A 55,715-nucleotide genomic window follows, 5' to 3' on the forward strand; every position below is an offset into this window, starting at 1 on the left:
CTCTAAGCGTGGTCATACATGATGGAGAGCCCTTTGAACTGGGCTGGAAACCGCAAGGAGCTTTGGAATCTCAGCGCCATGTCGTTAACGCCGGTCAATTCCATCTATTTCCGCCTGATCATTTCATTCATGTCGACTGGGCGGGCAATCAGCGAATATTCGGGCTCGCCTTCATGCAAAGCTTTATCGAGCGCACGTTGGCCGAGGCCTTCGGCGGAAGGATACCCGACCTTAAGCCGATGGTCGCCGTCGATAACCCCGCGATCGGCAAGCTGATCGACTGCTTGCGCCAGGGGATGGAGGAGACAGGCCCAACAAGCCTCCTCTATCTCGATCACATCGGCGCGATGCTGCTTCTCAAGCTGTATGAGACCTTCGGAGATGCAGGCCAGCCCACGCCGGTCATCGGTGGCCTCGGCAGTTCACGGCAGCGGCGCGTTGTTGAATATATCGAGGCACGCCTGGGGGAGGAGTTGAACCTCAGCCATTTGGCCACCGAAGTCGGGCTCACCCGATACCATTTTATCCGGGCCTTCCGGGTCAGCCTGGGCACGACTCCCTTCCGCTATCTCAATAAGCGGCGCATCGCGCGAGCCCAGCAATTGCTGCTCGATCCCCACCTGTCGATCACCGAGATCGGCCTCACCCTGGGCTTTTCGAGCCACAGCCATTTCACCGAGACGTTCCGGAAGATCACGGGGACGACACCATCACAGTTCCGTAAGGACCGGCTTTGAAGCGGTTGCCCGGCGGAGTGTTTGTCACCGAGTTTGCCCTTGGGGGATTTGCCGATTTGCAGTACGGAGTCCAATAGGTGCTTCCGGATGGAGGCGGAAATTCCGGCGGGAGGCGAGAACATGAGTGAATTGAACCCGGATGTTCAGGATGAGGTGCCCTGGTCGGAGACCATCACCTCCTATGATGAAGCGCATTTTATCACCTATGTCCGGTTGCTCGATGCCGAGGCCTCTGGAGCCGACTGGCAGGACGTTGCCAAAATCGTCCTGCATCGTGACACGCTGCTGGACAAGGAACGAACCCATCGCTGCTGGGCTTCCCACCTGCGGCGGGCTCAATGGATGGCTGCCAGTGGTCATCGTCACCTCCTGGTGTAGAAACAGCACTTCTCGATGATGGTCTTGTATTTCCTCTCACCTTGATGAATGGGGCTGACGAAATGATCTCGCGGTATTGTCGCCAACTTTAGGGTTAATCTATTCAGTAGAAGTGTCGATTTTGTAAGTTTATTCAATGCAAATTATTGATGTTCAGGAATTTCTCACATTGATTGGATTCCGTTCTCCGCAATGTCTTGACAGGAAACGCAACCTGACGAAAGACGTCTATGGGTGTTGTGAAGAAGCTGTATTTGTCGTCTGCTATTCGAGCATTCGGCGCGATGGTTCAGTTGTCGTTGGGTCTGCAAGGCCCATGCGGCCAACGGGAGGCTACCGTGCAACGACAATCTCGATGCCCCGAATTTCCGTCACGGCCAGACTGGCGCGATCCAGAACAATACCGGCCGCTGCTGGCTCTGGACAAGGCGGGCTGGGCGGCAGAATGGCTTCGCCGGTCTCCTGATTTTGCGGATATTCTCAGGAGCATCGCCGAAAAGGTTCAGGCAACCCACCGGCCTATAGGCGGACCAAGGATCATCATTCTATCCGACCTGCCTGCCGATGCTGGTTGGGGGGTGATTTTTTGCCGATGCCATCGAACCGGACGTCACCTTCTGGTATCCGTCGCTGGCCCCTGCGGTCCTCACCGTCGACGCGTCCTGCGCCGAACCCGGCGCAGAGGACGTTTTCGACGTACAGCGGCTCCAGCAGCTTGCCGTTGTTCTGAAGGTCTCCGACGGGGCTGAACATGTTCTGTTCAGTGACGGCTGCCATCATCTCCAACTGATGGTGACCACGGGAACATTGCTATCAGGCCCCGTGCGGCTGCGCTGCACCATCACGGGCGTTCGGTTCACGCAAGAAAGTCTGTTGGCCCTGCACCGTTTGCTGCAACTCCACCGCTTCGGTCGGTTGCCGCACGAGCTTTATCCCACGGACACCCGAGCCCCGCGTTGGATCGAAAAGCTCCGCGCTTTCGATGGGGTCCGCGCCGGAGCCAGCCATCGTGAGATCGCCACCATCCTGCTGGGCGAACGGGAGGTCCGGGAGAACTGGAATGGCCACTCCGACTATCTGCGTCTCCGGATCCAGCGCCTGGTTCGTGACGCCTGGCGAATGGTGCGTGGCGGCTATCGTGATCTGCTTCGCCCGAGGGGCGAGATGAAACGGGGGCCAGAACTGTCGGCGGTCAGCAGAGAGCCATAGGGCGGCTGGAACCTTCGTGACGGGCTTTGGCAGGTAGGGAAAGGGAGCTTGCCGGGTGCCTTGTCAGCAACCCAACCGGAAGGAGACTGCGTGATGAAGACCCTGAAATTTGCTCTGCCGGTGCTCATCCTCATCGGGATTGGCGCTGGCGTCCTCACGCTATGGCCCAGGGGCCGCGTCGAGCAGGAGGGAGCGGCGGCCGTCATCGACGCCGGCCTGTTGGAGATCGCCGGCACCCGGCACCGTCTGGCTGGCATCGTGCCGCCGCTGCCCGATCAGCACTGTGTCGACCGCAAGGGTACGACCTGGCCCTGCGGCCAGGAGGCTGTCGAGGGTTTGTGGAAGTTGGTGACCGGCACGCCGGTATATTGCCGGCCCCATCCCGCCAGCACCGACCTGTCCGATTGTTTCGTCGGTGGCACGTCGCTGTCGGAGCGGATGGTCCGTGGCGGTTGGGCCCTGGCCTGCCGCTTTGGCCGGGGTGACCTCAGCAACTGGGAGAACAATGCCCGGTTCCTGGCCTCGGGCCTGTGGCGCGGCGGCTTTGTGCCTCCAACGCCGCTTGACCAGTGCGCGGGGTAGTGTGGAAAGAGTCAGAGGCAGGCCGGGGTTCCATGACGGGCTGATGCTGGAGGAGAGGCCTCCGGCGCCCGTCATGGAGACGTGCCATGACCCAGGTGGAAATCCTCGACGCCGCCCCTGACCGGACCGGCGGCTACAAGGTGGATGTGACCCGTGGCCAGCGGATTGGCCGGGTGTCGTCCGAATGGTTTTCGCGGCCGGACGATGAGCGCTTCCTGTCGCTGTCCGATCTTTATGCCTCCGTGCGGTCACGGACGGAGCGCAGCCGGACCCGGACCCTGCCCAGCGCCGATATCCGCGTGGAGGCCAGGAGCGACAATCCCGAGAAACTGTCCCTGCTGCTGCCGGGCAATGACCGGCCCGTGGCGCCGACACATTGGAGCTTTGGTCAGCTCTCCAGCTTGATCGGCGCGCCAGCTGCCTATCTGCGGCAATTGCCGGCAGCACTGGCCGGCATCAACCTGCAATATGGGCTGACCTCACACCGGGCCGAACAGGTTAAGACCATGGAGATCGAGAACGGCCGCACCGAACTGCGCGCCGTCACCGGCCCCGACTATGGCCGCATCTTCGACCATGAACTGGTCGAGGCCGTGCAGCGCATCGCCGGCAACGGCACCGGAGATACACGCTGGAAGGTGCCGGGCGTGTTGGACTGGTCGACGGGCGTCTATAACCCACGCGTCGACATCACGCGGGACACCACGACGCTCTATGCCTCCGACAGGGATGTGTTCGTGTTTTTGGTCGACGATCTGAACCCGATCGAGGCGGGGCGTTTGCCGGATGGCTCGCCCGACCTCTATTTCCGCGGCTTCTATTGTTGGAATTCTGAGGTGGGCGCCAAGACCCTGGGCATGGCGAGCTTCTATCTGCGGGCGGTATGCCAGAACCGGAATATCTGGGGCGCCGAGGATTTCGAGGAGATCACCATCCGGCATTCCAAATATGCCGCCTCGCGCTTTGCCCATGAGGCGGCCCCGGCCCTGACCCGTTTCGCCAATTCCTCGCCCATGCCCTTCGTCAATGGCATCCGGGCGGCGCGGGAACAGATCGTCGCCCGCGACGATGACGACCGCATGGAGTTTCTGCGCAAACGCGGTTTCTCCAAGGCCGAGACGGGCAAGATCATCGAAACCGTACTGGCCGAGGAGGGCCGCAAGCCAACGAGCATCTTCGATTTCGTGCAAGGCATCACGGCCGTGGCCCGCGACAAGCCCCACCAGGACGCACGCCTGGAGATGGAGGGGCGGGCCAAGAAGCTGCTGGACCGGGTGGCCTGACCGACAGGTTGGGGTGCGGCTCGGGGCGTTTCGAGGCAGAGGAGGGCAGGGGGGCTTGGCGACGGGCTGGGAGGCGGAGAAAGAGGTTCCCGCCGGCCTGTCGTGGAGAAAACCCATGGCTACTTCCCCTGCCAAGATCGTCCTGAGCCGGTCCCAGGACATTCCCTTCAACAAGCTGGTCCTGTCCCAGGCCAATGTCCGCAAGGTCAAGGCCGGCGTGTCCATCGCCGACTTGGCGGAGGACATCGTCAATCGTACCCTGCTGCACGGCCTCCCCGTTCGCCCCCGACTGGACGCCGAGGGCAAGGAGACGGGGATCTACGAGGTGACGCCGGGCGGGCGGCGCTATCGGGCGCTGGAACTGCTGGTCAAGCAGAAGCGCCTCTCCCGTACCGCACCCATTCCCTGCGTCATCCGCACCGGAGGACTGGGCGAGGAGGACAGCTTGGCCGAGAACCTGCAACGGGTGGCGCTGCACCCGCTCGACCAGTTCCGCACCTTCCAGACCCTGCGTGACAAGGGCCTCAGCGAGGAGGACATTGCCGCCCGGTTCTTCATCACACCCGCCGTCGTCAAGCAGCGGCTGCGCCTGGCATCGGTGTCGCCCAGGCTGCTGGACCTTTATGCCGAGGACGGTATGACACTGGAGTTGGTGATGGCCTTCAGCGTCAGCAGCGATCATGAACACCAGGAGCAGGTCTGGGCCTCCCTGACCCAGCCCTGGCAGCGGGAAGCCCATCATATCCGCCGGGCGCTGACGGCCGACAGCATTCCGGCCCATGACAAGCGGGCACAGCTCGTGGGGCTGGACGCCTATGTCGCCGCCGGCGGGCCGGTGATGCGCGACCTGTTCACGCCCGACGATGGCGGCTGGCTGGGCGACGTGCCGCTGTTGGAACGCCTGGCGGCCGAGAAGCTGGCCAAAGCCGCCGAGACGGTCATGGAGGAGGGGTGGAAATGGATCGAGGTCGAGACCGACTTCCTCTACGGCCATACCGCCGGCCAGCGCCGCCTGCGCGGCGAGGTGATCGCTCGCACGGAGCAGGAGGAGGCCCGCTATGCCGAGCTACAGGACGAATATGACCGGCTGGCCCGGGAGCATGACGATGATGGAGAGATCTCCGAGGAGGTCGATCAGCGGTTGACCGCGATTACCGGCGAGATCGCTGTGCTGGAGCAGCGGCCCGTCCGCTACGACCCGGAAGAGATCGCTCGGGCCGGCTGCTATGTCAGCATCGGTTCGGACGGGCAGTTGCGGGTCGAGCGCGGCTACGTCCGGCCAGAGGATGAGCCGCTCGTCGAGGAACCGGTGGCACCGGACGCAGACCTCGCCGAGGAAGACGTTGATGCGGAGGGTGCCCGCATCCCGGCCGCCGCGCATGTCGTCCATACCGGCGGCTCTGTCAGCCAGGAGCCCGAGCCGGAGGACGAGGGGCTGAAGCCGCTGCCGGAACGGCTGGTGATGGAGTTGACGGCCTTTCGAACCCTGGCCCTGCGTGACGCCCTGGCCCAGGACCCGGACACGGCCTTCATCGCCGCGCTGCACCTCCTGTGCCTCCAGCTCTTCTACTATCGCAGCTCCAATTCCTGCCTGCAAATCACGGCCCGGAGTCCCGGCTTCATGGCAGAACCTCCGGGGCTGGCAGACAGCATCCCGGCCCAGTCCATCACCGCCCGGCATGAAAACTGGGAGGGGCAACTGCCCGATGACCCGCGGGATTTGTGGGATGCGCTGGTGGGCTTCGATGCCGACAGCCGGGCGGCGCTGTTCGCCCATTGCGTGGGCCTGACGGTGCATGCCGTGCAGTCGTCCGGCGTGTATGGGCCGGAGAGCCGGCATCATGCCGACCGGCTGGCGAGCGCCGTTAATCTCGACATGGCGGTGGTGGGCTGGGTGCCGACGGCGCTGAACTATCTGGGCCGGGTCACCAAGGCCCGCATCCTGGAGGCGGTGGTCGAGGCCAAGGGCGAGGCTGCCGCCCGCCAGATCGACCATCTCCGCAAGCCCGACATGGCGGTGCAGGCCGAACTGATGCTGGCCGGGACCAACTGGTTGCCAGCATTGCTGCGCACGCCGGAGCAGGAGATGGCCGCGCTGGAGGAGGGGGCCGGAACCGTGACGAAACCGGTTACCGAGGCCCGGCCGGATGACGTGGTTCCGTCGGTGGAGGAGCCGCAGGCGGCGGAACAGTCGATCGCCGCCGAATAATCCGACCTTCACCTTCCACCCATGGCCCGGCCTCAGCGCCGGGCCATTTTCATTTCAGGAGACGGACAATGGCAATACCCGACCATGCCCGCACCAATTTCAGCACCCTGCTGCGCGCCGCCCGGGACGGCAATCTCGCGCTGATGGAGTGCGACGATGCCGTCACCGGCGAGCCACGCTACGTCATCTGTGCTGTAAGCCGTGATCAACGCGGCATCGTCATGACCCCGTTCGGTTATCTCGCCGAGGACAATCCCTACGATCTTTACCTCCCGCCCGATGCCCCCGGAGGTCCGGGCGGTCCCGGTGCCTGACCATGGAGAATGCCGGCCAACTGGCCCGCCGCCTCGCGCTGGAGGCCGAGGCGGTGTGCCGCCAATTCCTGCCATATGGTTGTCGGTGGGGCAATTACTGGCAGGTGGGCGACGTGCAGGGCCATGCCGGCCGCAGCCTCTATGTCCGTCTGACCGGGCCGCGCGCAGGCCAATGGACCGATGCCGCCGCGGACCAGCATGGCGATCTGCTGGACCTGATCGCCCTGAACCGCAACCTGTCCCTGCGTGAGGCCATGGCCGAGGCGCGGGCCTTCCTGCGGATGCCGTTGCAGGTGTCGTCCAGTTGTTCCTTCGTGCCATCCATTACTGGCTCGCCGGAGGCCTGCCGCCGCCTGTTCGCGGCCAGCCGGCCATTACCGGGCACCCTGGCCGAGCGCTACCTGGCCGGCCGCAGTATCACCCTGGCCCAGCCCGAGCCAGCCCTGCGTTTCCATCCGCACTGTCACCGGCGGGAGCCCCGGGGCCGTGTCAGCCTGCCGGCCCTGATCGCCGCCGTCACCGACGATGGCGGCCAGTTGACCGGCCTGCACCGCACTTGGCTGGGGCCGGATGGGGACAAGGCTGCGCTGGACGATCCCCGCCGCGCCATGGGCCGGCTGCTGGGCCATGGCGTGCGCTTCGGGGCGTCGGGGCCGGTCATGGCGGCGGGCGAGGGGCTGGAGACCATGCTGTCGCTGCGCCAGGCCCTGCCGCTGCTGTCGGCCGTCGCCGCCCTCTCGGCGGGACACCTCGCCGCCTGGGTCTTTCCAGCCGTCCTGCGCCGGCTCTATGTCGCCCGCGATGCCGATGCTGCGGGACAGGCGGCCTACAGCCGGCTCGCCCAGCGTGGCCATGCCGGTGGCCTGGAGATCCTGCCGTTGCGTCCCAGGCTGGACGATTTCAACAGCGACCTGATGGTTTATGGGCTGGCGGGCCTGCGGGACTGGATCATCCCGCAACTGGCCGAGGGCGACGCGGCGACCTTCCTGACGGCGGACGGGTGGCGCGATCCGGTCCGTGCCGGATAGGCGGGGAGGGGATCAGGCGGGCGTTCTCCTGTGACCGTAGACCTCTGGCGGGCCGCGCGAGGGGCGGCCTTCCAGGGTTAGAGGTCTGCCAGGGCCGCCCGGTCCCGCAACGGCCGGAGGCCGTCCTCCGCTGGCGCTGCGGCCCGCGAGGGGTGCGGGACCGGGCTGAAAGCCCTGGCGCGACACTCCCGGAAGGCCGCGACCGGCGCGGCCCAAAGCCTCCGGTGACCGCCATGTTGAACCATCCCACCCGCCCTCTGGCCTCCGCCGATACCGACCCTCTGGCCGACGGCACCCCCTCTGCCCACCTGCTGGAGGAGTTGCAGCTCTACGGCTACCGCCCTTTCCAGGACGAGCCCGACCCGCGCCCGCTGCCCGAGGCCGAACAGGCCCGTGCCGAGATCGGGGCCTGCCTGGAGACTCTGGCCGGCCTGCTGACCGGCACCCGTCTGGAGGATGACCTGGACGACCTGCTCTGGGCCTGCGTCAATGTCTTCCATCGCCGCATCGCCAGCCTCGAACGCAACCTGGATGCCAACGAACAGGCCCAGCAGCATAGCCAGCGTGATCAGGACGGCTCGGAAATCCGCTCCGTCGAGCTGGAGCGGCTGATTGCCGAGGGCCTTGGCCTGATCGAGCGCCGCAATGCCTTCGAGTTCTTCCGCGACGCCGCCGCCGAGATGTACGAGGCCCTGACCGGCTCCACCTGGCGCCCGCGCCAGGGCTCGCAACTGAACCACCGTGCCCTGACGGCGGCAATGATCGACAGCCGCGACCACATCGCCGCCCGCCGCTACGCCGATACCCATGTGCTGGTGCCGCCCGGTCCCAAGGTGGCCTTCACGGGCGGGGTGGAGTGCAACGATGTCGACCGCATCTCGTCCGTGCTGGACAAGGTCCATGCCAAGCATCCCGACATGGTGCTGCTGCATGGTGGCAGCCCGAAGGGGGCCGAACGCATTGCGGCGTGCTGGGCCGAGCATCGTCGCGTGCCGCAGATCGTCTACAAGCCCGACTGGACCCGCCACAGGAAGGCGGCACCCTTCCGGCGCAATGACCAGTTGCTGGAGTCTCTGCCCATCGGGCTGGTGGTCTTCCCAGGGTCCGGTATCTCTCAGAACCTCGCCGACAAGGCTCGCAAGATGGGCATCCCCGTCTGGCGGTTCGGGGCGGAGGGCGGCGCGTAAGCGCCGTTACCTCCTCATCACGTCGCTTTCCGGCTATCTGGGTGCCGAATTCAGCCCATGTGGTTTCGAGTAGGATGGAAAAACTCCGGACAAATTGAATAGCCAATATTCGACTTGCTGGTGCTATGCCTGCGCGAGAGCCACTTATGGCGTGCTGCAAGGTTACGAAAGGCTTGGTACCCCAGCGTTTAGACTCAAGGGGGCCGAGCAGCCTCCGAAACAGGGGGGTGACCTATGGCCATCGAAGAGGGTTCAGCTCGCTTCGAATTATCTGCATGCCCTCCCCTCCCACGGAAACACAACAAGAACATAATCGTTCTGAATGTGCGAAAATGCTGTATGCTGGAGGTATGTCGAAGAGAATCACGGATAGCCAGGTTCTGGGTGAGTTGGGCGAGACAGCGATCAAAAAGATCGTTCTCGAAACCGGCTTTCTTTATGAACAGCGTGGGCGTCTCGAAGCAGGAACGGATGGTATCGTTGAACTGCGCGATCCAAAAAGCGGCGCACCGCTTGGCAAGTTGCTCGGTGTCCAGGTCAAATCCACCGACAGTGGCCAATATATCCGCGAGAACGAAAGCAGCTTCGAATACCTTCTTAAGCCGGACGACTTGAAATACTGGCGTACATCCAACATTCCCATCATCATTGTTCTTTGGCGGAAGTCCGATGAAACAGCCTATTGGAAGGACGTTAGCGATTGCGTCAGGGGCGAAGAACGCCGCCTGAAGTTCGATAAAGGCACCGATAGATTTGATCCACGCTGCGCTGACCGTATTGGTGCGCTCACCATTGATCGTCGGACGCCGGGCGTTTTCCTTCCGCCACTCAATCAAGGCGAGGACGCCATTATCAACCTGCTGCGCGTCAAGCTGCCGGATGAAATCTTTATCTCAACGTCGCCATTCGGCAGTGGGCGCGACGCCGTGCCTGAACTGGTAAAGCACGGCGACATCCGATTCGACTGGATAATCCGCAAACGACGCTTTATTTCTTTCTTCGACCCCAGGGAATACGGTACCCGCGCGATTGTCGATCTTGATCAGGTCGAAGCCGTTGATACTGAACTCATCGCACTCAGCGACGATCATGACGACATCAACGACACGATGGATTTGTTGCGGCGGACGGTTGAGCGACAGACGGCAGCGCAGCTTTCGTTTCTCCGCAAAGACAGGCTGTTCCACTTCAAGGCGGTCAGTATCGGAAAATCGCGCAGCTACCGGTACATGTCCAATGTCATTGAAACCTCTGCCAAGGTCGTGAGCGCTTACGCGAGCAAAAAGAAGGAAGGCCGTGGCTACGTTCGACATCATGCGGCACGCCTGCGGTTTGAACGTCTTGCGGATGAATGGTTTGTAGTTGTTGATCCAGATTTTTATTTCACCACCGACGGCTTTCAGCCACACCGTTATCCAGAGGCGCTTTTGGCAGGCAAGAAGCGCCTGGAGCGCAATGCCGCCGTGCGCGGTCAGGTGATGATGTGGCAGCATTTGCTGGTCGCGAGCGGCAAACACGAGGTGAGCCTGTTCGATGCTGACAAACCTGCGCCACTACTGCAATTCGAACGCCTCCCGGTGATCCAGTTGTCTCAAGCGGTACCAGAGTCTTCATGGAGCCGGACTGATCCGCGAGCCAAGGAGATGGAAGCGCAGGACCTCTTCGAGGACGGGAGTGTCGGATGATTTTCAAAGCGCATGTCTTTGACGAGCCGATGCTTGAATTTGGTGACGGCGGACAGCATTGCGACCCCCGTCAAGGTTTGCGTGAGCATGGACCGTTGCAGCCGCGTTCGGGCGACACTATCCGCGTCGGCATCATTGGCACGGACGACACGGTTGCGGGGTTCACTGAGTTCCTCGGAGAAACCGGACGCGGCATCGAAAGCGGAAACAAGCAACTTATCAATCTCAACCCGGACTTTCCGGGTCTGGGCAATCAGAACCCGTTCCGTTGCAGGTTTGAGGTACCTGATGGGGCTACAGGTACGATTTCACGGCGGCAGGTCAATGAAATCACCCGCATAGTTCGTCACGATGAAGCGGTCCGCCACGCCGTCGAAATGGTCACGTCTCAGCTTTCGGCTTTGGTCGAAAGCAGCGCGAAGCCCGACGTAATCGTTCTGGCTTTGCCAATCCCACTCATCGAAAAACTCGTCAATGCCAAGAGTGAAACAGAGGACAGTGACGACGAGGATGATAGCGGTGGCATGCTCAACTTCCGTGACCTGCTCAAGGCGAAGACGCTTCACCTGCCAGTTCCAACACAGATCGTCTGGCCGGACACGTGGGACGACGCCGCGAAAATCCCCCGTAAGGTCAAACGCGATAGCAACCGCCAAACGCAGGTAAAGGCAACGCGCGCGTGGAACCTTCTCAACGCCCTCTTCTACAAGGCGGGCAAAGTGCCATGGCGTTTGCTACCCGATCAGGCGGAATACCGTACCAGCTTCCTGGGTATCGGGTTTTATCGTGATCTCGACGGTCAGCAACTCTGGACCAGCACTGCGCAAATGTTCGATGAGCGTGGTCGCGGCCTCATTCTGCGCGGCGCGCGTGCGCAGACGGAGGCACGGGGGCGTCATCCATACCTGACCGCCAAAGACGCGGAAGAACTCGTGGTGCAATCCATCACAGCGTACAAAGCCCATCACCGCCATGTGCCTGCGCGACTGGTGGTCCTGAAGACTTCGCGCTTCCGTCCTGAAGAGGCAGAGGGGATCGACGCCGCTCTTGGGAAGTCCGGCATCGAGATGTCAGACCTTGTATGGGTGCAGGAGAGTTCGCCAATTGCCATCTTCCGAGACGGTAATTATCCCGTTCTGCGGGGCACATTCGTCGATCTGGGCAGCAAGGGCCTGTTGTATACGCGCGGCAGCGTGCCGTTCTATGGGACATTCCCCGGCCTGCGCGTACCGCGCCCACTGCTGCTTGTACCCCATGAGAATTCGGACAGCAAACTTCTGACGCTGGCGAAGGACGTGCTCGCGCTAACGAAGGTGAACTGGAATACAACGCAGTTCGATCAGAAGCTTCCAGCCCCGATCAAGGCTGCGCGGGAGGTCGGACGCATTCTTAAGTATGTCGAGTTCGGAACAGCGGTCTCATCCGACTTTCGTCGTTACACCTAGTGGGAGGTATGTGGTTTGCGGCTGCTTTTGGATCAGCCAGCGACCCACAGTCGAAGGATGAGCAGTGCATCCTGTTCTGTTCGGACCATGATGCACTGTCCAAAGCCGCCATGGGGACTTTGATCGGCCGGCTGGGCCTCTTTGGAATTGACCCGGAGGGCGCGTGCTGTCGGTGCCCGATTGACGCAGTTTCCCGGCGGTCCGCTGCCGGTCCTTAACCATGGGCGCGGCGGCTGAGGGAGGTCGGTGTCTCGTCATTGGTGGGGTCATGGTCCATTCGGTCGCTATCATTCCAGGCCAGTGGCGACCGGCAAATGGAAAGTCGGATCGTTCCGTTCCTGGATATGAACCGGTTGGACGGCTGTGGGTTGCAGGCTTTTGTGAGCGCGATGGCACGCGTGCTGGCATCGTGCCGGTGCCCCGGTGATGGGTGCCAACCATCTCCTTCGTCCATGGCTGTCGCAGCCCCATCCCCGCAGTCCCTGATGGCGTAGAGCCCGCGTCGCCCCGTGCCAACCCTCGGGGTTGCGAGAAAATTGCCAGCCGAACCCACCCCGCCTGGGGGCGGGGCCCCGGCTCCGTCAGGAAATTTTCTCCCCCTTGGGTCCTCCACTTCGTTCCGGCCCTTCGCTGGCGCTCGGGTGGCACAAGGCGCCTATGCGGACTCTGACGCCGGGGACATCGCGGGGATGGTTCCGCGACCGCAGCGAAGGAGACAGATCATGGCCATCACCCTCGGCACCTTCACCAAGGCCGATGACGGCAGCTTCACCGGCATCCTCAAGACCCTCAACATCACCGTTAGCCTGACCATCGTCCCGGTGCAGAAGCTGTCGGAGAACGCGCCCGACCATCGCATCTATGCCGGCAACGGCCAGCGCTATGAGGTCGGTGCCGGCTGGTCCCAGACTGCCAAGTCCAGCGGCGAGACCTACCTGAACCTTAAGGTGGCAGCGCCGGAATTCGGCCCGCACTGGGTCCGCGCCCGGCTCGTCAAGCTGGAGCATCCGGGTGAGGACGGCACCACGCACATGGCCCTCTGGGAGCCCCGCGACCGCTGATCCCGGCCTTTTCGCAGCCCCGTTCCGGCACCGTCCGGGACGGGGCTTTTCGTCTGCCCGCTGGGTTGGAGTGGGTCAGGGAGATCGACATCGCGGGAGCTTTTCGAACGTCGCAGGCATGGGCGCTGTCGTCTGGAACGGCCTGATATCCATCGGCTGCGCCCATGAGCCGGCAACGACCTTCGCCCCCGAATGATCCCGAGGTCCCGGTGGCCATCGTCTCCTGGTGCCCTTGCAGCTTTCTATCCGTCTGGACGCGGCAGCCTGACAGTCAACGGGCAAGCCGTTGCCGCGCAAGCGCGTGACTGTCGGGGCCTTGCCGCATCCGGGTGCCGGATCACTGCAAGGGCATCAGGAGGCGACAGCGATGTGCCGGGTTCTGAACAAGCATCATGCGGGTGTTCCGATGGGTGCCGTCTATATCGGGCGCGGCGGCAAGTGGGGCAATCCGTTCCGGATCGGCCCTGATGGTGACCGCGCCGCCGTCATCGCCAGGCATGAGCGCTGGCTTGCCGACCAGCATCATCTGCTGCGGGAAATCGACGAGTTGCGTGGCCGTGATCTTGTGTGCTTCTGCGCGCCGCTTGCGTGCCATGGCGATCTGCTGCTGCGGCTCGCCAATGCAGGCCGCGACGCGCGGGTCGCGTGGTGGCGCGCCATCAGGGCCACCCGGTGATGGCTGGGACAGGCCTATCCTCTGTCCGTTAGGGGGGATCGAAAACAAGGGGGGTCGATTTTCGAGCGTCCGCAACCACGCTCCCGATCGCCATGCTCGGCCCATCTGCGGCGATACCCGCTGCTGCTGCCGAGGGAGATCGGACATGGAGGACGAGGTCATTCGGGCCGCCCAGGCCAGAAAGGGCAGTCCCTTTCTCAACACCGCGCAGGCCGCTTTCTATGTCGGCCTGTCGCACCGGACGCTGGAGAAGATGCGCCTGACGGGCGGCGGTCCGCGCTTTCGCAAGCATGGACGCTACGTTCGCTACCATATCGATGACCTGGATGCCTGGTCGGTTGGTGAACGCCGGGACAGCACATCGGACAGGAGGGATGCGTCATGAGACATCCCTTTTCCGCCCCGAAGGTGCCCCGGCAACCTGTCCGTCGGCGCCGTCTGCCGCGCGCCTTGCGCCGCAAGGTATTGATCCTGGCGGGCCTCGGTTTGGTGGCGCTGGGCTTCGCCAGCCTGGGCCGGCCGGCGCCGATCCTGGTGTGGAACAGCAGCGCGTCTGCACCCATGGGGCTCTATCTCGTGCTGCCGGAAACGCGGCCGCGCACCGGTGATCTGGTGCTGGTCCGGCCGCCGGCTGCCATTACGGATCTGGCTGCCCGGCGGGGTTATCTGCCGCGTGGCGTGCCGCTGATCAAGCAGGTGGCGGCCATGGGCGGTGATGATGTCTGCGCCAAGGACGACAATCTCTCCATCAATGGGGACATCGTCGCCCAGCGGCGGCGGGTTGACGGCAACGGCCGGTCCTTGCCGCGCTGGGAGGGGTGCCGCCGGTTGCTGGCGGACGAAATCCTGCTGCTGATGCCGGCACCGGATAGCCTGGACAGCCGCTATTTCGGGCCGTTGCCGTCACTGCATGTCATTGGCCGGCTGGTGTCGCTATGGGCCGGTTGACGATAGGCATGCTGATGCTGACGGTACTGTTGGCGGCACCCGCGATTGCAGCAGATCGGCCTGCCTATGAGCCGGAAATCCAGGTGGCGGCGCAACGCTTCGATCTGCCAGCACGCTGGATCAAGGCCGTCATCGAAGCGGAGAGCGGGGGCGATGTGCGGGCAGTGTCGTCCAAGGGAGCCCGGGGCCTGATGCAACTGATGCCGGACACCTGGACGGAGATGCGGGAACGATATGCCATCTAGGGCGATGTGTTCGATCCTGCCGCGAACATCCTGGCGGGGGCGGCCTATCTCGCTGAGATGCGTGGGCGCTTCGGGGCGCCGGAATTGTTCGGTGCCTATAATGCCGGCCCCAGCCACTATGAGGCCCATCTGCGTGACGGGCGGCCGTTGCCGACGGAGACAGGGCCTATCTGACCCAACTGTCCACCCTGGTCGGGACAGGGGAGGGGCAGTCACAACAGCTCTTCATGCCCCTGAATGCTTCGGATGGGCGTCTGTTCATCCCCTTGTCCAAAGCCGGCACCGGGTGGCAATAGCGCTTTGGGAGAGATGGTCTTCATCTCGATCAGCCCATTCTACCAGCCAGATCGAGGCGCCCGTCAAGGAGGCGCGGTTCCCCCAAAATGCTGCGCATTTCGGTTCCCCCGCACCCAGCTCCGCGGCGCCTGCGGCGTCCCTGACCGTCGCCTCTCCGGCCGATGTGCAGGCGCTGTCCTCGATGAGGAGGACGATAGCGATGGAGGATACCATGTCGATCACCAACACAAGGGCGATCCCAGGGACGGACGACTATTGGCGTCGGCGCCAGGAGGCGTTCGCCCTTATCCGTACCTTGGAGAGAGCCATCAAGGCCCGCAACCAGGCGCCGATGTATATTGGCTCCAGTGACGATCCGACGGAAAATATCGGGCCGTGGGATCGGGTCTGCAAGCTTCAGGGGCAGGCCCGCCAGAGCCCGATGGCCGTGGAGACCCTGACCGCTCAGAAGCGTCTCGCTATGCTGACAGCATAGCATTGAGGGAGCGGCGTCCTGCGGGATGCCGCTCCCTTTGCTCCATCTTTCTGCGCCGCTCGACGGCGTCGATGTCTCCCGATGCCCGGCGTGGGTGGGTTCTCTCATCTCGGTCCGCCCATCTTCCCAGCCAAGCCGAGGCGCCCGTCAAGGATGCGCGGTCCCCCCAAAATGCTGCGCATTTCGGTTCCCCCACGCCCCGCTCCGCGGCGCCTGACGGCGTCCTTGACTGCCACCTCTCTGGCTGAGGGGGAATCCCGTCCTCGATCAGGAGGACGCCAGCCACGGAGGTTCCCATGTCGTTCATTGCAGCGCATCCCCAGGCCGCGATCGACCGTTTCGACGCCCTTGTCGATGACGTCCGGACCGAGTTCGGCAGCGACGGATTGATGGCCAATGTCGAGCGTTTCATCAGTGCCGAACGTCCCGAATTCATCTGGGATGGCCGCTTCCAGGAGCATTATCTGGGCGAATGGATGGGCGATGATGACGGTGCAGAAGGCCTTCACTGCATCCTCATCCTGAGCCATTTCCGCAGCGAATACATCGTCGCGAGCTGCGTTGTTGATGGCGATGAGCGTCTGCATTCCATGATCCGTCAGCGGGCCTATGCCACGCGCGACGCCGCCAAGAAGGCCTTCCAGAGCGCCATCGGTCGATAGGCGGCGTTGATACGGGAGCGGCGGTTCAGGCCGTCGCTCCCATTTTTTCCAGCATGAGAGCGTAGAAAAGCGTGGATAAGCGCTGGTGCTGACCAGGGGCGCTGTAGGGCAAGATGAAGCGGTGGCGCCAGCGCCCCCCGTAACCCCCTGTCTGCACATCCTTTTTGGGGTTCTGCGGTGGCGCCACGGCGGTTGGGCCGGTGCCATTCTGGCGCCATGGCCCCGGGATGCCTCGTTTCAGCTTTGGATCGGAAGGTGCCGCGATGTTCGGTGACGACCATGATTTCCAGCCCCGTCTGGGCCGGATGCGCAGTGCCTCCGGGCGACGCGGCAAACGCTTTTTGAACCGGGTGCTGGCGGCGACCGTTCTGGCCAATGGCGGGCCGATCAGCTTCCGGGCACGGAAGACCCGTTTTGATGGCAGCCGGATCGGGCGGGGCGCCGGTGTCGGCCGGGTGCTGGCATCGCGCGACCAGTTCGCCGCTTGGCGACAACGGCGCGTGATCATTAAATCCCGCATCGTCAAGCTGGCGGGCAAGGGCATGGCCGGCGCCCGCGCCCATCTGCGCTATATCCAACGCGACGGCGTCACGCGCGACGGAGAGCCCGGCCAGCTCTATGGTGCTGATCAGGACCGGGTGGAGGGCAAGCCCTTTCTCGACCGTGCCGAGGGCGACCGTCACCAATTCCGCTTCATCGTGTCGGCCGAGGATGGTGACCAGTACGATGATCTGAAGCCCATGGTGCGCCGCCTGATGGCGCAGGTGGAACAGGATCTGGACACGCAGCTCGATTGGGTCGCGGTTGATCACCACAATACCGGCCATCCCCACAGCCACATCATCGTCCGGGGCAAGAGCCTGTCCTCGGGGCCGGCCAAAGGCCGGAACCCGGGGAATGATCGGGGCAAGGATCTGATCATCGCCCGGGAATACCTGACCAGGGGCATGCGCGAGCGTGCCGCCGAGATCGTCAGCTTGCACCTCGGCCCGAAGACCGACGCCGAGGTGCAGGGCCAGTTGCGCCGGGAAGTGGAGCAGGAGCGTTTCACCAGCCTGGATCGCCGCCTGCTGCGCGACCAGTCGCCGGAGCATCTGGTGACAGGCGCTGACCGTGACCCTTTCCAGCAGGCTTTGCGCATGGGCCGGCTGCGCAAGCTGGAGCGGCTGGGGCTGGCAGCGGAAATCCGCTCCGGCCAGTGGCAGTTGGCGGATGACCTGGAATCCACCCTGCGCCGGATGGGCGAGCGCGGCGATATCATCAAGACCATGCACCGGGAAATGGTGGCCCAGGATCTGGTCCGCACGCCGGTCGACCTGATCATCCATGACCCTGGTGCCAACGGTGCCCGCCCCATCATCGGCCGGGTCGTTGCGCGCGGCCTGTCGGACGAGGTGAATGATCGCCACTATCTGATCATCGATGCCACGGACGGTCGGACCCACTATGTCGATATCGGCAAGGGGGAGGCGACGGAGCCCACGCCGGTTGGCAGCATTCTGCGTGTCGAGCCACGTCCCCTGGACGCTCGCCCCATCGATCGTCGTATCCTGGAGATCGCGGCGGCCAATGGCGGCAGGTACAGCATCGACATCCATCTGCGCCATGATCCCGCCGCCAGCGAAGCCTTCGCGGAAAGTCATGTCCGGCGGCTGGAGGCGATACGCCGGCTGACGAAGGCGGTGACCCGTGAGCCGGATGGTACCTGGATCATCGCCCCGAACCATCTGGATCAGGTTGTCGACTATGAACGCGCCCAGGCCCGGTTCAACCCTGTCAACGTGCGGGTGCTGTCCACGCTCTCGCTGGAAGCACAGATCACCGTCGACGGGGCGACCTGGCTGGACCGCGAATTCGTGGCCGCCAATCCCGAGATGGTGCGGGATGCAGGTTTCGGACGGGATATCCGCGACGCGCAGGCCCGCCGCCGGCAATGGTTGATCGCGGAGGGCTTGGCTTGGGAAGAGCGGGGCACAACCTTCTATCGCGCAGACATGCTGGCAACCCTGCGGCGACGGGAATTGCTGCGCGTTGCCGGCCAGCTATCCGACGAGCTGAGGCTGGGCTATGTCGAGATGCGTCCTGGCCAGCCGGTGGAGGGTGTGCTGCGCCGTATCGTTCCCCTGGCCGGCGACAAGGTGGCCGTGATTGAACGCAGCCGTGACTTCACCCTGGTGCCTTGGCGTCCTGTTCTGGACCGGCATATCGGGCAGCCTGTCTCTGGGATCATGCGGGCAGAGGGAATTTCCTGGACGATCGGGCGGCAACGCAGCGGCCCGTCGGTCTCCTGATCTATTCGACCAGTTCGGCGGGGCGGACGCCCAGGCCATCGGCGATGCGTCCAAGGACCGTGACGGTACAGCTATGCTGGCCGCGTTCGATATCGCCCAGATAGCGGTTGCTGATATCCGCGCGACTGGCCAGTTCCTCCTGGCTCAGCCCTCGCTCCTGGCGCAACCGCCGCACATTCCGGGAAACAGCTTCCATCAAGTCCATGGTGGAAACCATGCCGAATGTGAAGCATACTTCCAGGAGGTATAGTTCCTAATCGGAGTGAGGATGCGATGGAAGCCGGTTCTGACGATTTCTATGCCGCCCTTGCCACGGTGCAGTTTGCCGATGGGTTCGCAAGCTGGGAGGAGTTCATGGAGCCGGAATGGACCCTGCTGGCAGCATGGGCGCGAGCAGGTGCTGGGACCTTGATGGTCCCTTCCCGCGACACGTTGCCTCTCTGGGTGCTCAGTCCCTGGCTATCCAACCTCATGGTTTTCGATCGGATGGATAGCGGATGGCAGAAAATGCTGTCAGGGTCTGCAGCCGCCAAGCTGCTGCCGGATACGGGAGGGGAGGCCTGGGACTGTTTGTCGGAGACGGTTCGGCATGTGGTCGGGCGGGTGGAGAGCGAGGCGCGTCCTATACACCAGATGCTGCCGGACGAGGCGTCTCATATCGGCGAGGCCAGTGTCCTGGTCCTGCCGGTCGGGATTGCGATCGTGGATCGGATTTTGATCGCGGCCCATCCCGTGCCGGAGTTCGGATCGGCTGGCTCATGACGACAGCATCACCTGGACAGAAGGGGGCAGGCGGCAATGCAGCCGCCTTACCACCACCTCAGACAGTCAATCCTCTGGGGGAGCACGCAGCAACTCGCCCTGCCGAACCAGACGGCCAGTTTGTTCCGCAGCCTTGATTGCGCTTACGATCACCTGCTTGAGCTGGGCGCTGGTTGCCTTGAAGCCAAACAAGCGAGATGTGCCAGTGATGGCTTCTTCCTCCGTGGCGCCCAGATGAGCAGCCACAAAAGTGATGACAGCTTTCTGGATTTCCATCGGGGGAAGCATTTCGGGCTTTCGCAGGCCGGGAGACTGGGTCTCGCTTCTGTCTCTCACGCTGATGTCAGTGTCGGGGACTGTATAGAAATCTCCTTCTGCGGAAATCCGGCCGGATTTGACCGCGATATCGACACCTCGCGCGACGGCTTGCCGGATGCGTCCACCGGCGCGCTGCAATCCCCAATGTTCACGTAGCCGAGTGACAATTTCATCCAGATGGACCGGGCCTTCGGCGGTGACGACCTGCGAAACCAGATTTTCCATCGTTCCCGATGCCACGTCATGCAACTCGACGTCGACTGGTGCGGTGAGGGTCGCCTGGATATAGGGAACAGCCAGGGAAGTCCCGGTACTGGCCACCTCGGTGGCATCGCTGGCGTGCCGCAATCCAATCTCGGTGACGTGCTCCCGTTCCACGGTCACGATTTCAATCGGCACAGCCCGAGCGTTCTGACCAGCGGCCCCTTCACGGGCGGTCACCTCCTCCTTGGCGGCGTCGATGGCGGCGATGACCTTCGCCAGTTGCTGCTGCGGCCTATTGAACCAGTCCGTGCTCCAGATGCGGTGGATGATCCAGCCGTGATCTTCCAGGACGGATTGGCGCAGCCGGTCGCGGTCGCGGGCGGAGCGTGAACTGTGGTAGGCGGCACCATCGCATTCAATGCCCAGGATATAGCGGCCGGGCCGGTCGAAATCGGCCACGGCCAGATCAATAAAGAAGCCGGCTAGGCCTACCTGCGCATGCACATTGTAGCCGTGAGACTTCAGTGCATTGGCGACCTGTTCCTCGAACACGCTGTCATGCTCGCGGTCGGTCTTGTGACCCAGGTTGAGATTGCCGGTGCGGGCGAAGTGCAGAAACAGTTTGAAGGCGAGGACACCTTTGCCCTTGGCGCGCTCCAGGTCGATATCCTCATCGGTGATGGAGGAGAAGACCTCGCACCGCCTCTTGGCGCGACTGATCAGCACGTTCAGGCGACGTTCGCCACCGTCCCGGTTCAGGGGGCCGAAGCTCATGCTCATATAGCCCTGGGCATTCTTCCCGTAGCCGACGGAAATGAAGATCACGTCGCGCTCGTCACCCTGCACGTTCTCCAGATTCTTGATGAAGAACGGCTCGGCCGGGTGGGCGGAGAAGAAATGCTCTGTATCCGGGTTCAGCCGACGCAGCCGCTCCACCTCGTCCAGCACGGCACGCCGCTGCTTCGTGGAGAAGGTGGCGACGCCCAGGGACAGGTCGGGATGGCTGCGTGCATGCTGGATGATCGCCTTGGCAACCTCCTTGGCTTCCTCGACATTGGTGGAGGTTCCCCCGGTGTCATAGGTCGCATGGGGGAAGTAATGGAACCGTAGCCCCATACCCGCTTCAGCGGTGTAAGGGCTGGGCACGATGTAGAGCTTGTTCTCGTAGAACTCGCGGTTCGAGATGGCGATCAGCGACTGATGCCGGCTGCGGTAGTGCCAGCGCAACATCCGCTGCGGCAGCCCCTTGGATACGCAAAGTCCCAGGATGCTCTCGACGTCGGCAACCTTGGTCGTCGTTTCATCATCGTCGTTATCATTGCCGGCCAGCATTTTGTCGAAGAAGCGGGTCGGGGGCAGCTGCTTGTCGTCGCCAACGACGACGATCTGCCGGCAGCGGGCAATGGCGCCGATGGCATCGACGGGCTGGATCTGCGATGCCTCGTCGACAACCAGCATGTCGAAGGTCAGGCTGCCCGGTTCCAGGAATTGGGCCACGGAAAGCGGGCTCATCATGAAGACCGGCTTCAGTGCCTGGATGGCTGGTCCGGCCTTCTTCATCAACTGCCGGATCGGCAGGTGGTTGCGGCGTTTGACGATCTCGCCCTTCAGTACACCGATGGGGCCAGCGCCGCCCTCCTGTCTTGGAATGCGCTGGTGGTGGATCGCGGCGACCTCCCGGCGGGCGAGGTGGATGCGCTTGTGATCCAGGCGACCGAATTCCTCGACCATGCGGGAATGGCCGTCACCGTCGAACCGCGCCAGTTCGGGATCGTCCTGGACCATCCAGTTGAACAGTGCTTCGTAATAGGACTTGTCGAACTCCGGCAGGACGGAGCGCGCATCCAGGCGGCCATCCTCAAGCCGCTCGACGAGATCAGCCAGACCGGCGTCCCGGGCCAACCGTGCCTTGGCGGTATAGGCGGTCCATTTGCTCAGGTCTTCTGCGCGGTCGATCCAGAGATCGATCTGGCGGACCAGGAAGCCGAGATTGATGCCGGACACCTCCTCGGTTCCAAATGCCGCCGCCCGATCCAGTGACAGATAGCGGAATTCCTGTTCCGTGTTGCTGACCAGCGTGGGTGCTGTATCGGCCAGTTCATCAGCGGCACTGCCGGCAAAATGTTGATCGACACCGCGCCCAACGGCACTGTGGATGACCAATGCTGCTGGTCCTCCGCCATTGCCTCTGGCCCATTCGACGATCTTTCGCAGGTGTGTCCAGTCGGAGCCTTCCCCGTGCCAGCGGGTACCGAACGCCTTCTGCCCCAGGGATTGCTCTCCGGATTGTGCCATCGTTTCAAGCAGTGCCACGGTGGTCTTCAACGTTTCCAACTGCTTCAGCACATGTCGCTGTTCCTCCAGGGCTTGCGGCGGCTGGGCGAAGATGAGGGCCAAGGTGCCGGCGGCCAAGTCCAGGTCACCAAGGGCGGTGGCCAACGCCTCCACATCGATCTCATCAACGGGTTCTGCCGGAAATACCTGAGGCGCCGCCGTTTGCAGGCGGGGAGCCAGCTCACCGAGGGCCGATCTCAGCTCTGCGGCGGCCCGTTCCACCGGGCGCGCAAGGCTCTGGATCATCGGCAGCTTGGTCGTCGCGGCGATGCGCCGGATCTCACCGGCGGTATCACCCACGCCATTGCCCTGTGCCCAGGCGACAATCTTCTCCAGCGCCGACCAGTCCGAGCGTTCCCGACGCCACAGCGAGCCGAAGGCCGCTCGTCCCAGGTCGTTGTCTGACGAGAGGCGGACCAGGGCTTTCTGATTGGCGATCAGTTTGTCCAACTGCTTCAGTTGTTCGCCAACAGGCGTCGGGGCGGCCGTTGCCAGGATGGAGGAAATGAGCATCTTCGCCCGCTTGAAATCCCCGTTCAGGAACCGGAAGAAGCTGGTCGCGTGCATCGCCAGGTGTTGCCGCGCCACCTTTACGTCGGTATCCCACGCGGCGGAGGTGAAGACGCTGTCAAGCTCCTGTCTGCGGGTCGCATAGTCCCGGCCGGCCTCCACCAGATCGGCGATGTCCGCTCCCCGGCTTTTCCAGACGTCATTCAGCATAGCGCCTGGGTCGAACGGTACCGCCGCCGCTACACGCTCAACAACCCCCAGCAGCAATTTTGCGGATGCCAACGTCGCCGGGTAGCGCAATCCCAGAGCTGTCTTCAAACCTGTCAGATGCTCAATGAACGTCGCTATGAGGGTTCGTGCCGCTGTAAAGCCGGATTCCCGCGCAATGAGCCAACCCGCGCGGTATTTGTTCAGCAGCGCGCCTGCCGCCGCCACGTCTTGATGGCGTGCGCCCTCTGTGACGATGGTCGCCAACTGGGCCAGCAATGCCGTTACTTTTTCCCCGTTCTCGACCAGTGCGGCGAGCTGTGCCTGTTGTGAGATCCATACGTCGTCGGTGATCGTGGTCTGGTCGAGCGCTGGCGCTGCTGCGACCCGCCGGGCCTGGCTGACGATGCCTTCCACGTCTTGCAGGCTGTCGGGTGCGCTGATCTCCAGCAATGCGCAGAGCTGGCTGCTGCTCGCGATGAACTGCTGGTACCCGCCCAGAAGCTCGCGCAGCCGAACCACCATCCGTTCCACGTCCATGGGCGTGATGGCCGGAATATGGGCGCAGCGCCAGGGATGCTGTGAAGGCGGGCCGATATCGTCGATGCGGCCCGCAAGATCCTTCAGTTGCAGCTCCCGTTCCTGACGCTCTGGGCGGGACCAAGTCTCCGGTGCGACCAGCGTCGCCTTCGCCGGCCCCTCGTTGGTCTGTCGTAAGCGCACCAGATGGCCGATGACCTGATAGGGGCTGAGGCCACACGGCTGCTGGCGCCGATGCAGGCGCTGCACATGTTCGTTCAGCTTGTCGCGGTTCTGGCGAAGCTGCCGGATCAGCGCGCCATCCTCTGTACCGCTGGGCCGCCCCAGATCCCATGTCCGCCGCAGTTCCTCCAGCAGATAGCGCTTGTTAGCTTTGTTGCTGTGGAGTTCCAGACAGATATCGCCGATGCCGTTGGCATCCAGGCGGCGTTTGACCACCTCCAGCGCTGCCATCTTCTCCGCCACGAACAGCACCGTTTTGCCATCGTAAACGGCGGACGCGATAACATTGGCGATGGTCTGCGACTTGCCCGTGCCGGGTGGGCCTTGGATGACCATATCGCGGCCCCGGCGCACCTCATGCACGGCCATGGTCTGCGAGCTGTCGGCATCAACGACATGGACCAGATGCTCGGGATCGATATGGGGATCCACAGGCTCGTCCTCGCCGATCATCCCGTCGCCGGGTTTGAAGCCGTCACCCAGCAGGCCGGATACGATCGGACTGTCGGCGATGCCGACGCCTGTGGGCCACAAATCCGGGTCCAGGTCGCGATACATGAGGAATTTCGCGAACGAGAACAGCCCGAGGACGACATTATTCTCCTGCACGGCCCAGCGTGGCTGGCCCGCGACCGCCGATGCCACCCGCGCGAAATATGATGCGGGGTCGAACGCTTCGTCGCCTTCGGTGAATTGTGGAAGTTCCAGCCCGAACTGACGCTTCATCAGGGCGCCCAGTGACAGGTTCGCGGCCGGTTCCTCTTGTAGCCAGCGCAGCTTGAAACGTTCGCCGGCCGAGCCCCGGTCCAGCGTCACAGGCAGCAGGATCAGGGGAGCGAAGCGCTCCTTCTCGGATTTCTCATCCTCGAACCATTTCAGCATGCCAAGGGCGAGGTAGAGGATGTTGACGCCCTGTTCCTCCTGCAACGTCCTGGCGTCCAGGTAGAGATCCAGGAGGCGTTTTTGCAGGCCCTCTGATGTCAGCCGCGTCTGCAGCTTTGTATCGCTATGGCGCGACGCCATGCCCCGTTCATCAATCGAGTCATCATCGGGTTGCGCCAGCTCGGAAATTTCATCGCTGTCCTCATCCTCTTCGCTGGCAGCAGCACCTGCTGCCCTGCGGCCCGGAAGGAAGGTGAGCGCCTTGCCGTCGCTGACAAGCAGGCGGAAGATTTCCGAGGCGAGTTCATCAATGATCTCGACCTGCTTGGCTTTCGTGCCACGCGGCGTGCTGATCAGCCTGTTGCGAGTGGACAGGTCCAGAAGTTCGGTACGGGCACGTTCCAGCTTTTCCTTCAGCGGCCAGAACTCGCCACCTTCCTCACCCTCCGGGCCGGCTGTCCCTGTTTCCAACATTCCTTCTACTCCAACGGGCTGAATACAAATGAATGCAGAAGATTGCTGATCTCAACTCTAACGGATTACGACCAGATCGATAAGGGCTAACCAGAACTAGCAGGTGCAGCACTTCGCTTTCGAGTTGTCGGACGAGCCAGTGGCCCTGCGCAGTCGCTTTTTGCATATGAGCGTAGATAAGGGCCATCCGACCTATACGGCAGAATCCCTACAGTGGTGGGAACCAACCGTGGATTCGGCTTTGGCAGGACAATTTCTATGACGCCCACCAAGCTGCTGATCGGCCAGATCCTGGTCGTCTTCGCCATCGTCATTCTGGGCGTTTGGGCCGCCACGCAATGGGCGGCCGCCATGCTGGGCTATCAGGCACAGCTCGGGCCCGCCTGGGCCATCATCGCCGGTTGGCCCCTCTATCGCCCCTGGCAATTGTTTGAGTGGTGGTACTGGTACGAGGCCTATGCACCGCATGTCTTTGACAAGGCCGGCATGCTGGCGGGGGCCAGCGGTTTCATGGGTTGTGCCGCTGCCATCGTCGGGTCGCTGTGGCGCGCCCGGCAGACGCGGATGGTCACCACCTATGGCTCCTCGCGCTGGGCGACCAGCCGGGATGTGGAGGGGGCGGGGCTGTTTCGGCCGGCGGGGGTCTTTCTGGGGCGGTTGGGGGGGCGGTATCTGCGGCACGATGGGCCGGAACACGTCATGGCCTTTGCGCCGACCCGGTCGGGCAAGGGCGTGGGGCTGGTGGTGCCGACGCTGCTGTCCTGGACCGGATCGACCGTCATCCACGACATCAAGGGCGAGAACTGGCAATTGACGGCTGGCTGGCGGGCACGCTTCTCCCATTGCCTGCTGTTCAATCCCACCGACCCGCGGTCGGCCCGGTACAATCCACTGCTGGAGGTGCGCAAGGGGCCGGACGAGGTCCGCGACGTGCAGAACATCGCCGACATCCTGGTCGATCCCGAAGGCGCCCTGGAGCGCCGCAGCCATTGGGAGAAGACCAGTCACAGCCTGCTGGTTGGTGCCATCCTGCATATCCTTTATGCCGAGGAGGAGAAGACCCTGGCCCGTGTGGCAACTTTCCTGTCCGATCCGCGACGCAGTTTTGCCCATACGCTGCGCCGGATGATGGCGACCAACCATCTGGGGACGCCCGATAAGCCTATCGTCCATCCCGTCGTCGCCTCGGCGGCGCGGGAGGTGCTGAACAAGTCAGAGAACGAGCGGTCGGGTGTTCTGTCCACGGCCATGTCGTTTTTGGGTCTCTATCGCGACCCAACGGTGGCGGCCACGACATCGGCCTGCGACTGGCGCATCGCCGACCTGGTGGACGCGCCGCGGCCCGTGTCGCTCTATCTCGTCATCCCACCCTCGGACATCTCCCGTACCAAGCCGCTGGTGCGCCTGGTACTGAACCAGATCGGGCGGCGGCTGACCGAGCGGTTGGAGGGCGATCCCGCCAAGCGGCGGCGGCACCAGTTGCTGATGATGCTGGACGAGTTCCCGGCCCTGGGGCGGCTGGATTTCTTCGAGACGGCGCTGGCCTTCATGGCGGGCTACGGCATCCGGGCCTATCTGATCGCCCAGAGCCTGAACCAGATCTCCAAGGCCTATGGAGAGAATAATGCCATCCTCGACAATTGCCATGTCCGCATCGCCTTCAGCAGCAATGACGAGCGGACCGCCAAACGCATCTCGGACGCGCTGGGCACGGCGACGGAGCTACGGGCGCAGCGCAACTATGCCGGCCACCGGCTGGCCCCCTGGCTTTCCCATGTCATGGTCAGCCGGCAGGAGACGGCGCGGCCGCTGCTGACGCCAGGCGAGGTGATGCAATTGCCGCCGAAGGACGAACTGGTGCTGGTGTCCGGGCTGGCGCCGATCCGGGCAAAAAAACTGCGCTATTACGAGGATCGGAATTTCACCGAGCGGGTGCTGCCCGTACCAGTTCTGACGGAAGCAGCCTATGCCGACCGGCCGCCGGCCCGGGCGGATGATTGGGGCGGGCAGGTGCGGGGGATGGATCAGCGGCTGGCCGGGGAGGATGAGGATGCCGCCCTGAACGAGATGACCGAGGGTGGCCTGCAGCAACAGCGTCATCCGGGGCTGCCGGAGGAGGCGATCTCCAAGCCCATGGAACCGGAGACCGGTGATCTGTTCGGTCCGGGTGACGATGAAACCGATGTGGCGGCTGACAAGCGGGCCATGGACCGACTGTCGAATGTCGCCCGCGCCCACGCCATCAATGAAGGATCGCGAGACGATTTGCTGCCCAGTTTCTAACGGCTGCCGGGAGAAGGCTGGCGATGCCCGTAGTGACGGGCATCGCCTTGGAGATCAGCCGTTCAACGCATCCTTGAGCGCCTTGGCCGGGGAGAACTTGGCCTTGGTCTGGGCGGCAATGGTGGTCGGCGCACCCGTCTGCGGGTTGCGGCCCTGGCGTTCCGGCACCTGCTGGGCCGTGAACTTGCCGAACCCTGCCAAGTTGACTTCCTTGCCGTCCTTCAGGCCGGCGGCGATGGCGCCCAGAATACGCTCCACAGCTTCCTTGCTGCTGGCCTTGGTGCCGCCGGTCACCTCGGCCACGATTGCGGCCAGGTCGTCCTTGCTGATCTTTTCCGTCATCTCTGATCCTGTTTTCCATGCTGCGGCGCCGTCCGAGGCACCGCTGTCCTCCGGCATTTACCTGGAAAGCCGTTCCTTGACCAGTGGCCAGGAAGGACAGGGATAATCCAAAGCAGTCCTTGAAGTCCTTCCCTGATGGGGTCTCGTCGCACCAGATCGTACATAACGGCCATAAGAGATTCCACCGCTCTGTCCGACTCTTGGCGCCAGCGCTTTCCACGTTGGAGTTGGGCCATGAAACCCCGCCATCACCTCTATCTCGATGATGAGTTGAGCGCTCAGCTTGACGCCCTGGCGGCAAAGCCGGGTGCGTCCAAATCGGGCATCGTTGCCGACGCCTTGCGCCAGTATCTCGACCGACGGGGCGCCCAAGCCATCGATGAGGCACTGCGCATCCGGCTGGACCGGCAAGCGCGGCAGTTGGAGCGGATTGAGCGGGATATCCAGGTGCTGCTGGAAAGCTTGGCCCTGTATGTCCGTTACCAGCTGACCGTCACCGCCCCGCTGCCCGAACCTGATCGGGCCGCCCACGCCGTGGGCAAGGAGCGGTTCCAGAAGTTCATCGATCAGGTGGGCCGCCAGATGGCGGCCCCGTCCCGGACCCTGTCCGCCAGCCGGGAGGGTGGAGATTGAGCCCCCGGCGCGAGGCGGACGAACGCCGCCAATCCATGCTGCGCACGGCGCTGGGGCCGGACATCGCCAATGCCCTGAACGATCCCGCCGTCACCGAGGTGATGGTCAATCCCGATGGAGCCCTGCGCCTGGAACGGGCCGGGGAAGGGATCATCGCTACCGGCATGATGGTGCCGGCCGACGAGGTGGAGCGGTTGATCCGGTTGGTGGCTTCCCATGTCGGGGCCGAGGTTCATGCCGACCAGCCCATCCTGTCGGCGGAACTGCCCACGGGCGAGCGGTTCGAGGGCCTGCTGCCGCCTGTGGTGACGGGACCCTGCTTTACTATCCGCAAACCAGCAACCCGCATCCTGCGTCTGGGCGATTATGCCGCCGATGGCATCCTGTCGCCCTTGCAGGCAGATGCCCTGCGCCGTGCTGTGCGGGCACGCCGCAACATCCTGGTGGCCGGTGGCACAGCGTCGGGCAAGACCACGCTGACCAATGCCCTGCTGGCCGAATTGGCTGACAGCACCGAACGGTTGGTACTGATCGAGGATACGCGCGAGCTGCAATGCGCCGCCCCCGATTGTGTCCCCCTGCGCACCCGGCCGGGTGTCGTCAGCTTGCGCGACCTGGTGCGCTCCACCCTGCGCCTGCGGCCCGACCGGATCATCGTTGGTGAGGTGAGGGGCGGGGAGGCCCTGGACCTGCTCAAGGCCTGGAACACCGGCCATTCCGGCGGCATCGCCACCCTGCATGCCAATTCCGCCACGGCAGCCCTCTACCGGCTGGAGCAGTTGGCGCAGGAGGCCGTGGTCACCGTGCCCCGCCGGCTGATCGCCGAGGCGGTGGATCTCATCGTCCATATCCGGTCCCGCGGCGGTCAACGCCTGGTGGACAGCATCGCCTGCACCGATGGGCTGGATGCCCAAGGCGACTACCGCGTCGTCACGCTCGGGCCGGCCGACCTTCAACAGCTCTGACAGGAGAAATCATTATGCGACAGCTCCGCGTGTCCAATCTGCGTTCCCTGGCTTTCGCCTGCGTGGCGCTGCTGCTGGCGGCACCCGCCCAGGCCGCCGGCTCCGGTATGCCCTGGGAGGATCCCCTCCAGCGCATCCTGGATTCCGTCCAGGGGCCGGTCGCCAAGATCGTGGCGGTGATCATCATCATCACCACGGGCCTGACGCTGGCCTTCGGAGAGACCTCCGGTGGCTTCCGGCGGCTGATCCAGATCGTCTTCGGGCTGTCGGTGGCCTTCGCTGCCTCCAGCTTCTTCCTGTCCTTCTTCTCCTTCGGCGGCGGGGCGCTGGTGCCATGAGCGACGCACCTGAAGGTTTCACCGTGCCGCTGCACCGGGCGCTGACCGAGCCGATTCGGCTGGGTGGGGCGCCGCGGGCATTGGCCATCGTCAACGGCACCATTGCTGCCGCCATCGGCCTGGGGCTTCAGCAATGGCTGGCGGGTCTGTTGCTGGCGCTGGGCGGGCATAGCCTGGCCGTGCTGGTCAGCCGGCGCGATCCGCACATCGCCGCCATCCTGGCCCGCCACCTGCGGCAGGCGGGAGGCTGGTCATGCTGAACCTCGCCGAATACCGTCCCCGGCCCGACCGGCTGGCCGATCATCTGCCCTGGGCCGCCCTGGTGGCCCCCGGCACCGTGCTGAACAAGGATGGCAGCTTCCAACGCACCCTGCGCTATCGCGGGCCGGATCTGGACTCTGCCACCGAGGCAGAACTGGTCGCCCTGGCCGCCCGCACCAACAATGCCCTGCGCCGGCTGGGTTCGGGCTGGGCGCTGTTCTTCGAGGCGGAGCGGATTGAGGTCTCCGGCTATCCAGACAGCCGCTTTCCCGACGCCGCTTCCTGGCTGGTGGACCAGGAGCGTCGCGCTGCCTTCGCGCAGATGGGCAGTCACTATGAGAGCGTTTACCATCTCACTGTGGTTTACCTGCCGCCGCCGGACAGCCAGGCCCGTGCCCAGCGGGCGCTGGTTGACGAGGGTCGCCAGGGACCCGGGCGGCGCGACTGGCGGCGGGAACTGGAGCAGTTCCAGCAGGAATTCTTTCGGCTGGCGGGTCTGCTGCAAACCATCCTGCCCGAACAGCATGACCTGGATGATGCGGAAACGCTGACCCATCTCCATGCCTGCATCTCCACGCGTCGGCATCCCGTCGCCGTGCCGGCGGTGCCGCTCTATCTGGACGGGGTGCTGGTCGATACACCACTGCTGGGCGGGTTGGAACCGATGTTGGGTGACCGGCACCTGCGCACCCTGTCGGTGCTGGGTTTTCCCAATCAGACGCGGCCCGGCCTGCTGGACGCGCTGAACCATCTGGATTTCCCCTATCGCTGGGTGACGCGCTGGATCCCGCTGGACAAGGAGCAGGCCACCCGGTCCCTGAACCGGCTGCGGCGCCACTGGTTCGCCAAGCGCAAATCCATCGGCGCCCTGCTGCGGGAGGTGGTGACCAACGAGCCCTCGACCTTGCTGGACAGCGATGCCGACAACAAGGCGGCCGATGTCGATCTGGCCTTGCAGGCGCTGGGTGCCGATCATGTCGCCTATGGCCATGTCACGGCCACCGTCACGGTCTGGGATACCAACCGGCAGGCGGCTGACGACAAGCTCGCTGCGGTCGAACGGACCATCACCGGGCTGGGCTTCACCATCATCCGGGAAGGCGTCAACGCCGTGGAGGCCTGGCTGGGCAGCCTGCCGGGCCATCTCTATGCCAATGTCCGCCAGCCCCTGGTTCACAGTCTGAACCTGGTCCATCTGATGCCGCTGTCGGCGACCTGGGCCGGACCTGCCCGCAACCGGCATCTCGATGGCCCGCCGCTGTTCCAGGCGGAGACCACCGGGGCGACACCCTTCCGGTTCTCCACCCATGTCGGCGATGTCGGCCACATGCTGGTGGTGGGGCCGACGGGGGCCGGCAAGTCGGTGCTGCTGGCCCTGATGGCCATGCAGTTCCGCCGCTATGCGGGTGCCCAGGTCTATATTTTCGACAAGGGCAATTCAGCCCGTGCCACCACCCTGGCCATGGGTGGACGGCACCATGCGCTGGGGCACGCGGGTGACCTGTCCTTCCAGCCCTTGCGTCGGATCGATGATGCCGACCAGCGGGCCTGGGCCGCCGATTGGGTCGTCGGCCTGCTGGACCATGAGCAGGTCGCCATCACGCCAGAGATCAAGGAGATGGTCTGGTCGGCGCTGAACAGCCTGGCCGGGGCGCCACCAGAACAGCGAACCCTGACGGGTCTGTCCCTGCTGCTGCAATCCAACCCGCTGAAGGCGGCTCTCCAGCCCTATACGCTGGAAGGACCTCATGGTGCCTTGCTGGACGCCGCCGAGGATGGGTTGGATCTGTCGGCCGTGCAGTGTTTCGAGATGGAGGCGCTGCTGCATCGGGCCGGTGCAGTGCTGCCGGTGCTCACATATCTTTTCCATCGGCTGGAGGAGCGCTTCACGGGCGTGCCCACCCTGCTGATCCTGGACGAGGCCTGGGTCTATCTCGACAATCCCGCCTTCGCCGCCCGTATCCGCGAATGGCTGAAGGTCCTGCGCAAGCGGAACGTGGCGGTGCTGTTCGCCACCCAATCCCTGGCCGACATCGCCGGCAGCCTCATCGCCCCCGCCCTGATCGAAAGCTGCCCGCAGCGTATCTTCCTGCCCAACGACCGGGCCATCGAACCCCAGGCCAGGGCGGTCTATGCCGCCTTCGGGCTGAACGACCGCCAGATCACCCTGATCGCCCAGGCCACGCCCAAGCGCGACTATTACCTGCAATCAAGGCGGGGCAATCGGCTGTTCCAATTGGGCCTCGGACCGGTGGCCAAGGCTTTCTGCGCCGCGTCCGATCCGGCCTCCCAGGCGCTGATCGACAAGGTGCAGACCGAGAGCAGGGAAGGGACCTTCGCCGCCCACTGGCTGCACGCCCGAGGATTGGACTGGGCGGCCGATCTGCTGGCGGACTTTCCCGAGGAGGCAGTGCCATGACCCGCGCATTCCTGGCGACGGCGTTGCTGGTCGCCACCCTGTACATCCCTGCGGCGGCCTTCACCGTCTATGATCCCTCCAACCATGCCCAGAACGTGCTCCAGGCCGCCCGTGCCCTGGAGCAGATCAACAACCAGATCCGCAGCCTGCAGAACCAGGCCACCATGTTGCAGAACATGGCCCGACAGCTCCAGCGTCTGGACTATTCCTCCCTGGGCCAGATCACCAGCGCCTTGACCCGTATCGACGGGTTGATGATCCAGGCCGACGGCATCGGTTTCGATCTGGCCGGCAGCGAGGTGGCTTGGCGCCGGACCTATCCGGGCAGCTACAGCGATGTCGACGATGCCGCCGCGCTGGACCGGCAGGCCCAGGCGCAATGGCAAAGTGCCAGGATGGCCTATCAGCAAACCATGCGGGTCCAGTCGGGCATCGTCGGGTCCATCCAGGCCGACGCGCCGCTGCTGGCCGATCTGGTCGATCGCAGCCAGGGGGCCGTCGGCAGCTTGCAGGCCCAGCAGGCGGGCAACCAGCTGCTGGCCCTTTCCATCAAGCAGCAGATGCAGTTGCAAAGCCTGATGGCCGCCCAATACCGCGCCGATGCCGAGACCCAGGCCGCCATCGCCGAGGCCAATGCCATGGCCCGCGAGCGCACCCGTCGCTTCCTGGGCGACGGCCACGCCTATAGCCGCTGAACCACGCCCCCATCCACCGAGAGCTTCGCCGGCTGACAACCGAGAGATAGAGGGAAGACCATTATGGGCGATCTGGGGATTATCGACCGTTTCACCGAAACCTTCGTCCGCTATATCGACAGCGGCTTCGGTCTGCTGTCCGGCGACGTGGCTTATTTGACCGGCGTCCTCATCACCATCGACATGGTGCTGGCCGGCCTGTTCTGGGCACTGGACGGCGACCATGACGTGATGCCGCGCCTGGTTCGCAAGGTGCTCTATGTCGGTTTCTTCGCCCTGGTGCTGGGGAACTTCCAAGCCCTGTCCGAGGTGGTGTTCAGCTCCTTCGCGCAACTGGGGCTGAGAGCCAGCGGATCGGGCCTCTCGGCCAGCGATCTGCTGCATCCCGGCCAACTGGCCGCCATCGGATATGAGGCGGCGCACCCGCTGCTGAAGCAGGCGGAGACCATGATCGGGTTCCCGGCGATCCTCGGCAATGCGATCAACCTGGTCATCCTGCTGCTGGCTTGGTTCTTCGTGGTCATCGCCTTCTTCATCCTGGCCGTGCAGCTCTTCATCACGCTGATCGAGTTCAAGCTGACCTCGCTGGCCGGCTTCGTGCTGGTGCCCTTCGCGCTGTGGAGCAAGACGGCGTTCCTAGCCGAGAAAGTCCTGGGCCATGTCATCTCATCCGGCATCAAGATCATGGTGCTGGCGGTCATTGTCGGCATCGGGTCGGGTTTCTTCCGGGAATTCACCGAAGCACTCAACGGCCAAGAGCCCGGCATCACTGAGGCCATGACCATGGTGCTGGCCTCCCTGGCCCTGCTGGGCTTGGGGATTTTCGGGCCGGGGATTGCCGCCGGCCTCGTCTCTGGCGCTCCGCAACTGGGTGCCGGGGCGGCCCTGGGCACGGCCGGCGTCGCGGCAGGCACATTGCTGCTGGCCGGTGGTGCCGCCGCTGCTGGCGCCCGCCTTGCTGGCAGTGCCGGGTTGGGAGCCCTGAAGGCCGGCGCCAGCATGAGTGGTGCAGCGACCGGCGCCTATCAGTCGGCTCAGGCAGCCGGTCAATCCGGCATGGGCGGTGTCGCCCGCGCGACCGGGAACGCGACCATGCGGGCCGCCCGGAGCGCCGCGGATCGGATGGCCGAGCCTCTGCGGGAAGCCTACAAATCCGCACACCAATCGATGGCACCAGAGCCGAGCGAGGAGGAGGCAAGTGCGTCCTCCAGACCCGCCGCCACCGCCGGCAACACCCCGGACTGGGCGCGCAAGCTCCGCGCCGAACAGGCTGGCCGGGCCCACCGCCATGTCACGGCCCAATCCATCAAGGACGGCGACCGCTCCGGCGGCAGCGCCACCCCGTCCCTCGACCAGAAGGATGACTGACCATGTTCAAACGCACCCTGCAACGCTATGGCAGCACACCGGAACCGGTGACGCGCTACCAGAAGGCGGCCCAGCTCTGGGATGAACGGATCGGCAGTGCCCGTGTCCAGGCCCGCAACTGGCGGCTGATGGCGTTCGGTTGTCTGGGATTGGCCATGGGGTTGGCCGCCACTCTGGCCTGGCAGTCGGGCCAGAGCCGCATCATTCCCTATGTCGTGGAGATCGACCGGCTGGGTGAGGCGCGTGCGGTCGCCCCGGCGAGCGATGCCTATCAGGCCACCGACGCCCAGGTCGCCTTCTACCTGGGCCGTGTCATCACCAACACCCGCTCGCTCTCCACCGATCCGGTGCTGGTCCGTCAGAACTGGCTGGCGGCCTATGATTTCGTTGCCGACCGTGCCGCCCTGTTCCTGAACGAATATGCCAAGACCAGCGACCCGTTCGGCCGTATTGGCACCAACAGCGTCACCGTGCAGGTGACCAGCATCGTTCGCGCCTCCGATCAGTCCTTCCAGGTCAAATGGACCGAGCAGGTCTATGAGCGCGGCAGTCTGGTCCGCACCGAACGTTGGACCTCCATCCTGGCCGTCAGCCTGCGCCCCCCGCGCACGCCGGAGGCCCTGGCCCGCAATCCGCTGGGTGTCACCATCACCGCCATCGACTGGTCGCGGGAATTCGATGCCCCCACCGTCCCGAGGAACACGCCATGACCAAGATGATCCTGCCGGCCCTGCTGGCCGGCCTCCTGTCTGCCTGCGCTACCCAGCCCAAGAAGCCATCCACTATTATATATGACAGCAGCTCCTTCCATCCGGCCCAGATGGAGGCGGAGGTTCCGCCGCCGGTCCAGGTCATCGAGAAACCGGTCCCGCTGCCGTTGCCCGGCCAGTTGCAGCCGCTGCCATCGGCGTCTGCTGCTGTGGTGCCCGACAATCGTCCGCCGGCCCAGCGTGTCACTGATGCCAACAAGGCGGCCACCCTGGAGCCGACCCGCACCGGCTATCTCAATGCCATGCAGGTCTATCCTTTCACCGAGGGCGCCCTATACCGGCTCTATGCCGCCCCCGAGCGGGTCAGCGACATCGCTCTCCAGCCTGGTGAGAATCTGGTGGCCGTCTCTGCCGGTGACACGGTGCGCTGGATTATCGGCGACACCAGTAGCGGGGCAGGGGAGGCGAGCCGGGTGCATGTGCTGGTCAAGCCCGTCGCCGCCAGCCTCACCACCAACCTCTTCATCACCACCGACCGCCGTGCCTATCATCTCCTGTTGGAAAGCACCGAACAGACCTCCATGGCGTCGCTGTCCTGGACCTATCCACAGGACCAGTTGCTGGCTCTGCGCCACCAGCGCAGCCAGGCCGAAGCCGCCCAACCCATCGCTTCCGGCCTGTCCCTGGAGAGCCTGCATTTCCGTTACGCGATCAGCGGAGATGCGCCGCCCTGGCGGCCGCTGCGGGCTTTCGATGACGGGGACAAGGTCTATATCGAGTTTCCCCGCCGTCTGGATCAGGGCGAGGCACCGCCGCTCTTTGTCATCGGCCCGCAGGGGGAGGCGCAGCTGGTCAATTACCGGGTCCGGGGCCGGCATTACATTATCGACCGGCTCTTTGCCGCCGCCGAACTGCGCCTGGGGGGCGAGCCGCAGCAGATCGTCCGCATCGAGCGCACCGATGGGAGGCCGTCATGACCGGCCCGGTCGCGGACGACAAGCAATCGCCCGAGAAGCTGGAGTTGCGGGCAGCACCCCGTCGGGCCATCCGTTTCCGGCGGGGATTGATCATCGGCGGTACAGGTATTGCCGCCGGCACCATCCTGACCCTGACCTTCCTGTCCCTCCAGCATCAGACCCGCAAGCCCGACCAACGCCAGGAATTGGCCCAGCCGACCAAGCCGCCGACACCGGAAGGTCTGGCCGGGCTGCCTGCCGACTACAGCCAGATCAAGCCCGACACGCCGGTGCTGGGTCCGCCGCTGCCGGGCGACCTTGGTCGGCCCATCCTGGAACATCAGCGGCGCCAGGGTGCGGGAACGGACTGGCCGACCGTGGAGCCGATGCATCAGCCGACCCCGGAGCAGGTCCAGGCCAATCAGGCCCGGCAATCCGGTCTGTTCTTCCCCAGCGAGCCGAAATCGGCGCCTACCGCACCGGAAAATCGGAATTCATCGGTGTCACCCATCAGCCCGGCCATGGGTGACAGCATTGCCGAGCCCGATGCCCAACAGCGAAAGTTGGATTTCCTGGCCCGTCCCGACGCGGGTGGCATCTACAATCCCTATGCCGAGCAGCAGCCCGCATCTTCCCACCAGATCATGGCTGGCAGCGTCATCGCGGCGGCCCTGGTCATGGGCCTCAATTCCGACCTGCCGGGTTCGGTCGTGGCGCAGGTGACGGAAAATGTCCATGACAGCGTCACGGGACGGATTCTGCTGATCCCCCAGGGCTCTCGTCTCATCGGTACCTATGACAGCCGGGTCAGCTTCGGGCAGGAGCGTGCGCTGCTGGTCTGGCAGCGCCTGATCCGCCCCGACGGCTCGTCCCTGCAACTGGACAACCTGCCGGCCAGCGACACGGAAGGCCGGTCAGGCCTGTCGGACCAGATGGATTTCCATACCGGTCGCCTGCTGAAGGGCATCGCCATGGCCACGCTGCTGGGTGTCGGCACGGAACTGACCTTCGGGCAGCAGGAGGGCGAACTGGTCCGGGCCGTCCGGGAATCCGTGCAGCAGAACGCCGACCGCGCCGGCCAACGGCTTGTCGAGCGCAATCTCGACATCCAACCGACCCTGACGGTCCGGCCCGGTTGGCCGTTACGCGTCATCGTCCGGCGGGACGTGATCCTCTCCCCCTATCGTGGAGGCTGACTCATGTTGAAGTTGCCCAAGCTTCCCGACCGCACGCCTGTGAAGCTCACCCTGTCGCTCAGCCCCGAACTGCATGAGCGGTTGCTGTCCTATGCCGCCCTTTATCGGGTAACCTACGGCACGGCCGAGCCGATAGCTGACCTGATTCCCTATATGCTGGACGCTTTCCTGGATAGCGACCGGACCTATGTGAAGGCCCGGAAAGCGGACCTGCCGCCTGTCCAGGAGCCAATCCGCCAGAGCCGTAAAAGCGGCGGCACTGTGGAACAGTCCATTGATGAAACGGAGACTTGACCCATGAGCACCATCGGTCACTTCACCCTGGCCAAGGATGGCGGCTGGACGGGCACCATCCGGACCCTGACCATCAATGCCAAGGTACGCCTCGTTCCCAACGACAATTGCGGTTACGACAGCGCGCCTGCTTATCGCCTGATGTTGGGACATGACCGGATCGGCGATGCCTGGGAGGCGGAGACCAATTCTAAGGAGCCACGTTCCTATCTGCGGGTGCGCTTTGATGATCCTGCTCTGTCCGAGCCCATCAGTGCGGTCCTCTTTCCCAGTGAAAATGAAGCATCAGCGAAGCTCGTTTGGAAGCGCCAATGATGGCGGTGCTTCTACCTTGATATTATCCGGGGTTCTTTGCCGCCCCGCGCGACTGTACCCTGCAATGGACCGTGACGAACGTCGCCAGTCTGAACTGTATATGTGCCGGTTCACAGCAACTGCGTCTGCTATCCACGGCAATTATGCTTGAGCGGGCGCGTGAAGACCTCCACTTTCTCCGGTGTTCGCGCTGAAGTGCAGGTTCACCGTAGTCAGCGGCGAGGGGCGTGCCCCCTCGTCCGCCATGCGCGATGGGACCGGGCGGCCCAGGCCGCCGGCGCCCCCGGTTAATCGGCACCCGCTTTTCCTTCAGGTTGGACAGGGTAGATGGCATGAATGGTCTCCCGGTTCGGTTCAGGGTCATTCCCATGTCAGCACGAGGCGCCCCTGGGCAGGCACACGGTAGTCGATGCGGTCATCGGAGGTCGCATGCGGCGTGACGGTCTCGCCATCGGCCGCGCATAGGCTGATCGTGCCCAACTTGCGGCGCTTCAGGCACACGATGCTCAGGCCCGCCTGACACCCCTCCCCGCCATCTAGAACGATGGTCAGCGCGCAGGTGCCGGTCCGGTCCATGGCTCGCATGAAATGGTCGCAATAGAGGCGAAAGGGTGCGCCCTCGACATGCCGGAAGGCACGGGTGGCGAAGATGAAGGCGGCACCGGCGCCATAGACCTCCTGCCCCACCTGCCCGGCCGGCTGTCCGTCGGGATAAAGGTCCTCTAGCGGGAAGGACAGCTTGGGATCGATATGGCCGTTGGCCTCGCGCTGCTTGGGCGACAGCACCTCGGGCGGCAGCGCGTCGGGATAATAGTACCAGGCGCGGTCCAGCGCATATTTGCAATATTCTGCGATCAGCAGGCGGGCGGCCGGCTCCAGGTCCGGGCCGCTGTCATCCAGATAGCGCTGGAACGCGGCGAAGCTGTCGAAACACTCGTAGATCGCCATATAGGGCGCGTCCTGGAGGCAGGTAACGCCCATGAAGTTATGGTAATGCACCGCCAGCTCGATCTCGCTTTCCCAGATCTCGCAATTATGGAAGAAGCTGCCGAGATAGACGTAGCTCTGCTCCAGATAGACCTGGGCGTTGGTAACCCGCCACAGCCGCATGCAGGCGGCGGCCCCCCAGGCCGTCAGGTTGGCCTGGTAATTGACATTGAAGCGCAGGCCCATGGCGGCGTCGATGGCGGCCCGCGCCTCGTCCAGGAAGCGCTTGTCGTCGGTCAGTTCGAACGCTTGCAGCATGACCCAGGCATAAATCCCACCGACATCGGTCTGCCCCCTGCCGTCGGCCGGGGCGACCGCGGTGATGATGGAGAAATCCTTGATGTCGTACTGGACCGGCCATTCATACTTGAAGTGATGGGCCGCCTTGATACCGAAATCGATCGACTTCAGCAGCAGCGCGCGAGCGTCTGCGTCGCCATCCAGCGCCAGGATGCCCAGGTTGAGCATCGGGTGGTAGAGGTACCAGCTGTCCACCGCATCGGCGTTCTTATCGTCGCCGACATTGGGCAGGTAGCGGCGCAGCGATTTCAGCTTGGGATCGTAGAACTTGCCCAGCCCCGCCTTGAATTCGGCCTCCAGTGCATGCGGCTCCCCACACCATTTCCCCCAGTCATGCAATGCGGCGATGATCGACATCTGCACCATGATGTCGGGATATTCCGCACCCGTGTAGGGATGGACATAGCGGTGGCCGTAATGGCTGATCGTCGCCTCCGGCGCCTTGTCCAGGTCGCGCAGGGTGCGTTCGGACCGGTCCACCCAATCGCGATAATCGGTAGGCGGCTTGTCGATCATCCGATAGGCCACGCCCAGCATCTGCAGGAACTGGCGCGCGGACTCGCGCTCGTCCAGCGCCACCGCATGCCGGAAGACCAGCATGGCATCCGACAACGTGACTTCCTCGCCAGCCGGCAGCGGATCGGTCGGCGGCGTGCCGCTCTGCGGCGGTGTCGGCAGCAGATATCCCAGTTCCGGCCACACGCCGCCCACCGCCCCGTCCGGCTTTGTCTTGGTGGCGCGGAAATAGGGGTTGAGCGCGGTCAGGTTCTGGAAATAAAGGACATTGCCGAATGCCGGCTCATCGATGCGGAAATAGAGCAGGCCGGCATTCAACCCACGCTGGCCCGCCTCCACCTGTCCCCTGGCGCCCAACGGATCGTCATGGGCATCCAGCGGATAAAGATCGCGCGGCATGAAGGGCATGAGCATGGGAGCCGAGGGCGTGAGACGGACGGTCATGCGCAGATGCTCCAGCGCCTTGCCCCCGACATGGAAGCTGATGTCATGCTGCCCCAGCGCGCTGCCAATCGTCAGCCGGGCGGCCTCACGGGGTGCCGGCTTTTCCTTCCGGCAGGTGAACTCACCGGTCAGATGGGCGGCGCGCAGGGCAAGGCCGCCCAGGCCCACGCGCCGGATGAGCGCCCAGACCGAATCCCCCATTGTGCAAAGTTCGACATTGAGATCACCCACCGCAAACCGGGTGATGGTCTTGAGTGCACCGTCCCTTAGGGCTTGCCGCAGGGCCAGCACATGCGGGCTGAGCCCGGGAACAGCCGTATCCAAGCTGCCAATCGCCATCGTCGTCCTCAATCTTGGAAATTTCCCGCGCTCATGCGGCTGGAATGGTAACGAGGACGGCTGGAAACAGGTTCCTGGAAACCAACGGAGTAACCGAGGCGGTGTTCGCCTACCATCGCAAATGGTTTGGCGCGAGGTAGAGGGTACGTTCGCGTTGGCATCGGGTTTCCATTGGCACAGTGGCCGGCTCGGCCATCGGTGACACGTCAAAATGCCGGCCCGCCGGGCACAGTCCCTTGCCAAAAGGAGAAGCCGTTCCTCTGTTGAGGGTGGTAAGGTTGGCCGGCAAGATTGGAGACGGCCAACAAGCTGCTTGTCCTGGTGGACGGCCGCAGCGTCTATACACCGTTCCATGCCTGCGTCATTTTGGGATAAGCAGGCGATGCCGCTGGACGATATCGACCATGTCGAGGTGATCAGCGGGCCCGCCGGCACGCTGTGGGGGCCAACGCGGTCAATGGCGTCGTCAACATCACCAGTCGCCATTCCCGCGACACCAATCCACCTTGGTGCAGTTGCGTCTTGGACTCGACCACCGCGCCGCCACTCTGTGCCACGGCGGGGGGCTCTCCCCTAATCTCACTTGGCGGGTCTACGGCATCGCGTATGATCATGACGATGCTCGCCCGCCGCCAGATGCCGCCGCCGGCAACGACGGTTGGGAAGGACGCCAAGCCGGGTTCCGCGCGGATTGGGACGGGAGCGGGACGAGTCACGTTGCAGGGCGGCGCCTTCCACCATGATACGGACGTCGGCGGCGAGGTGGTGCACCGCTATCTCTTGGCAAGATGGGCGCATTCGCTGGCGCCGGGGGCCGGATCTGCATGTCCAATCCTATTACGACCGGGTACGGCGGCGCAGGCCACCACGGTGTCCTTGTGGATGTCCAGACCCGCACGATGCCGATACATTAGGTCCATGCCAGCCTCCATGGCGCGCCGGCGTGATGTTTGCCAGCGACAACGTGATCGTCATCGGGGCGCTGGCCGCCGGTCTGCCCACCTGACAACGCCATAGAGTGATCCTGATCGGGGTTCTGGCGGCGCTGGTGCTGCGCATCGGGTTCGCGCTGCTGGTCACCGAATTGATGCAGATCGTCGGCCTGATCTTCGTCGGTGGCCTGTTGCTGACGTGGGTCGCCTGGAAGATGTGGCGCGAACTGCGGGAAAGCCGTTAGGCGGCCGGGGTACCGGATGTCGATGTCCAGGAGCTTCCCTGGGATGAAGCCGGCGAAAGCTTCGCCGATGCCGTCTGGGCGGTGGCCGATGTTTCGATGAGCCTGGGCAATGTCCTGGCGGTGGCGGGTGCTGCGCGCGAGCATCCGGGCATCCTCATCGTCGGACTGGTGTTTGCGGTCGCGCTGATGGGCACGGCGGCGAACATCATTGCCAAGGTCATCTCGCGCTACCGTTGGATCGCCTATTTATATCGCGGTCAAGATGATCCATGACGGCTGGGTCGATCCCGCCGTCGGCATCGGCACGCTGTTCAGCAGAAGTCCGGTGTCCGGGCTTGTCAAGCTGGCGCCAGGGAACTTCCAGGCAGCCGGAGCGTTCCACATGATTGCCACCGCACCGCGGAAGCCCATCATGCCCAAGGTCCGGAGAAGTCAATGCGCCGCCGTTCCCTTCCGGGTGGCCGAGAAAGGCGCCCAGGTGATGCTGGTGACCTCCCGCGACACGCGGCGCTGGATCGTTCCCAAGGGATGGACCAAGAAGAAGCTTGCGCCCGGCGCCATGGCCGCCCGCGAAGCCTTCGAGGAGGCCGGCGTCCTCGGCACCATCACCGCTTTGCCGATCGGGGCTTACCGCTACTTGAAGCGGATGCCGGACGGAGACAATGTCCGGTGCGACGTGGCGGTCTACCTGCTGGAGGTAACCGAGGTGCTTGATGAATGGCCGGAGATGGACCAGCGGGAACGGCGATGGGTGGGCGTCGGCGACGCTGCCGACCTGATAAGCGATCCTGGGCTGGTTCCGTTGCTGCGCAAGCTGCCGTGACGCGTGCCGGGCCGACATCGGCTCTGACCGTCATATCATCATTCGATATTGATCTCCACGAATACCGCGCCCGTATCCTGCTTGCGCTGCGCCGTGTCGAAGGCGTCGTTGATCTGGTCCAGGGTGAAGCGGTGGGTGATCATCCGGTCCACCCTCAGCCGCCCCTTGGCGATGAGGTCCAGCACCATTCCCTGCTCGGGACAGATGCCGTGCATGGCGAGCTGGCGCTGGGGATCAGCTGGATTTCGCTCATGATGACCACGTCCGCGCCGCTGGCCTGGGCCAGCATCATCTGGGCCAGGCCGATGGTCCCGGCGCCGATGACCGCGACCCTGTTGTTGGTGCCCAGGCCGGATAGATGCTGGGCGTGCAGGCTGACGGAGAAGGTATCGATCAGAAATGCCTGCTCGAAGCTGAGATGATCCGGCAGCTTGTAGAACTTTTCCGCCGGCCCCACGACATATTCGCAATAGGCCTGTGAGACATAGCGCGTCCGAACGTCGTAGAGATGCTCGCAGACATTATAGCACTGCATCCGGCAATACTCGCAGACGCCGTCGCCCATCACGGTCTCGATGACGACGCGGTCGCCGGGCTGCCCGTTGGTAAAATCCGCGCCTATCTCCACCACCTCACCGGCCAGTTCAAGGCCCATGATGTGACATTCCAGGCTGGGCTCGTGTTCTTCCAATGCCGGAGGTTGGTGCCTCAAATGCCGGCAACCCGCACCCTGCGCGCACGAAGTTCGGCGCCGGTATGGCAGGCAACTCCACCTGTCCTATGCGGAATGTGCCCTCTGTGGTCTTCAAGGGAGCCTTCATCATTTCCCGTATCCTCTCGTCTCGTCCTGGGACGGGGGGCAAACGGTGGCGGAACGCAAGTCGAGGACCCGTTGCGCCAGCATCGCGAGCTTGTCGTCTGCCATCTCCTCCTCCTCCAGGTTCTCCTTGAGAGGGGCGGCGCAGTCAGGACGGCCAAGGCGCAGCGCCCATGTGGTCAGGGCGCCGTAGCGCGTGATCTGGTAGTGCTCCATCGCCCGCGCGGCGGCGATCAACGCGGCGTCCAGCACCTCCTTGTCGACGATGTTCGCTGTGATATCGTTGCTTTCCTTGATGATGCCGTCGATGGCCGGGCATTTCACGATCCGGATCTGCGCGCCGTGAACGGTGCATAGTTCTTCCAGCCGTCTGATCTGGCGCGTGGTTTCCAGCAGGTGCGTTTCGAGAACGTGCTTCAGGTCCCAGTCCGTCGCCTTGGCCATCATCCTCGGCAGCGCCTTGGCGATCGCGTTCTCCGCATAGAAGATGTCGCGCACCCCGTGGACAAAAAGGTCGCCCAGCGTTTGGATGTTATGAGCGTAAATTCCCACGATCCTGCTCCTGCAATTCCATGCCCTCGTAAGCTCAATCTGCTCGGCGCCCGACGGTGGGGTGGGGGATGCGCTGCATCGGCGCACCCCTTTCCGGTGGCGTGGACAGCCGGGGCGACGCTGTCCGTGCGCACCGGCATTGTGGTTCAACGAGGTGCGGGGGATGCGGTTCCAAAGGTGCGATGGGTATCCCACAAGGGTGCATTCGCAGAATTGTAAAATGCTTGTTTGGATAATGCTTAGATAGTTCGACTTTTCATTTTGCAATTGCCTGGATTTTCATTTTGAAACAATTGTTGGATTCACGTGTTTTCTCACATATCATTGAAGATGGTGTGCGAAATGAGCCAGGAGTCGCCGATAATATTTTCCTTCAGTGGCGGAAACGCGCTGGGGGCCTATCATGGCGGCGTCTATGATGCGTTGTGCGAAGCAGGTGTGCAGCCGGATTGGATCATCGGTGCCTCTATCGGCGCGGTGACCGGCGCCATCATCGCCGGCAACCCGCCGGAGGAACGCCTGAATGCATTGCGGCGCTACTGGCGCTTGGCGTGCATCGACAGCCCGCCGCCGCCGCCATGGATCGATCCCGAGCGATACAACGGCGCCCACCTCCTCCAGGCATTGTTGCTGGGCCGGCCGGGACTATTCGGCAGCCGTTTTCCCGGACCGCTTTCGCTATTGCCGGGGATGCCCGACGACGTCGCGATGCTGGATCACCATCCCATGGAAGCGACGCTGCACCGGTTTGTCGATTTCGAACGGCTGAACGGTGGGGAGGTGCGGCTGACCATCGGCTGCCTCGATATCGAAACCGGAGAGGAGGTCTATTTTGACAGTTCCCGCGACCGGATAACGGCACGCCATCTCCTGGCCAGCACCGGCGTCATGCCCTTGTTCCCGCCGGTCGAAATCGACGGGCGATTGCTCGGTGACCTTGTCTACCGGAACAACATGCCGCTCGATGTCGGGCTGACTGAGATGGCGGAGCGGGAGGTGACCTGCATCGCCAGCGAACTCTTCACGATCCAAGGCCGCAGGCCGATCGACCTGCCGGGAACCCTGGATCGCGGGCTCGACCTGCTCTGCGCCGGGCAGACCCAGCGGACCGTCGAGGCACTGCGCCGCGAACATGCCCTGCGCGGCCAGTTGGGCTTGCCTGGGAAAATCGACATGCTTCATGTCGTCCACCGGGCCGCGCCTGATGAAAGACATGGCAAGGCACTGAACTTCGCCGGCCCCGTCCTGGCGGAGCGCTGGCGGTCGGGCCTTTCCGACATGCGCGCGGCGCTGGCGCGATGGCGGGGACAGGCGCGGCAGGACCGTTTCACCTATATCGGGCCGGTCCGTGACGCCGCGTCTTCGTAAAGCACCCGACTGCGGGTCCAGCGCCCTAATCATGTTGGTAACGCTCGAAGGCGCAGAAACTGAACGGCCGAAATGGTGTGAGGATGGGAAGTGGTCCGTCCGCGTCGTTCCTGAATACCCAGCAGCGTATCCAGGCGGAAAGCCCATCCCCATCCACCGGCTTTTACCGGATTGACCGACAACCGCCAAGCAACGGAACGGTCCGATGGTCAGTCCGCCCTTACCCTCCCACCGCAGGAGGACCCAAAGGCTGTCGCGACCTGGGACCAGCTGGGCCGCCGCCCGGCGGTGCCACTGCCTGCATCGTTTCGTCCAGCAGTTCAGGGGCAGGGCCATCAGACCCTGCGGGTCTGAACCTTCTCATCGCAACTGCTCTCGCGGCTTCTTACTCCGTGCAAACGAGAGAAGTGCAAATGGTTCCGTTGCAAAGAATTGGTTAGCGCCATGGATTGGCAATGTATAGTAGAATAATTGATGAAAATGGCAAGAAAAGATGTTAGTATTATCTGATGCCTTTTAGGCATATGGCTTTCGATTGATCTGAATATGTCGATTTGCACGGCAATTTTAATAACTGTCATTTTGTAATCATGGATTTGAGATTCATTTTCACTGGAACGATCTCTCCTGCTTCCTGTTGGGATCATATGCCGGCGTTTCCTGGTCGGCGTCTCTTCCATGAAGGATAGATCCATGTTCATGCACAACAAGCGGCTGATGTACACGGTGCGCGTCGAAGCGCCGGACCCCATGCTGGCAAGCCTGATGCTGGAACAGTTCGGCGGACCGGACGGGGAACTGGCGGCGGCGATGCGCTATTTCACCCAAGGACTGGCGGACGAGGATCCCGGCCGCAAGGACATGCTGATCGACATCGCCACTGAGGAACTGAGCCATCTGGAGGTGATCGGGTCGATCATCGCCATGCTCGGCAAGGGTGCTCGCGGCCGGCTGGCCGAAGGAGTGGATGCCGGTTCCGGGCTGCTGACCAGCCTGACCGCCGGCGGCGAGAGCCACACGCTCTCCCTCCTCTACGGCGCCGGCCCCGCACTGGTCAATTCCGCAGGCGTGCCATGGACCGCCGCCTATGTAGACAGCCGGGGTGACCCCACCTGCGATCTGCGCTCCAACATTGCCGCCGAAAGCCGGGCCAAGATCATCTATGAACGTCTGATCAACGTGACCGATGATACCGGCGTGAAGGATGCGCTGACCTTCCTGATGACGCGCGAGATCGCGCACCAGAAATCCTTCGAGAAGGCGCTCTATGCCATCGAGGGCAATTTCCCGCCCGGCAAGTTGCCGGGTAACCCGGTGTTCACTGACAAATACTTCAATTCCAGCCAGGGGGAGGGGGATACCCGCGGTCCCTGGAACCAGGGCGACGCCTGGGAATTCATCGACGAGCCCGCGGAAATGGCCGCCGTCGACGGCGGTGACGGCAGCGCCACGGTGAAGCTGGCGGCGTCCGACACCCGTGTGCTGAATAAGATGCTGCGGCGTACGGCTTCACGGCCGGACATCGACCCGTTGACCGGGGCGGAACTGGGCAGTGGTACAGAAGGGGATGTCGGGAAAGCACCTTTGTCCTGATGCCGAATGGCCAAGCAGCCCCGGCGTGCTTCCTGCGCGACGGGGCTTTTGCCTGCCGACAAGGCTTCAATCCGGCGGGCCAAGCCGCCGCGGGGGAGTTGAGTAAGATGGTTGCTTCTTCCTGGGCAACTGGCGTTTCCAGCGCCGGCGGGTATAGATGTAGACATAGACCATGACGGCTGCGAAAAGGACCGGCAGCCCGATTAGGTCGAAAAGGTACGCCCAGTCGACTTCGTGCGTTGCGTTCATGAGCGTCGTCCTATGTTGCGGAGTGGGGCTGCGTTCCCGCTGACCGGTTTCAGAGGGGCGGTTGCAGGACCGGCCAGTACCGACCCGTCGATGGCGAAGCGGCTGCCATGGCACGGGCAGTCCCAACTGTTTTCCAGCGGGTTCCAGCGCACGGTGCAACCGAGATGGGTACAGGTGGCGGACACGTCCACATAGGCGGCGACGTGCGTTCCATCCAGCCGCACCACGGCACCCGATCCGGGCGGGAAGGCGGCCAGCGAGGCAGCGTCGCTTCCAAGGGCGCCGCCGATCAACTGGCGCGCGACATCGATATTTTCAGACAGGGCGCGCTTCAGGTTCCGAAGCGGCTTGCGGGATGGGTCGTACAGGTCCGTCCAGGGATTGGCCCGGCCTTGCACCAGATCGGTCAGCAGCATGCCGGCGATGGTGCCATGGGTCATGCCCATGCCGCTGTCGCCCGTGGCGATGACGATGTTGGCGGTATTGGCGGGATCGCGCCCGATGAAGCCAAGCCCGTCGAAAGGTTCAAGCACCTGGCCCGACCAGCGGTAGCGGCACTCGCCCGCCATGGGAAACAGTCGCCGCGCCAACTCCTCCAACCTTGTGAAACGGGTGGCCATGTCTTCGGCTTCGCCTGTCTTGTGGTCTTCGCCACCCACGATCAGCAGGTCCGGTTCGCCCGGATGGGTCGCCGGCTGCATGCGCACATAATGACAGGGATCTGCGGTATCCCACCAGAGCGCCGGTTCCACTGCCCCGACCGGGATGGCCAACGCCACGGCATAGGTGCGATAGGGCGCCTGCTTGGCATGGATGGCATATTTATCGACAATCGGACTGTTGGTCGCCAGCACGCAGGCCCGGCTTTTCAACGAACGCCCATCGCCAAGGCTGATGAGGGCATATTCACCACCCTCCACCCCGATGACCCGCTGGCCGTGGACGATCAGACCGCCGCGGTCGGTGATGAGGAGGGCCAGTGCCGCCAGATATTTGCCGGGATGGAACTGTCCCTGCTGCGGGAAGCGGATGGCCGGCCCGATGCGGTGGTTAGGCATGGCCGCGTCTTCACACAGCTCGGCCCCGGACAGGCCCAGCCGGTGGGCGGCCGCCAATTCATCCTCGATATAGGTGGCGTCGGCATCTGTATAAGGGATCAACCAGCCGTCCAGGCGGCGGAAGTCGCAATCGATCCCTTCCTCTGCAACGATGCGTTCGATCCTCTCGATGGCAGCCGCGTGGCTCGCCACCGCGAGGCGCGCTTTGTCCAGGCCGACCTGCTCTTCCAGGAAGGCGAGGCCGTCATCGATGACGTTGGAAAGATGGGCCGTGGTCCTGGCACTCTCCCCGCAGCCGCCGGGGCGGTCCTTGTCGACAACCAGGACCTCGCGTCCTTCCTTTTGCAACAGGTAGGCGGTGGTCAGTCCGGCGATACCCGCACCCACCACCACGATGTCGGCCACGCGTGCCTCCTCGTTGCGGGCCATCATGTAGGGCTCGAAGGCGACGGCGGAATCCATGTCGAGGTCGGATGGGGTGGGTGGTTCCCCAGGATGCGGCATCCGCGCCTGGCTGGGCGCCGCAGCGGTGTCCGGTGTCATCCACGGGGAAAGGGTTTGACCGTTACCGGGCATGGGATTGCTCCTTGGCTGTCATTTTCCGGCCGTCAGCCCAGGATCGCCACCAGCAAAGCCGCCACGCCCAGCAACAACAGACCGTGGGGCATCCAACTGCGGTGGGAACGATCACGCGGTTCGCCCGACATGGTCTTGGCGTCCGCATCGCCGGGTGCCGGCTCCGACAATGCCGGGGCCGGTGGACCGGCCGAGGCGGGGCTGCCGCCGGCCTCTTCGTCCGTGCCCAGCGGAGCGGCGGCGGGATCGGGGAAGGGAACCTTATCGCCCGTGACGCCGCGATCGATATCGATGCGGTGTCTGTCGATGGTCGTGGCCGGTTCATCCGACGTGGGTGTGGAACGCTCTGCCGGGGTCCGGCCATCGTTCGGCGGTCGGGACATCCTGGTTCGGGATCTATCGAGATCGGCCAGCACAGCCTCCCTGCATCACATGGGTCATTGCATGTTGCATGCTGTCGGATCGGCCCTCGATGACCAGATGCGGCGGTCCCGCTAGCGGTGGCCGGCCATGATGCACCTCCTCATTCCTCCCGGCGGGGAACAATGGTCAGTTGCTGGACCACGACACGGCTGGGCTGGGTGAGCAGGTAATGCACACCGACGGCGATATCCTCCGCCCGCAGCATCTTCTCCTCGTTGATCAGGTTTCGCTGCTTTTCGGCCGGCAGGTCGGGATAGTGCAGGTCGGCGCCCGTGAAGCCCGGCTCCACCAGCGACACCTTGATCCCCTTTCCGGCACGCTGGCCTGTGAGATCGGACTGCTCGGTATGGGTGTCGTTCAGATTGGTCATCATGGGCTCCCTGGCCGCATGCGGGCTGCGGGCTTGGAAAGCGGGAGAGCCGCCGCAGGGCGGCGGCTCTCCTGAACCGATCGTCTTGATCAGCGGCGGTTCTCCCACCCGCGGCGGGACGCTTCGGCATGGCCACGGGGGTCGCCGAACCAGCCGCCATGGCCGCGGCGGTCATCGTCGTCATCGTCGCGGCCGCGGCTGCTATAGCGACGGTCGTCATCATCACGGCTGCTGCGCGATCCACGGCGGCCATCGTCTGATGCGAAGCGACCCTGATCATCGCGGGGGCGGTCATTGCCCGACGAACGGCCACGGCTGCTGTAGCCGCGGTCGTCGTCATCCGACGTAAACCGGCCCTGGTCGTCGCGGGAGCGGTCGTTGCCCGAGGAGCGGCCCCGGCTGCTGTAGCCGCGGTCATCATCGTCATTGTCGCGGCGATGCTCCCAGCCGAGGCGGGACGCCTCGGCATGGCCGCGCGGGTCGCCGTACCAGCCGCGGCCGCGATCGTCATCGTCGTCCCGGCCGCGGCTGCTGTAACGGCGATCGTCATCATCCTCGTAACGGCTGCTGCGCGAACCGCGACGATCATCATCGGACGCGAAGCGGCCCTGGTCGTCGCGAGAGCGGTCGCTGCCGCCATTGCCGCGGCCATAGCGACGGCCGTCGTCGTCACGGCCACCGCCGTGGGACCGGTCGTCCCGGTGTTCCCAGCCCAGGCGGGATGCCTCGGCATGGCCGCGGGGATCGCCGTGCCAGCCGCTGCCGGAGCTGCGATCATCATCGCGGTCGTACCGGCCGCTGGACCGACCGCCGGATGACCCGCTGGTGAAGCGGCCGTCATCGTCGCGGGGGCGGTCATTCTGGTTTCGTGCCATGGGATAATCCTCCGAGGGGATTTCGTACTGCCGGCCGAACATGTCGAGGCGGAGAATGTTCAGCGCCGGCGTTCGTGGTTGCAGTGTCTCCGCCTGTTCCTGGGGCGCGTCCTTGCGCGCCTTGATCTTCGGGGCGATCTCGGCGAGGTCGGCCTTTGCGGTGGCGGCGAGGGCGAAGATGCCGCTGTCGGCCGCCGCCTCCTGTCTGCCGAGCGCGGTCATCAACTGGGTCAGGACAGCCTGCTCGGCTTTCCGATCTTCACCGTCCTGCTGGCCCATGCGCAGATCGGCCAGCAGAACCCTGGCCAGATCGTGCCAGACCATCGTCCGCCGCAACTCCGGCTCCGGCACGCCGGCCTTTTCCAGAGCGGGGAGGATAAGGCGATCGATCATATCAAGATGGGAAAGGCAGCGGTCGAGGGCTTGTGATGCATCCGACCCTTCCCCAAGCGCGGTGATCAGGACTTGCTGGTCACTGCGCATCTGTTCAAGGGGATCGGGAGGGGGTGTTTCCTTTTGAGATACATCTTCCTTGGACGCAGCATCTTCGGTCGGCGCCGCTGCTGCGGTGCCTTTGGTCGGCTTCTTGGGATCCATGACGCGACATGCTCCTGTCTGGCGGTCACATGAAAAGAACACAAATCCGCCAGGATGGTTCCAAAAAAACACAACAAAATGCCAGATGTTGAAGTGGTTACATTCACGATTGATTTTAACATCTTTGGTTTGTTATTTCGAACATCCCCTGATTTTCGTTCTATTTTAGACTCATTTCACGAAGTACCGAGAGTTCGATTTGATGAATACCGTGTATCGGTGACTTGACGTTGTCGCCCGATCCCATTGCGAGACTTTCAAGGCTTCATCACCACCTTGATGCAGCCATCCTTCTTGTCGCGGAAGGTGCTGTACATTTCCGGTCCCTGGTCCAGCCCGACCCGGTGGGTAATGACGAAGGACGGATCGATCTCCCCGTCCATGATCTTGGCCAGCAGCGGCTTCATGTAGCGGTGGGTATGGGTTTGGCCCGTGCGGATGGTCAGGCCCTTGTTCATCACCGCCCCGAAGGGGATGTTGTCCAGCATGCCGACATAGACGCCGGGGACGGAGACGGTGCCGCCCTTGCGACAGCAATAGAGGGCTTCACGCAAGGCATGCGGCCGGTCGGTGCCGAGCATCAACAGGGTCTTGGCCTTGTCCATCACCGCGTCGAAGGAACCGCCGACATGGGATTCCGTACCAACCGCCTCGATGCAGCGGTCGGGGCCGCGGCCGTTCGTCATCTCCATCAGCCGGTCATAGACGCTGCCGTCATCGTCGAAATTGATGGTTTCCGCCCTGCCGACGGCCGACGCCATGGCGAGACGTTCCGGCACACCGTCGATGGCAATGACGCGGCCGGCACCCAGCATCCAGGCGCATTGGATGGCGAACTGCCCGACGGGGCCGCAGCCCCAGACGGCCACGGTGTCGCCCGGCTCGATCTCCGCATTCTCCGCCGCCATGTAGCCGGTGGGAAAGATATCCGACAGGAACAGGGCCTGCTCGTCCGGCAACCCGTCCGGCACCTTCAGCGCGCCGACATCGGCGAAGGGGACGCGTATATACTCGGCCTGCCCGCCGGCATAGCCGCCGGTCAGGTGCGAATAGCCGAACAGGCCGGCCGGCGCATGGCCCATGGCCTTGGCCGCCTTCTCGGCGTCGGGATTGGAGCGGTCGCAGAGCGAGAACATGCCCTTGCGGCAGAAGAAGCAGTCGCCGCAGGAGATGTTGAAGGGAATGACGACGCGGTCGCCCACCTTGAGGCTGGTGACGCCGGAGCCGACCTCCACCACCTCCCCCATGGTCTCGTGGCCCAGGATGTCGCCGCTTTCCATCTCCGGCATATAGCCGTCGAAGAGATGGAGGTCGGAGCCGCAGATGGCGCAACTCGTCACCTTCAGGATGACGTCGGTCGGATATTCGATGCGTGGGTCGGGGACGGTGTCGTATCGGACGTCGCCTTTGCCGTGCCAGCACAGGGCCTTCATGATCTTTCTCCAAATGGGATTAATCGGACCGCATCGCGCAAATGCCTGGAAACATGCACCAGCCCGCTGCGTTGTCGGCTTGTGGAATTGCATGCCGTGGGTGTCTTCACCCGTGGCGTAGGAATGGAGGCCGCCCATGGAACCCACGACTTTGCTGTTGCTCTATTTCGTGGTGCCGGTCTGGTTCCTCGCCGGCTTCGCCGACTGGCTCTGCCATCGCGCCACCGACATCGAGCATACGGCCGGACCCAAGGAGAGCCTGCTTCATCTGTTGATGTACGCGGAGGTGGCGGTGCCGTTGCTGGCCTGCCTGTTCCTGGACATCAACGCGCTAGTTATCCTCACGATGATAGCGGCGTTCCTGCTGCACGAGGCGACAGCACTGTGGGATGTCAGCTACGCCGTCAGCCGCCGCGTCGTCACGCCGCTGGAACAGCATGTCCACAGCTTCCTGGAGATGGTGCCGCTGATGGCCATCCTGCTGGTTCTGCCCGGCCACTGGGACCAGTTCCTGGCCCTGTTCGGATTTGGGCCGGCGGAAGCCGATTTCAGCCTTTCCTGGAAGGATCGCCCGCTTTCCGCCGCCTATCTCGTGACGGTTCTGGCCGCGGCCTTCCTGGTGGAACTGCTGCCTTATCTTGAGGAACTGCGGCGCGGGATGCGGGTCCGCCGGGCACGGCGGCCCTGATCAGCGTTTCTCGCCGGTCGCCAGATACTGTCGAAGGACGGCAGGCAGATTGTCCTCCATCCATTCCGCCATGGCCAGTTCCTCCTCCAGTATCCGTTCCAGGACGGCGGCGATGCCGGCCTCGCCCGCGGCCTGGGCAGTGGTGATCAGGGCCTTGTAGTTGATGATCTCGAAATATTCGAAGGCCGCTCCGAACACCGCACCCTTCACAACCTCGTCGGAGGCGAAGATGCCGGACATGGCCTGGGCGATGCCGGTGATGGCGCCTACCCCGGTCTTCAGCATGGAGGTGTCGGCATTGAGCTGGTGCAGGCACTGCTCCACCTGGCTGGCCTGGTTTCTGGTTTCGACCACGTGCTGTTGCAAGCGCGCCTTCAGGGCGGGATAGTCCTCCAGCCGGTCGGCCGTGTTGGACAACATTTTCTCGGCCTGCACCTCCATGGCGTAGGCGTCGCGAAGCCAGTCGATTAAATGCTCGCGTGGGGTCGTCATGGCGAAGCTCCTGCCCGTAGCTGCAGTTGGGGAACGTGGGGATAACAATCCCGTGGCCGCATTTGTGCCTTGCCGCGGCCTTTTATCCGCCGCGGTTTTGCGTGGTAACCAGATCAGCCAGCCCGTCTATGGCACCGGCGGCGAATAGGGGGGGAGCCCTGAAGGGGAGGGCTGGCCCAGTCCATCGGGATTTGCGCTAATGCGCCGGCCTGCTGCTTGGGCTTCCCGGGACGTCGCCGTCAACGGGCCTCGTAGCCCCGCTCAATCCGAACGGGCAGTTGACCATGGGCCACCGGCTTGGCATGGCCGTGGTGGCGTAGATAGCGTTCGTCCAGTTCTGCGAGCAGGTCTTCGGCCCTGGTGCCGGCCTGGAGGCGGATCAGCGTGTCGATCTTCGCCTCCATCCGGTCATCATTCTCTTTGGAAGAGGGGGAGCCAGCATAGAGGAAATAGGCGAGGCCGCCCACCTGCCACAGGAGCTGGAGAAACTCCGATTGCCAGTTCTCGAACGTCTCACGCCCAATCTGCAGGGCGAAGGTGCTGACTTCCGGCACCTGGCCATGGCTGACAGCGTCGTCCACGAATGCGAACCAGCCGAAGGTCCAATGGCCGAAGATGGAGATGAGGAAGAAAGCCAGTGTGATCCAGCCGTAGGCGTAGCGCTTCATGATGCTCTCCCGAGGAAGCCAATGTCGGATCGGTCGCCATTTCCGAGGGCGCATGGTTCGGCAGCAGGAGCCCCGTTCGCTTCAATCTTTCCTGGATCATGGTCTGGCCAGGTCCGCGCGCCGTCCAGCCGGCACTTTCGATGGGGGTGACGGCGGCCATGGCCGTCTGCAACCTGTTCCACCAACCGGCGATGACATCCGCTTTGCCGTCCATCATCGCGTCGAAGCCCAAGCGGGCACCCCTGGCGGGAGCGTCCTTGCCCTATCGCCGACGGCAGACTGTTGCACCGCCTCCTTGACCGTCTCATCTGAGGGATTGTCCGGCCTGCCCGGATGGGAAGCCAAGATCCCGGTCGGCGTGGGCATAAGTGAAGCCCACCCTGGGGTCTTCGTTGAGGGGACCTGATGCGGTTCGGCAAGGGCGCCTTGGTCGATGTCGGTTCGATCCTTGTCCGTCTTCATCTCGGCCTCCAATTGATCGGGAGGGGGAACGGGCTTTCCCGGCATCGGCCCGTCCTCGGAGGCGGTTGCGGAGGCTGGATCACCCGTCGACATTCCATCCTTTCAGGATGGCCTCGACCGGGGCGATCTCCACCTGCTCGGAAAGCCTAGTGTGGTAGAATCGGACCAGCGAGTCATGGGTTTCGTCGGCGGAGCCGCAGATCGCGTCTTCCGCCACGATGATCCTGAACCCGAGGTCGACCGCGCTCAGCACGGTGGCCAGCACGCACACGTCGGTTTCCGCGCCGGAGATCACCAGCGCCTCCACGCCCTGACCTTGCATCCAAGCGGCCAGCGTGCCATCGGCGAAGGGGGAATAGGTACGCTTGTCCACCACGCGTGCCGGCGGGACCAGGGCGGCGAGCGGCGGCAGTAGTTCCAGCAGGTCGGTATCCAGCCGCCGTGTCGTCATCTCCTCCCAGTGCTCGTAATAGCGCCGCCAGGCGCCATGGGCATCCACCGGGCTGTGGGGTGGGACGAAGCGGGTGAAGACGGTCTGTGCTGCACGCGCCGAAGCCAGTTCCTCAACCCGGGGGAGTATCCCCTCGACCCAAGGGGTGCGCCATGGCGTGTCTTCAGCAAACAGGCGCTGCATATCGACGCACAGATGCACTGTGCGTCGGGGTAATGGACCGAAGGACAGGGCGTCGTCAGCGTCCATGCGTCACCGGTTTCCCGTGCAGCCACGCTCGGGCCGTTCCGGCTCAATCGCCGGCATGGCCACGAACCTTTGGGGCTCCCGGTCAGGCAGCCTTGGCGTTGACACTGACGTCCGCCAGCTTGGTCAGCAGGACGTCGGTGCGCTTCTCCTCCGCCAGGGTTTCTTGCAGCAGCGGCACGGCGTCGGCCAGGCCCAACTGCTCCGCCCACGAGATCAGCGTGCCATAGCGGCTGATCTCGTAATGCTCCACGGCCTGGGCGGATGCCAG

Annotated in this window: 53 protein-coding genes and 3 pseudogenes (1 of these 56 running past the window's edge); 39 read left to right on the forward strand and 17 right to left on the reverse strand. The window is 63.8% G+C overall.

Annotated features, from left to right (window positions below; genetic code table 11):
• The 3 genes and pseudogenes from ACM9HJ_RS26905 to ACM9HJ_RS26915 all read left to right on the forward strand — a co-directional run.
• Window positions 1–737 (forward strand): AraC family transcriptional regulator (locus ACM9HJ_RS26905; protein ID WP_416574882.1); only part of this gene is annotated, 737 nt, incomplete at its 5' end.
• A gap of 120 nt (window positions 738–857) precedes the next feature.
• Window positions 858–1,115, forward strand: coding sequence for a DUF2285 domain-containing protein (locus ACM9HJ_RS26910; protein WP_416574883.1), 258 nt, complete (start codon window positions 858–860; stop codon window positions 1,113–1,115).
• Window positions 1,116–1,399: 284 nt separating this feature from the next.
• A pseudogene (locus ACM9HJ_RS26915) lies at window positions 1,400–1,609 on the forward strand (transcriptional regulator domain-containing protein); the annotation flags it as partial.
• Between the two features lie 46 nt (window positions 1,610–1,655).
• Here the strand turns inward: ACM9HJ_RS26915 and ACM9HJ_RS26920 are convergent.
• On the reverse strand, window positions 1,656–1,895 hold the full coding sequence (locus tag ACM9HJ_RS26920) for a hypothetical protein (protein ID WP_416574947.1): 240 nt from the start codon (window positions 1,893–1,895) through the stop codon (window positions 1,656–1,658).
• A gap of 9 nt (window positions 1,896–1,904) precedes the next feature.
• On the opposite strand from ACM9HJ_RS26920, the gene ACM9HJ_RS26925 reads away from it, so the two are divergent.
• The 17 genes and pseudogenes from ACM9HJ_RS26925 (at window position 1,905) to rlxS (ending at window position 18,712) form a co-directional block, all read left to right on the forward strand.
• Entirely contained in the window at window positions 1,905–2,324 is a 420-nt protein-coding gene (locus tag ACM9HJ_RS26925) for a DUF2285 domain-containing protein (protein ID WP_416574884.1), read from the forward strand.
• A gap of 93 nt (window positions 2,325–2,417) precedes the next feature.
• Entirely contained in the window at window positions 2,418–2,906 is a 489-nt protein-coding gene (locus tag ACM9HJ_RS26930) for a thermonuclease family protein (RefSeq protein ID WP_416574885.1), read from the forward strand.
• Between the two features lie 86 nt (window positions 2,907–2,992).
• A complete protein-coding gene (locus ACM9HJ_RS26935; RefSeq protein WP_416574886.1) occupies window positions 2,993–4,189 on the forward strand; it encodes a DUF932 domain-containing protein in 1,197 nt (398 codons plus the stop codon).
• 115 nt (window positions 4,190–4,304) lie between these two features.
• Window positions 4,305–6,398, forward strand: a complete 2,094-nt coding sequence (locus ACM9HJ_RS26940; protein ID WP_416574887.1) for a ParB N-terminal domain-containing protein — start codon at window positions 4,305–4,307, stop codon at window positions 6,396–6,398.
• Window positions 6,399–6,466: 68 nt separating this feature from the next.
• Window positions 6,467–6,712 (forward strand): DUF6117 family protein, encoded by a 246-nt coding sequence (locus ACM9HJ_RS26945; protein ID WP_416574888.1) that lies wholly within the window; start codon window positions 6,467–6,469, stop codon window positions 6,710–6,712.
• A gap of 2 nt (window positions 6,713–6,714) precedes the next feature.
• Window positions 6,715–7,740 carry a toprim domain-containing protein gene (locus tag ACM9HJ_RS26950; protein ID WP_416574889.1) on the forward strand — a complete coding sequence of 342 codons (1,026 nt, stop codon included), beginning with the start codon at window positions 6,715–6,717 and terminating at the stop codon, window positions 7,738–7,740.
• A gap of 233 nt (window positions 7,741–7,973) precedes the next feature.
• The gene (locus tag ACM9HJ_RS26955; protein WP_416574890.1) at window positions 7,974–8,927 is read left to right on the forward strand and encodes a DUF2493 domain-containing protein; all 954 of its coding nucleotides are present in this window, start codon (window positions 7,974–7,976) and stop codon (window positions 8,925–8,927) included.
• Window positions 8,928–9,259: 332 nt separating this feature from the next.
• Window positions 9,260–10,612, forward strand: coding sequence for a DUF4365 domain-containing protein (locus tag ACM9HJ_RS26960; RefSeq protein WP_416574891.1), 1,353 nt, complete (start codon window positions 9,260–9,262; stop codon window positions 10,610–10,612).
• Window positions 10,609–12,057: an argonaute/piwi family protein gene (locus ACM9HJ_RS26965; RefSeq protein ID WP_416574892.1), complete on the forward strand. Its 1,449-nt coding sequence runs from the start codon at window positions 10,609–10,611 to the stop codon at window positions 12,055–12,057. The genes ACM9HJ_RS26960 and ACM9HJ_RS26965 overlap by 4 nt, the downstream gene beginning before the upstream one ends.
• A 722-nt stretch (window positions 12,058–12,779) precedes the next feature.
• Window positions 12,780–13,118 (forward strand): DUF736 domain-containing protein, encoded by a 339-nt coding sequence (locus tag ACM9HJ_RS26970; RefSeq protein WP_416574893.1) that lies wholly within the window; start codon window positions 12,780–12,782, stop codon window positions 13,116–13,118.
• A 367-nt stretch (window positions 13,119–13,485) separates the two neighbouring features.
• On the forward strand, window positions 13,486–13,794 hold the full coding sequence (locus ACM9HJ_RS26975; RefSeq protein ID WP_416574894.1) for a DUF4326 domain-containing protein: 309 nt from the start codon (window positions 13,486–13,488) through the stop codon (window positions 13,792–13,794).
• A gap of 145 nt (window positions 13,795–13,939) precedes the next feature.
• Window positions 13,940–14,179 (forward strand): helix-turn-helix transcriptional regulator, encoded by a 240-nt coding sequence (locus ACM9HJ_RS26980; RefSeq protein WP_416574895.1) that lies wholly within the window; start codon window positions 13,940–13,942, stop codon window positions 14,177–14,179.
• Window positions 14,176–14,742 (forward strand): S26 family signal peptidase, encoded by a 567-nt coding sequence (locus tag ACM9HJ_RS26985; protein WP_416574896.1) that lies wholly within the window; start codon window positions 14,176–14,178, stop codon window positions 14,740–14,742. Before ACM9HJ_RS26980 ends, ACM9HJ_RS26985 begins: the two co-directional genes overlap by 4 nt.
• A gap of 14 nt (window positions 14,743–14,756) precedes the next feature.
• Window positions 14,757–15,161 (forward strand): annotated as a pseudogene (locus ACM9HJ_RS26990) (lytic transglycosylase domain-containing protein).
• A gap of 334 nt (window positions 15,162–15,495) precedes the next feature.
• Entirely contained in the window at window positions 15,496–15,759 is a 264-nt protein-coding gene (locus tag ACM9HJ_RS26995) for a hypothetical protein (protein ID WP_416574897.1), read from the forward strand.
• Between the two features lie 296 nt (window positions 15,760–16,055).
• Window positions 16,056–16,421 (forward strand): hypothetical protein, encoded by a 366-nt coding sequence (locus ACM9HJ_RS27000; protein ID WP_416574898.1) that lies wholly within the window; start codon window positions 16,056–16,058, stop codon window positions 16,419–16,421.
• Window positions 16,422–16,684: 263 nt separating this feature from the next.
• A complete protein-coding gene (gene rlxS, locus ACM9HJ_RS27005) occupies window positions 16,685–18,712 on the forward strand; it encodes a relaxase/mobilization nuclease RlxS (protein ID WP_416574899.1) in 2,028 nt (675 codons plus the stop codon).
• A 1-nt stretch (window position 18,713) separates the two neighbouring features.
• Here the strand turns inward: rlxS and ACM9HJ_RS27010 are convergent, their stop codons facing one another.
• Entirely contained in the window at window positions 18,714–18,908 is a 195-nt protein-coding gene (locus ACM9HJ_RS27010; RefSeq protein ID WP_416574900.1) for a helix-turn-helix domain-containing protein, read from the reverse strand.
• Between the two features lie 77 nt (window positions 18,909–18,985).
• Here ACM9HJ_RS27010 and ACM9HJ_RS27015 point away from each other — a divergent pair, with 77 nt between their 5' ends.
• The gene (locus ACM9HJ_RS27015; RefSeq protein WP_416574901.1) at window positions 18,986–19,474 is read left to right on the forward strand and encodes a hypothetical protein; all 489 of its coding nucleotides are present in this window, start codon (window positions 18,986–18,988) and stop codon (window positions 19,472–19,474) included.
• Window positions 19,475–19,540: 66 nt separating this feature from the next.
• Here the strand turns inward: ACM9HJ_RS27015 and ACM9HJ_RS27020 are convergent, their stop codons facing one another.
• Window positions 19,541–25,165, reverse strand: a complete 5,625-nt coding sequence (locus ACM9HJ_RS27020) for a DUF3320 domain-containing protein (RefSeq protein WP_416574902.1) — start codon at window positions 25,163–25,165, stop codon at window positions 19,541–19,543.
• Between the two features lie 258 nt (window positions 25,166–25,423).
• Between ACM9HJ_RS27020 and ACM9HJ_RS27025 the strand changes: the two genes are divergently transcribed.
• A complete protein-coding gene (locus ACM9HJ_RS27025) occupies window positions 25,424–27,448 on the forward strand; it encodes a conjugal transfer protein TraG (RefSeq protein WP_416574903.1) in 2,025 nt (674 codons plus the stop codon).
• A 54-nt stretch (window positions 27,449–27,502) separates the two neighbouring features.
• On the opposite strand, the gene ACM9HJ_RS27030 is transcribed toward ACM9HJ_RS27025, so the two are convergent.
• Window positions 27,503–27,790 carry an HU family DNA-binding protein gene (locus tag ACM9HJ_RS27030; RefSeq protein WP_416574904.1) on the reverse strand — a complete coding sequence of 96 codons (288 nt, stop codon included), beginning with the start codon at window positions 27,788–27,790 and terminating at the stop codon, window positions 27,503–27,505.
• A 234-nt stretch (window positions 27,791–28,024) separates the two neighbouring features.
• Here ACM9HJ_RS27030 and ACM9HJ_RS27035 point away from each other — a divergent pair, with 234 nt between their 5' ends.
• The 12 genes from ACM9HJ_RS27035 to ACM9HJ_RS27090 all read left to right on the forward strand — a co-directional run bounded on the left by ACM9HJ_RS27035 (window position 28,025) and on the right by ACM9HJ_RS27090 (window position 37,940).
• The gene (locus ACM9HJ_RS27035) at window positions 28,025–28,423 is read left to right on the forward strand and encodes a ribbon-helix-helix protein, CopG family (RefSeq protein WP_416574905.1); all 399 of its coding nucleotides are present in this window, start codon (window positions 28,025–28,027) and stop codon (window positions 28,421–28,423) included.
• 35 nt (window positions 28,424–28,458) lie between these two features.
• Window positions 28,459–29,388: a P-type conjugative transfer ATPase TrbB gene (trbB, locus tag ACM9HJ_RS27040; RefSeq protein ID WP_416574942.1), complete on the forward strand. Its 930-nt coding sequence runs from the start codon at window positions 28,459–28,461 to the stop codon at window positions 29,386–29,388.
• A gap of 14 nt (window positions 29,389–29,402) precedes the next feature.
• Window positions 29,403–29,726 (forward strand): TrbC/VirB2 family protein, encoded by a 324-nt coding sequence (locus tag ACM9HJ_RS27045; RefSeq protein ID WP_416574906.1) that lies wholly within the window; start codon window positions 29,403–29,405, stop codon window positions 29,724–29,726.
• Complete coding sequence (locus ACM9HJ_RS27050; RefSeq protein ID WP_416574907.1) at window positions 29,723–29,986, forward strand: VirB3 family type IV secretion system protein; 264 nt, start codon at window positions 29,723–29,725, stop codon at window positions 29,984–29,986. The genes ACM9HJ_RS27045 and ACM9HJ_RS27050 overlap by 4 nt, the downstream gene beginning before the upstream one ends.
• Window positions 29,980–32,406 carry a conjugal transfer protein TrbE gene (gene trbE / locus ACM9HJ_RS27055; RefSeq protein ID WP_416574908.1) on the forward strand — a complete coding sequence of 809 codons (2,427 nt, stop codon included), beginning with the start codon at window positions 29,980–29,982 and terminating at the stop codon, window positions 32,404–32,406. The genes ACM9HJ_RS27050 and trbE overlap by 7 nt, the downstream gene beginning before the upstream one ends.
• On the forward strand, window positions 32,403–33,101 hold the full coding sequence (trbJ, locus tag ACM9HJ_RS27060; protein WP_416574909.1) for a P-type conjugative transfer protein TrbJ: 699 nt from the start codon (window positions 32,403–32,405) through the stop codon (window positions 33,099–33,101). The genes trbE and trbJ overlap by 4 nt, the downstream gene beginning before the upstream one ends.
• A gap of 63 nt (window positions 33,102–33,164) precedes the next feature.
• Window positions 33,165–34,469, forward strand: coding sequence for a P-type conjugative transfer protein TrbL (trbL, locus tag ACM9HJ_RS27065; protein ID WP_416574910.1), 1,305 nt, complete (start codon window positions 33,165–33,167; stop codon window positions 34,467–34,469).
• 2 nt (window positions 34,470–34,471) lie between these two features.
• Complete coding sequence (gene trbF, locus ACM9HJ_RS27070; RefSeq protein WP_416574911.1) at window positions 34,472–35,179, forward strand: conjugal transfer protein TrbF; 708 nt, start codon at window positions 34,472–34,474, stop codon at window positions 35,177–35,179.
• Window positions 35,176–36,156: a P-type conjugative transfer protein TrbG gene (gene trbG / locus ACM9HJ_RS27075; RefSeq protein ID WP_416574912.1), complete on the forward strand. Its 981-nt coding sequence runs from the start codon at window positions 35,176–35,178 to the stop codon at window positions 36,154–36,156. Before trbF ends, trbG begins: the two co-directional genes overlap by 4 nt.
• Entirely contained in the window at window positions 36,153–37,331 is a 1,179-nt protein-coding gene (locus tag ACM9HJ_RS27080) for a TrbI/VirB10 family protein (protein ID WP_416574913.1), read from the forward strand. Before trbG ends, ACM9HJ_RS27080 begins: the two co-directional genes overlap by 4 nt.
• Window positions 37,332–37,334: 3 nt before the next feature.
• Window positions 37,335–37,625 carry a DUF2274 domain-containing protein gene (locus tag ACM9HJ_RS27085; protein WP_416574914.1) on the forward strand — a complete coding sequence of 97 codons (291 nt, stop codon included), beginning with the start codon at window positions 37,335–37,337 and terminating at the stop codon, window positions 37,623–37,625.
• A gap of 3 nt (window positions 37,626–37,628) precedes the next feature.
• Window positions 37,629–37,940, forward strand: a complete 312-nt coding sequence (locus ACM9HJ_RS27090; RefSeq protein ID WP_416574915.1) for a DUF736 domain-containing protein — start codon at window positions 37,629–37,631, stop codon at window positions 37,938–37,940.
• Between the two features lie 360 nt (window positions 37,941–38,300).
• Here the strand turns inward: ACM9HJ_RS27090 and ACM9HJ_RS27095 are convergent, their stop codons facing one another.
• A complete protein-coding gene (locus ACM9HJ_RS27095) occupies window positions 38,301–40,526 on the reverse strand; it encodes a hypothetical protein (protein WP_416574916.1) in 2,226 nt (741 codons plus the stop codon).
• Between the two features lie 1,018 nt (window positions 40,527–41,544).
• Between ACM9HJ_RS27095 and ACM9HJ_RS27100 the strand changes: the two are divergent.
• Window positions 41,545–41,976: pseudogene (locus ACM9HJ_RS27100) on the forward strand (TerC family protein).
• A complete protein-coding gene (locus ACM9HJ_RS27105) occupies window positions 41,966–42,526 on the forward strand; it encodes an NUDIX hydrolase (RefSeq protein WP_416574917.1) in 561 nt (186 codons plus the stop codon). Before ACM9HJ_RS27100 ends, ACM9HJ_RS27105 begins: the two are co-directional and overlap by 11 nt.
• Before the next feature lie 38 nt (window positions 42,527–42,564).
• Here ACM9HJ_RS27105 and ACM9HJ_RS27110 read toward each other — a convergent pair whose 3' ends face one another.
• From ACM9HJ_RS27110 to ACM9HJ_RS27120, 3 genes are all read right to left on the reverse strand, one after another.
• Entirely contained in the window at window positions 42,565–42,714 is a 150-nt protein-coding gene (locus tag ACM9HJ_RS27110; protein WP_416574918.1) for a hypothetical protein, read from the reverse strand.
• On the reverse strand, window positions 42,681–43,238 hold the full coding sequence (locus ACM9HJ_RS27115; RefSeq protein ID WP_416574919.1) for an alcohol dehydrogenase catalytic domain-containing protein: 558 nt from the start codon (window positions 43,236–43,238) through the stop codon (window positions 42,681–42,683). Before ACM9HJ_RS27115 ends, ACM9HJ_RS27110 begins: the two co-directional genes overlap by 34 nt.
• 108 nt (window positions 43,239–43,346) lie before the next feature.
• Complete coding sequence (locus ACM9HJ_RS27120) at window positions 43,347–43,895, reverse strand: ferritin-like domain-containing protein (RefSeq protein WP_416574920.1); 549 nt, start codon at window positions 43,893–43,895, stop codon at window positions 43,347–43,349.
• Window positions 43,896–44,237: 342 nt separating this feature from the next.
• Between ACM9HJ_RS27120 and ACM9HJ_RS27125 the strand changes: the two genes are divergently transcribed.
• Entirely contained in the window at window positions 44,238–45,263 is a 1,026-nt protein-coding gene (locus ACM9HJ_RS27125) for a patatin-like phospholipase family protein (RefSeq protein WP_416574921.1), read from the forward strand.
• Between the two features lie 693 nt (window positions 45,264–45,956).
• Window positions 45,957–46,856 carry a manganese catalase family protein gene (locus tag ACM9HJ_RS27130; protein WP_416574922.1) on the forward strand — a complete coding sequence of 300 codons (900 nt, stop codon included), beginning with the start codon at window positions 45,957–45,959 and terminating at the stop codon, window positions 46,854–46,856.
• 245 nt (window positions 46,857–47,101) lie between these two features.
• Here the strand turns inward: ACM9HJ_RS27130 and ACM9HJ_RS27135 are convergent, their stop codons facing one another.
• From ACM9HJ_RS27135 to ACM9HJ_RS27155, 5 genes are all read right to left on the reverse strand, one after another.
• The gene (locus ACM9HJ_RS27135; protein WP_416574923.1) at window positions 47,102–48,625 is read right to left on the reverse strand and encodes an FAD-dependent oxidoreductase; all 1,524 of its coding nucleotides are present in this window, start codon (window positions 48,623–48,625) and stop codon (window positions 47,102–47,104) included.
• Window positions 48,626–48,771: 146 nt separating this feature from the next.
• A complete protein-coding gene (locus tag ACM9HJ_RS27140; RefSeq protein ID WP_416574924.1) occupies window positions 48,772–49,122 on the reverse strand; it encodes a hypothetical protein in 351 nt (116 codons plus the stop codon).
• A 140-nt stretch (window positions 49,123–49,262) separates the two neighbouring features.
• Entirely contained in the window at window positions 49,263–49,535 is a 273-nt protein-coding gene (locus ACM9HJ_RS27145; RefSeq protein WP_416574925.1) for a hypothetical protein, read from the reverse strand.
• Window positions 49,536–49,621: 86 nt separating this feature from the next.
• On the reverse strand, window positions 49,622–51,004 hold the full coding sequence (locus ACM9HJ_RS27150; protein ID WP_416574926.1) for a hypothetical protein: 1,383 nt from the start codon (window positions 51,002–51,004) through the stop codon (window positions 49,622–49,624).
• 257 nt (window positions 51,005–51,261) lie between these two features.
• Window positions 51,262–52,437: a zinc-dependent alcohol dehydrogenase gene (locus tag ACM9HJ_RS27155; RefSeq protein WP_416574927.1), complete on the reverse strand. Its 1,176-nt coding sequence runs from the start codon at window positions 52,435–52,437 to the stop codon at window positions 51,262–51,264.
• A gap of 136 nt (window positions 52,438–52,573) precedes the next feature.
• Here ACM9HJ_RS27155 and ACM9HJ_RS27160 point away from each other — a divergent pair, with 136 nt between their 5' ends.
• Entirely contained in the window at window positions 52,574–53,125 is a 552-nt protein-coding gene (locus ACM9HJ_RS27160) for a hypothetical protein (RefSeq protein WP_416574928.1), read from the forward strand.
• On the opposite strand, the gene ACM9HJ_RS27165 is transcribed toward ACM9HJ_RS27160, so the two are convergent.
• From ACM9HJ_RS27165 to ACM9HJ_RS27180, 4 genes are all read right to left on the reverse strand, one after another.
• On the reverse strand, window positions 53,126–53,617 hold the full coding sequence (locus ACM9HJ_RS27165; RefSeq protein WP_416574929.1) for a ferritin-like domain-containing protein: 492 nt from the start codon (window positions 53,615–53,617) through the stop codon (window positions 53,126–53,128).
• Window positions 53,618–53,856: 239 nt separating this feature from the next.
• Window positions 53,857–54,285 (reverse strand): DUF6766 family protein, encoded by a 429-nt coding sequence (locus ACM9HJ_RS27170; RefSeq protein ID WP_416574930.1) that lies wholly within the window; start codon window positions 54,283–54,285, stop codon window positions 53,857–53,859.
• A 541-nt stretch (window positions 54,286–54,826) separates the two neighbouring features.
• A complete protein-coding gene (locus ACM9HJ_RS27175; protein WP_416574931.1) occupies window positions 54,827–55,447 on the reverse strand; it encodes an isochorismatase family cysteine hydrolase in 621 nt (206 codons plus the stop codon).
• A gap of 82 nt (window positions 55,448–55,529) precedes the next feature.
• A protein-coding gene (locus ACM9HJ_RS27180; RefSeq protein WP_416574943.1) for a ferritin-like domain-containing protein crosses the window boundary here: on the reverse strand, window positions 55,530–55,715 show its final stretch. Its footprint extends 309 nt past the window's final position; 186 of the gene's 495 nt are visible here — the last part of the coding sequence; the start codon falls outside the window, past its right edge — the gene reads right to left on this strand; the stop codon is at window positions 55,530–55,532.

The sequence above is a fragment of the Niveispirillum sp. KHB5.9 genome, assembly GCF_048066115.1.
Lineage (GTDB): Bacteria > Pseudomonadota > Alphaproteobacteria > Azospirillales > Azospirillaceae > Niveispirillum.

What these genes read in the sequence shown, in the direction of transcription:
- ACM9HJ_RS27175 (WP_416574931.1), bottom strand. Translation starts at nt 55,447, where the DNA reads ATGGACGCTGACGACGCCCTGTCCTTCGGTCCATTACCCCGACGCACA.
- ACM9HJ_RS26975 (WP_416574894.1), top strand. Translation starts at nt 13,486, where the DNA reads ATGTGCCGGGTTCTGAACAAGCATCATGCGGGTGTTCCGATGGGTGCC.
- ACM9HJ_RS26945 (WP_416574888.1), top strand. Translation starts at nt 6,467, where the DNA reads ATGGCAATACCCGACCATGCCCGCACCAATTTCAGCACCCTGCTGCGC.
- trbE (WP_416574908.1), top strand. Translation starts at nt 29,980, where the DNA reads ATGCTGAACCTCGCCGAATACCGTCCCCGGCCCGACCGGCTGGCCGAT.
- ACM9HJ_RS27150 (WP_416574926.1), bottom strand. Translation starts at nt 51,004, where the DNA reads ATGGATCCCAAGAAGCCGACCAAAGGCACCGCAGCAGCGGCGCCGACC.
- ACM9HJ_RS27160 (WP_416574928.1), top strand. Translation starts at nt 52,574, where the DNA reads ATGGAACCCACGACTTTGCTGTTGCTCTATTTCGTGGTGCCGGTCTGG.
- ACM9HJ_RS27165 (WP_416574929.1), bottom strand. Translation starts at nt 53,617, where the DNA reads ATGACGACCCCACGCGAGCATTTAATCGACTGGCTTCGCGACGCCTAC.
- ACM9HJ_RS26970 (WP_416574893.1), top strand. Translation starts at nt 12,780, where the DNA reads ATGGCCATCACCCTCGGCACCTTCACCAAGGCCGATGACGGCAGCTTC.
- ACM9HJ_RS27090 (WP_416574915.1), top strand. Translation starts at nt 37,629, where the DNA reads ATGAGCACCATCGGTCACTTCACCCTGGCCAAGGATGGCGGCTGGACG.
- ACM9HJ_RS27020 (WP_416574902.1), bottom strand. Translation starts at nt 25,165, where the DNA reads ATGTTGGAAACAGGGACAGCCGGCCCGGAGGGTGAGGAAGGTGGCGAG.
- ACM9HJ_RS26955 (WP_416574890.1), top strand. Translation starts at nt 7,974, where the DNA reads ATGTTGAACCATCCCACCCGCCCTCTGGCCTCCGCCGATACCGACCCT.
- ACM9HJ_RS26910 (WP_416574883.1), top strand. Translation starts at nt 858, where the DNA reads ATGAGTGAATTGAACCCGGATGTTCAGGATGAGGTGCCCTGGTCGGAG.
- ACM9HJ_RS27025 (WP_416574903.1), top strand. Translation starts at nt 25,424, where the DNA reads ATGACGCCCACCAAGCTGCTGATCGGCCAGATCCTGGTCGTCTTCGCC.
- ACM9HJ_RS26950 (WP_416574889.1), top strand. Translation starts at nt 6,715, where the DNA reads ATGGAGAATGCCGGCCAACTGGCCCGCCGCCTCGCGCTGGAGGCCGAG.
- rlxS (WP_416574899.1), top strand. Translation starts at nt 16,685, where the DNA reads ATGTTCGGTGACGACCATGATTTCCAGCCCCGTCTGGGCCGGATGCGC.
- ACM9HJ_RS26935 (WP_416574886.1), top strand. Translation starts at nt 2,993, where the DNA reads ATGACCCAGGTGGAAATCCTCGACGCCGCCCCTGACCGGACCGGCGGC.
- trbL (WP_416574910.1), top strand. Translation starts at nt 33,165, where the DNA reads ATGGGCGATCTGGGGATTATCGACCGTTTCACCGAAACCTTCGTCCGC.
- ACM9HJ_RS27170 (WP_416574930.1), bottom strand. Translation starts at nt 54,285, where the DNA reads ATGAAGCGCTACGCCTACGGCTGGATCACACTGGCTTTCTTCCTCATC.
- ACM9HJ_RS27030 (WP_416574904.1), bottom strand. Translation starts at nt 27,790, where the DNA reads ATGACGGAAAAGATCAGCAAGGACGACCTGGCCGCAATCGTGGCCGAG.
- ACM9HJ_RS27045 (WP_416574906.1), top strand. Translation starts at nt 29,403, where the DNA reads ATGCGACAGCTCCGCGTGTCCAATCTGCGTTCCCTGGCTTTCGCCTGC.
- ACM9HJ_RS27135 (WP_416574923.1), bottom strand. Translation starts at nt 48,625, where the DNA reads ATGGATTCCGCCGTCGCCTTCGAGCCCTACATGATGGCCCGCAACGAG.
- ACM9HJ_RS27105 (WP_416574917.1), top strand. Translation starts at nt 41,966, where the DNA reads ATGATCCATGACGGCTGGGTCGATCCCGCCGTCGGCATCGGCACGCTG.
- ACM9HJ_RS26980 (WP_416574895.1), top strand. Translation starts at nt 13,940, where the DNA reads ATGGAGGACGAGGTCATTCGGGCCGCCCAGGCCAGAAAGGGCAGTCCC.
- ACM9HJ_RS27095 (WP_416574916.1), bottom strand. Translation starts at nt 40,526, where the DNA reads ATGGCGATTGGCAGCTTGGATACGGCTGTTCCCGGGCTCAGCCCGCAT.
- ACM9HJ_RS27145 (WP_416574925.1), bottom strand. Translation starts at nt 49,535, where the DNA reads ATGATGACCAATCTGAACGACACCCATACCGAGCAGTCCGATCTCACA.
- ACM9HJ_RS27000 (WP_416574898.1), top strand. Translation starts at nt 16,056, where the DNA reads ATGTCGTTCATTGCAGCGCATCCCCAGGCCGCGATCGACCGTTTCGAC.
- ACM9HJ_RS26930 (WP_416574885.1), top strand. Translation starts at nt 2,418, where the DNA reads ATGAAGACCCTGAAATTTGCTCTGCCGGTGCTCATCCTCATCGGGATT.
- ACM9HJ_RS27125 (WP_416574921.1), top strand. Translation starts at nt 44,238, where the DNA reads ATGAGCCAGGAGTCGCCGATAATATTTTCCTTCAGTGGCGGAAACGCG.
- ACM9HJ_RS27080 (WP_416574913.1), top strand. Translation starts at nt 36,153, where the DNA reads ATGACCGGCCCGGTCGCGGACGACAAGCAATCGCCCGAGAAGCTGGAG.
- ACM9HJ_RS27140 (WP_416574924.1), bottom strand. Translation starts at nt 49,122, where the DNA reads ATGTCCCGACCGCCGAACGATGGCCGGACCCCGGCAGAGCGTTCCACA.
- ACM9HJ_RS26995 (WP_416574897.1), top strand. Translation starts at nt 15,496, where the DNA reads ATGTCGATCACCAACACAAGGGCGATCCCAGGGACGGACGACTATTGG.
- ACM9HJ_RS26960 (WP_416574891.1), top strand. Translation starts at nt 9,260, where the DNA reads ATGCTGTATGCTGGAGGTATGTCGAAGAGAATCACGGATAGCCAGGTT.
- ACM9HJ_RS27050 (WP_416574907.1), top strand. Translation starts at nt 29,723, where the DNA reads ATGAGCGACGCACCTGAAGGTTTCACCGTGCCGCTGCACCGGGCGCTG.
- ACM9HJ_RS27035 (WP_416574905.1), top strand. Translation starts at nt 28,025, where the DNA reads ATGAAACCCCGCCATCACCTCTATCTCGATGATGAGTTGAGCGCTCAG.
- ACM9HJ_RS27015 (WP_416574901.1), top strand. Translation starts at nt 18,986, where the DNA reads ATGGAAGCCGGTTCTGACGATTTCTATGCCGCCCTTGCCACGGTGCAG.
- ACM9HJ_RS27085 (WP_416574914.1), top strand. Translation starts at nt 37,335, where the DNA reads ATGTTGAAGTTGCCCAAGCTTCCCGACCGCACGCCTGTGAAGCTCACC.
- ACM9HJ_RS26925 (WP_416574884.1), top strand. Translation starts at nt 1,905, where the DNA reads ATGGTGACCACGGGAACATTGCTATCAGGCCCCGTGCGGCTGCGCTGC.
- ACM9HJ_RS26965 (WP_416574892.1), top strand. Translation starts at nt 10,609, where the DNA reads ATGATTTTCAAAGCGCATGTCTTTGACGAGCCGATGCTTGAATTTGGT.
- trbB (WP_416574942.1), top strand. Translation starts at nt 28,459, where the DNA reads ATGCTGCGCACGGCGCTGGGGCCGGACATCGCCAATGCCCTGAACGAT.
- ACM9HJ_RS26940 (WP_416574887.1), top strand. Translation starts at nt 4,305, where the DNA reads ATGGCTACTTCCCCTGCCAAGATCGTCCTGAGCCGGTCCCAGGACATT.
- trbG (WP_416574912.1), top strand. Translation starts at nt 35,176, where the DNA reads ATGACCAAGATGATCCTGCCGGCCCTGCTGGCCGGCCTCCTGTCTGCC.
- trbJ (WP_416574909.1), top strand. Translation starts at nt 32,403, where the DNA reads ATGACCCGCGCATTCCTGGCGACGGCGTTGCTGGTCGCCACCCTGTAC.
- ACM9HJ_RS26985 (WP_416574896.1), top strand. Translation starts at nt 14,176, where the DNA reads ATGAGACATCCCTTTTCCGCCCCGAAGGTGCCCCGGCAACCTGTCCGT.
- ACM9HJ_RS27010 (WP_416574900.1), bottom strand. Translation starts at nt 18,908, where the DNA reads ATGGAAGCTGTTTCCCGGAATGTGCGGCGGTTGCGCCAGGAGCGAGGG.
- ACM9HJ_RS26920 (WP_416574947.1), bottom strand. Translation starts at nt 1,895, where the DNA reads ATGATGGCAGCCGTCACTGAACAGAACATGTTCAGCCCCGTCGGAGAC.
- ACM9HJ_RS27110 (WP_416574918.1), bottom strand. Translation starts at nt 42,714, where the DNA reads ATGGTGCTGGACCTCATCGCCAAGGGGCGGCTGAGGGTGGACCGGATG.
- ACM9HJ_RS27155 (WP_416574927.1), bottom strand. Translation starts at nt 52,437, where the DNA reads ATGAAGGCCCTGTGCTGGCACGGCAAAGGCGACGTCCGATACGACACC.
- ACM9HJ_RS27130 (WP_416574922.1), top strand. Translation starts at nt 45,957, where the DNA reads ATGTTCATGCACAACAAGCGGCTGATGTACACGGTGCGCGTCGAAGCG.
- trbF (WP_416574911.1), top strand. Translation starts at nt 34,472, where the DNA reads ATGTTCAAACGCACCCTGCAACGCTATGGCAGCACACCGGAACCGGTG.